A 45,237-nucleotide genomic window follows, 5' to 3' on the forward strand; every position below is an offset into this window, starting at 1 on the left:
GAAAGCTGAGGTAAATCAGCAAGCCACCTGTGGGCAGTAAGCTCAGAAGAACCAAAAATATCAAACCATACCGGAGCTGATTTGCAATAGAAAAGAAGCGTTGCCAGATATGTGAAGAGGAGCTTTTGGCAATCGGCAGAGCGCGATCGTTGCGTTGATTTTTCATCGGACTTAGGATCAATATTGGTAAATCAATTAATCGGCGCACTAAGGAGAAACATCAATTTGGCCAGTCGTCACAGCTTCTCGGATGGTCTTGAAAGTGTCCTCTTCCTGAGACGTGAGACTACCACGGAAAGGGGCAAAGTCGTAGATTTTTTCCTTGATCCCAAACTTGTAAAGTTTTCCTTCCCAGCGACCTTGCTGAGTTAACACTGCCACATTTAGCACCAGATTGGGAATGTCCTGCAGAACGCTAGTTAGGACTTTGCCGGGAGCCAGTTCGTACTGATCCTTGGCCCAACCAATCACAAGGACTCCTGGCTTTTGCGTAACGGCTTTTAGCGCGGCTAACCCTGCCTGATCCGCGTTGATTGCCAAAACATCTACTCCAGAGGCAACCATATCCGTTGCGACTTTGATGGCTTTGTCCGTATCAATCCAACTGTTGAGAAAAGCTGTCGAGGCTTGAACAGAGGGATTCGTTGCCTTCACTCCCCGCCTAAACAAGGCTTCTTCTTCTTTGTAAACCGGATAAGGTGCACCCACAATATAGCCAACTTTATTGCTTTTGGTCTTCATGGCAGCCAAAGCGCCTGTGAGGTACCCCACCTCACCCGATCGAAAGGCAACAGCCCCCAAATTTTGGTTATTCCCTGGATACGTTGTAACCATGGCAAATTTCGTTCGCGGAAATTCTTGAGCGACCTTTTCGGCAGCTTTGACATAGGCACCACTGCATGCAATTACTAGGTCATAGCCTGACTGGGAATATTTGCGAAGGGTAGCTTCACCCTCTTCATTGTCAAGGCCAGTAAAGTCTACCTGAGCATTAAATTTATCTTTGATTAGGTTTAACCCTTCAAAGCAGGCTTGAGCCCAACTGTTCTTGTCTTTGGAGCCTGTGACGACCAACGCCACTCTAAAGCTGCTAGAGGTACTTGCTTCAGGGGAAGAGTTTACGTTCGGAGTCGATCGACTGCAACTGATGGCAAAAAATAGAGCTAGAGCCACCAGAGTCATTTGTTTCAAGAAAGATTGAATTCGCATAATAGCTTTTCGCAGCAATATTACTTTTTCTACGCCGATAAATTTGTTGCACCGTATCTCAACAATCTTAACAACTCTTACTGTAGCTGGGATTTAATGAATCTGGCCGATTCAGCGTACCACTCATCTAACCTCAAAAACAAGTAAGGACACGGCACTGCCGTGTCCTTACAACTCTAACCTGCAATTAATCGAATTTGTTTGCTCTTACTTAACAAACAGCATTTCTTGATAAGTAGGCAGCGGCCACAAATCATCAGCCACTTCACCTTCCAGAGCATCCGCATACTTGCGAACCTCATCCATCAAAGGACGAATTGTTTGCGAAGCATATTGCATATGATCTTCTGTCGAAGCAAAATCGTGCTTGCTCAAAGCAGCACTCAATTTGCTGGCAGTATCCATCATTGACTTAACCAGCACCGCTACTTTTTCGGCACTTTCCTTTTCCAGTTCAATCCCAATCTCTTTCAATTTAGAAATCGTTCCAGAAACTTCAGCTAAATACCTCAAAGCTGCGGGGTAAATAATGGTTTTGGCCATGCTTATTACCAGCTTTGCTTCGACTTCAATTGCCAGCAAATACTGCTCAGCATAAACATCGTAACGGCTTTCCAATTCAACTGGAGTCAGAACACCTGTCTTTTCAAACAAGTCTTCAATGTATCCTTCCTTCAAGACGGGTAAAGCATCTGCCGTAGTCCGCAAGTTAGCTAAACCCCGTTCCTCAACGGCCATTTTGTGCCATTCTTCGGAATAGCCGTCGCCACCAAATACAACAGCACCGTGCTCGTCCATCACTTCTTTGAGAATGGTTTGGATGGCAGCATTCAGTTCAGTTCCGTTAGCCAAATCGCTTTCTAATTTGTTAGCAATCCAGTCCAAAGAATCTGCAAGAATTGTATTCATCGCCACCAGCGGCCCGGAAACAGACTGACCGGAACCTACTGCCCGGAATTCAAATCGGTTTCCAGTAAAGGCAAAGGGCGAAGTCCGGTTTCTGTCTCCAGCATCCTTCATGAAAGTAGGCAGTGTTTCTACACCTAAGTTCATAATTCCCCGACCTTTAGAGTCCTTAACTTCTCCTCGGCTAATTTGCCCGAAGATATCTTCTAATTGCGAACCCAAATAGACAGAGATAATTGCTGGTGGAGCCTCATTTGCACCCAATCGGTGGTCGTTGCTGGCAGTAGCAACTACCGCGCGCAATAGCGGCCCGTATTTGTGAACTCCGCGAATCACAGCGCCGCAGAAAACTAGAAATTGTATGTTCGAGTGCGGTGTATCGCCGGGGTCTAATAAGTTTCCTTGGGTGGCATTGCCGACCGACCAGTTGACGTGTTTGCCAGAACCGTTAATGCCGGCGAAAGGCTTCTCGTGCAGCAAACACATAAAACCGTGTTTCTTCGCAGTGTTGCGGAGAATTGTCATGGTTAATTGTTGGTGGTCGCTGGCGACGTTTGCAGCTTCAAAAACTGGTGCAATTTCAAACTGACCGGGAGCTACTTCGTTGTGGCGGGTTTTGGCAGGAATTCCCAGCCGGTACATTCTTTCTTCTACTTCCTGCATGAAGACTTGAACGCGCTCTGGAATCGCTCCAAAATAGTGGTCGTCAAATTGCTGACCTTTGGCAGGAGGTTTGCCAAACAGGGTGCGACCTGCTAGCAGTAAATCGGGGCGGTTGTTGGTGAAATTGGCATCTACCAGGAAGTATTCTTGTTCAGAACCGCAACTGGAATTTACCGGAGCAACTTCGGTATTGCCTAATAGCTTTAACACTCGATTTGCTGCTTTGTTCATGGCGGCAATCGAACGCAACAGCGGCGTTTTCTTGTCTAAGGCTTCACCTGTCCAGGAGATGAAAACAGTGGGAATGCACAATGTCATGCCGTTGTCTGTTTCCATGACATAAGCAGGGCTGGTGACATCCCAGGCTGTATATCCGCGAGCGGCGGCGGTGGAACGGATGCCGCCGTTGGGGAATGAGGAGCCATCGGGTTCGCCTTGTACGAGAACTTTGCCTGCAAATTCTGAGATGACGGAGCCGTCGCCTTGCACTGAGATGAAACCGTCGTGCTTTTCGGCGGTACCGTTTGTTAGCGGGTAGAATACGTGGGCGTAGTAGAGGGCTCCTTTGGAAATAGCCCAATCTTTCATTGCTACTGCAACTACATCAGCTACGGAAGCATCGAGTTTTTGGCCGGTTTGAACGGTGTTTTTTACTGATTTGAAAATGCTTTTGGGCAGACTTTCTTGCATCTTGCTCAGAGTAAAAACGTCTGTTGCCCACATATCTTCGAGCCGCTTTGGAGGCCGACTAGGCATCAGTTTGCGGTTGACGATTTGAGAAATTGCTTGAACGCGCGATTCGTTTCCACTCATGGTTATTTTTATTGGTATTGCGGGACGAGTAGTTGAAAAAAAATAGATGTTAGCAAAAGTCTAACGATTGACGAATATCCTGGATTTACCCAAGATTTTTTGTCAAAGCTAACTTTTGGGAGAATGCCCTTTTTGGCAGGCTCGAAAAGATTGGAGGAGCGAGGCGCCATGACTTCGCCGTCCATCGGGTGTGACAATCCAGTGTGAGATGCGGTTGGATTGCGGTTATTAACAAGAAGATAGATGGCAAGAGCCTGTACAAACTTGAGTCAACATTATAGATGTCTGCACTGCACAAATTTATTAACTAATCTTCACCCTGGTCAGCTCAAAAATTTTGTGCGAATCAATTCCGATGAATTCAGGTCAAAACTACTTATGGTTTTTAACGGTTCGACGATCGATAAATCGCAGTCCAGCAAACAACGCACTCGTTTAGGAGTTTTGGAGAATTATGGAGAGTACACAATCTACACTTGGAGAGTTTAAACAATCATTAACCAAATAAATGTATTGTAGGCTACAGAATTTTATGTTTTTTTCAGAAAGGTCGATCGCGCCGATCGCACACAACCGCAGGATTTCAGTTTAACAGGACGCGGGGCGCTGAAACTGAGGGCGATCGTACTAGCATAGGGCATAGGGCATAGGCCATGGGGCATACCTCACCACGCTTGAGAACCGCTACATAATAAAGTCTTGCAACTCTTTTAAAATTTGGTGCGAGAATTTGCCGTAGAAATCTTTACGAGATTTGGGAACTTATTAAACTGTTATAGCCGCAGTTTATTGAGCATAAAGGAGTAAGTTGATAATTTTTAGTTAACTCGTTGGTAATCGGAAGACTTCAGAGAATGAGCCAAAAATCGTTCTGTGTAGTACAAAGCTAATTGATTGCTCGGGCCATTAAAAACTGCATCAAAGGCGTGTTCAGCCCAAGGAATTTCGAGCAAAATAGCCCGTGAAGCGAAGCTATCCCGTAGGGAATCGCCCGTGGCTCGCAATCGTTGGTAGAGCGATCGACCAAACTTAACCTGAACGATATGGTCGCGACCTGGATAGACCAGTAGAGAAGGGGGAAGATTCGGTTTAATATAATTGATGGGAGAAGCCCGACGGTAAAGCTCGTTAAGTTCGTCTGGCGTTCCTCCCAGAAAGGCACGCAAGACGGCTCGAACATTTATGGCATCAGGAAAAGGTGGGTCATTGTATCCCCGAATCAGGTCATTTGGCCCGTAATAGTTGACCACTGCTCGAACTGGAAGCACACTAGAATCATAAGCAGTTAGCATTGCTAAATGGGCACCTGCAGACCTTCCCATCAAAGCAATTCGATCGAGATCGATTTCCCAATCATCAGCATGAGTTTTGATATAAGAAAGAGCGCCTTGTACGTCCTCAAGCTGAGCAGGAAATCGATATTTGGGAGCGTGGCGGTAATCAATTGCAACCACACAATAGCCTTGGGCGGCCATGTAGCGGCTGAATTCCTCATTGGAATCGGCATTGCCTCTCTGCCAAGCTCCGCCGTAGAGTGTGATAATCGCCGGATATTTGCCAATTTGCATCGGCCGATAAAGGTTTAGTTGCAGTGAAACTCCGTCAGGGTTGGCAAATCCAATAGCCCGATCGATCCTAACCTCTCTGAGGGGAATTCCTCGGAACGCATCTGCGAGGATAAACGGTTGAGGGCGTAGCTGCGCGCGATCGGCTTGAGGAACGGCTGCTAAATAGTTTTCCCCTAGAACAGCTTGCATTTGGGTAGCTATCGCTGCATTGGCTGCTGGGAACTGAATCAGGGGAAGCAGGCCCAGGATTAGGGCGAACAGGTTACAAATTGACAAAATAATGTAGACTTTGCCTTGATGCCGTCTGACCAGGTTCAGCAAAAGGGCGATCGTATTGATACCGACCAACCAAGGACTGATTTCTGGTGCTCCCACCGCCAAAGGGTACAGGAACATCGTGGGTGCTGGTATGATGACCCAGAGACTGAGAAATAGGGCGATCGCACTCAGGAACCAAGAAATAAATGGCGAGACTAAGAATGCTGCTAATAAAGGTAACTTTTTGCGGTTCTTCTTGTGGATCATCGGATTTTCGCAGCCTAATTTTTAATCAGTTTAAATTAATCTGGTGGTTTTTATTGGTGAGGCGATCGACTCTGGCTTTTTACCAAACCAGCAGCTTCATTGACTCCGACATCCTGCGTCGATCGAAAATGCTTTGTATCGTTGTATTTTCATCTTTGGGGTTGTTCGCTGTTTGTGGGAATCTTAAGCTGAGTTTGTCCCGCTAAACTAGCTGTATGGGCTGTTACTCATCAAAAGTTTGGCTATTATTCCGATTTTGGTAGTTAGAGAGAGACAGCACTTAGGCACGGGTGTGGAGAAACCGGGTTTTTTTACATATTTTTGAAATTTATGGAAACCTCAAATCGGAACGCAATTAAATTGTAGAGCAAGTGTATTTATCAGGTAAAATCGAGTCTAATCCTTTAACTGCTGAGGCATAGTCTCATGCCCATTCCCAAACTCACTGAAACAACGATCGAGCTTCACACCTCTGCCCAATCCCTCAAGCGGGGTGAAGCTTACTATTTAGCTGGCAATGTTACTAGGGCAGTCCGGCGTGGCAATATGGTGCAAGCAGTAGTGGAGGGTTCCGAAGTAGAACCCTACCGTGTTACCCTGCCCTTTGATGATGCCGGATTAGCCTCTACATTATTCTGCACTTGTCCTTACGATAACGGTGGGTGGTGTAAACACATTGTTGCGACGTTGTTATTGTGTCTGCGGCAACCAGAAATAATTGAGCAGGGCCCGACACTGGAACAATTGCTCGATCGCCTTAACGATGTACAAACCCAGCAATTAATACAGCATTTAGTAAAAAAAGAACCATCACTCATTGATGCGATCGAACAATACATTAACTTAAGTGCTATTCCTGCACCTTCAAACCAACCTACCAAAGCACCGCGCCACACCTCCATCGATCCTGCTCCTTTTCGATATCAAGTACGACGAATTTTGCGAGAGGCTGTGAGGTATTTGGAGGATGGATGGGAGGAAGACCCGATTACAGAAGAACTTTTAGATGTAATTCAGCGAGCCCAGGAATTCAGCGAACAGGGGGATGGCAACAACGCCTTAGTAATTTTAGAAGCCATCACCACAGCCTGCGTTGAAGATTGGAATGATGTAGAAGAGTTTGGCGCTGACAATTCTGAGATAACTAAGGCTTTGAATGAAGCTTGGACAGAAGCCATTTTGACGGCTCAACTAACTGCTGAAGAAGAGATCGATCTCCAGGTGATGTTAGAAGCTTGGCAAGATGAATGGGATTGTGATTTCAGTATGAGCTTGGAAGCTTTACGCCAAGGTTGGGACGATCCCCTACTCCAACAGGTACTTGAAGGAAACATTGCTGGGCAAGGAGTTTGGGCTGGTGACGCACCAAACTGTGCTCACGACTTAGCATTGATTCGCTTGCAAATCCTCGATCGCCAAGAACGCGATCGCGAATACTTATACTTAGCCCAAGCAGAAGGTTGTACTCAACAATACTTGACGATGTTAACTCGTTTGGGGAGAGTAGAAGAAGCAGTGGAAGCTGCTGCTACCCAGATGCAATCAGCGGAAGATGCTTTTGCTCTCGTTCAAACTTTAAAACAACAGGGAGCCTTAGAACAAGCTCTGAAAATTTGCCAAGCTGGGTTAAATTTGTCAGGTCGTTGCCATTACGAACTGGCAACATCGATGAGTGAGTTGGCTGTTGAGTTGGGCGAAGACGAACTTGCGTTAAATGCTAGAATCCAGATATTTAAAATCAAACCGTCTTTTAGGGATTATAGTTTAGTGAAGGAGTTAGCAAGAGATAGTTGGTCAACTTTGAAAGCAGATTTGTTAGCAACTCTGAAAAGTAAGGAAAGTTGGAATTTTACTGACGCGAAGGTTGATATTTTTCTGGATGAGGGAATGATTGAAGATGCGATCGCCCTTGCTGATGGCTTGGGTTATTACCACTCAGCACTGATTCACCGAGTAATGGGGGCTGCTATCAGCCACAGCCCCGATTGGGTAATCGCCAATGCTTGTCAGCGTGCTGCATCGATTATGGATCAAGGGAAATCAAGCGAGTACAATCTGGCGATTAAGTGGTTGGAAAAAGCCCGCGCTGCCTATTTACAAACTGGGCAAAATCTTCAGTGGTCTGCTTATCGTTCTCAACTGATGCAAGTACACAGCCGGAAGCGGAAGTTGATGGAAATGCTCAAAAGTCCCGATTTAGATTGAGCCTTAAGTTTACCATAAACCCAAGTGAAAGCGACCCAACCCAGGATCGAATAAACCTTACTTAATTTTTGCTTTTACGGCCCTAGATTCCACTGTGAATCCTGGAATATCTTGCAGTTCTGTTTCGCTCAAACTGTACTGTTCGCAAACCAAACTCAAACGAGTTCCGGTAGTTTTAACAGCGTTGACTGAGTGAGTCAAATCTCCTTGAAAATAGATCAGCGAGTTGGCTTGCGGCTTAATCTGCCCGACTTGCTGTTTGTTGCGCCGCAGTATCAACTCTCCCCCTTGCAAGTTCGGCGGCACTTGCACGTACAAAACGCTGACGGCTGCGGGAGGTTCAACTGTTTTGCAGTACGATCGCAAAGATCGATCGATATGCGGATCGACGCGGGAACCTTCACCCAGCAACAGGGGGTTGAGGTAAAAAGCATTGCATTCAGGCTGTAATGCTTGGTCTAGATAGGGTTTGAACAAGGGGAACCGCCGTTCTACTTCGGCGATTTCCGCACGTTGAAATACCACGGAAAACCCTTTTGTGCCAATGAAATCGCGGTTGAGGTTGTTGATTGCTAGATAAGGGGAGGCTAGAATTGCTCCTCGCAAGTCGTTGAGGTAGTCGATCGAGAAAGCGTTAGGATGTTGGCTATAGTATTTCAAGGCACTCAAAAATCATCAAAGTTTAAGGTAACAGCAGATAGAAATGCAGCAATCGCTCAGACTTGGGATTGGGATTGCTTCGTTCTGGGCAATGATCTAATAATGTTTAGAAGCTGTTTTAAACCTCCGGCGGCAAGTCCACGCTATAGAGAATTTTGCCTTCAAGATTGTGCAGCGCCACAGTCATCACCTGACTATCGCCATTAATTTTAACCGTACCAAAGAACTGAAAACCTTTTGTAGGAGGTAGATTTTCTACTTCTGGCGGCGACAAGCTTTGGAACTTAACAAGGGGACCAAAAGTATTGTCAAGCTTATTTGGTCCGTAAGTTCCAGCGTGAAGCGGCCCGGCAACAAACTCCCAAAACGGTTTAAAATCAGTGAATTGAGCTTGACCTGGGTCGTAGTAGTGCGCGGCAGCATAATGCACGTCAGCGGTTAGCCAAACGACATTTTGGATATTGTTTTGCTGGATAAAGCGCAACAATTGGGCAAGTTCGAGTTCGCGTCCTAATGCAGGACCATCTCCATTGGCGAGGTTCTCAAAGTTGCCGCTGTTTTTGCCATCTTCAATCACCAATCCGACTGGCATATCGCTAGCAATTACTTTCCACCTTGCCTTTGAATTCTGCAATTTGTTCTTTAACCAACTAACTTGGGCATTACCCAAAAACGCTGTTTCTTCACTTGCTGCTGTCTGACGGTTGGTAGTGTTTAGTCCTCGGTAGCTACGCATATCGAGCATAAAAATTTCCAGGGAAGAACCGTAATTGAACGAACGGTAAATCCGTTCTGGGTCGTTGGCATCGAAGCGCATCGGCGTATACTCCATAAATGCTTGCTTGCCTCGCGCTGCCAGTAAAGAACTGCTTTTGACTTTGTAGCGGTCATCACTCATTAGCATCTCGCCGGGATACCAGTTGTTTGTAGTTTCGTGGTCATCCCACTGAACTAGCTGAGGTACTTCGGCGTTGAAGCGCCGGATGTTATTGTCTAGCAGGTTGTAGATGTAATTTCCGCGAAACTCTGTTAAGGTTTCAGCTACTTTTGACTTTTCTTCTGTTGTGATGTTTTTCCAGATGCTACCGTCGTCAAGTTTTACCTCAGATTTAATCGGACTATCTGCATAGATGTAATCGCCAGAATGGATGAAGAAGTCTGGCTTAAGCTGTCTGATAGTTTCATAGATTTTCATGCCGCCCCATTCTGAATTGATACCCCAACCCTGTCCGGCGGTGTCTCCCGACCAGGCAAAAAAGATGTCGCGCTTGCTGTTTGGAGGTGTGCGGAAACTCCCCGTAACGGGGACGCTGTAGATGTTTGGATCGGCTAAATTCTGGAAGCTGACTCGGTAGAATATTTGCCGGTCGGCTGGTAGGTCAATCAGGTTAATACGCGCCGTGTAATCGCTAGTTTCCAACGCTGCAGGTCCGATGATGCGCTGCACGTTGCGGAACGAGTCGGCGGTGTCATATTCGACTATCATCCGGGAGGAGCGATCGCACCGACTCCAAATCACCGCACTGTTGCCGGTAATATCACCGCTAGCAACACCGTATGGAATGCTGGGGCGCATCCGATCCGAGGTGATAATTGCCGGTGCAGAAGATTGTGCTAACCCAGATTTCGAGCGCAGGTTTGCGGCAACAATACCGCTACCTGCAATTGCCGAACCGAGTAGAAAATGGCGGCGGCTGAGTTGGTCTTGTTTTTTACGTTTCATGGCTACCCTCATGTTTAAAAATACCGAGACTGTACTTGGGCTAATTTGTGATGTACGCAACAATCAGCCAATTCACCGCTGTTCCTGAGACGCCCCGAACTCTGAGGAGGAAAACAACTCCCACAGACAAAGGCAGGTTTTCTATCAAGTTTTAGTGTACCCCAAATAAAGGTAGTAGGCGATCGATGAAAAAGCAACCATCTCGACCACTAAAGCACAATATTAACCATGTGTATTCGCTTTTTCCTCTGCTAGTGCTTTCGCTAAGCCAGCAGCAGTGTCAAAAGAATCATATAAACCTTGACTAGCTACTTTGTTCTGAACATCCAATGGAATTAAACCTGATTCATTCAATAATTAGGCTACCACGAAATTTAGTAGAAACAGTCGATCGGAGTGAGATAACTTTTTGAGGAGGGGTAAAATTTCGGTAAGAGGCATAAGTTAAAGGTTTAATAAACTTAGGTAACATTTATTTTAGATTCTTTAGCTCTCACCTTTACAATACTCCCAGGCGATCGGGTTAATCATGCGGTGGAGCGGACGGAGCGCAGGTATTGGGGTTTTGCTGCATGAGATCGATCGTTGTAGTTCAGCCTTTTGCCAGATGACAACCCTTAACTCCTGAAAGCAAAATCGATAATATTTCGAGTCAGAGTGTATGCCGCAATATTTCGGAAAACTGCAAACTACTGAACAGCCTTGGTCAACAATCGGTTCGGTACAATCCATAAATAAAACCGATCGCACAATTCACTTTAATTGCGGCGAAACTTCCCTAAACATCAGCATCCTCGCACCGAATTTAATCCGAGTGCGAATGTCCCCGACAGGTGAATTTAACAGCCGATCACACTCAATAACCCTCGCTGACGAAGAGTGGGAAATAATACCATTTGAAGTGCGAGAAACCGACGAAAAAATAGAAATTGAAACCGCAGAAATATTAATTTCCGTAAAGCGAGATCGCCCTGCAATCGAATGCTTTGACAAATCGGGAAAACCCTTTGCTAGCGACTGCGATCGCAGTATGGGATGGCGCGCAGGTGCAACCGCGGGCTGGAAGCGCATCGAAGCAGACGAGCACTTCTACGGTTTCGGCGAACGCACCGGCTTTCTCGACAAACTCTCCGAAGTCAAGACAAACTGGACAACCGACTCCCTCGACTACAATTCCCTCAGCGATGAAATGTACCAGGCGATCCCCTTTTACATCGCCCTGAATCCCGATCGCGCTTACGGCATCTTTTTCAACACCACATTTTGGAGTCAATTCGACATCGGCGCCCAACAACCGGGAGTTTTGCGGATGGAAACCAGAGGTACGGAACTCGATTACTACATCATTTACGGCCCGGAACCCGCCCAAATTCTCGCTACCTACACGCAGTTAACCGGCCGGATGCCGCTTCCGCCAAAATGGGCGCTGGGATACCACCAATGCCGCTGGAGCTACGACTCGGAGGACGTTGTGCGGGAGTTGGCGAAGCAATTTCGCGATCGGGCGATTCCCTGCGATGTCATCCACCTCGACATCGACTATATGCGCGGCTACCGCGTTTTTACCTGGAGCCCGAAGCGTTTCCCCGATCCGGCGAAACTGATCGCAGACTTGAAAGCAGCCGGTTTTAAGGTTGTCACGATTGTCGATCCCGGTGTCAAGTACGAACCGGAAGGAGATTATGAAGTATTCGATCGGGGTGTGGAGAATGACTATTTCGTCCGCACCGCAGAGGGAAAGCTATTCCACGGTTACGTTTGGCCGGACAAAGCGGTGTTTCCCGACTTCCTGCGGCCGGAGGTGCGCCAGTGGTGGGGCGAATTGCACAAAACCCTGACAGATATTGGGATTGCGGGGATTTGGAACGACATGAACGAACCTGCGATCGCAGAACGGCCTTTTGGGGACGGCGGCGAACACATCAGCTTTCCCCTGGATGCACCGCAAGGCCCGGAATCCGATCGCGCTACCCACGCGGAAACCCACAATTTGTATGGGTTGATGATGGCGAAAGCTTGTGCTGAGGGGTTGCAAAAAGTGCGATCGGGCGATCGATCTTTTGTGCTGACGCGATCGGGTTTTGCGGGCGTTCAGCGTTACTCCTCGGTGTGGATGGGCGACAATCAATCGCAGTGGGAACACTTAGAAATGTCGCTACCAATGCTTTGCAATATGGGGCTTTCCGGCGTGGCGTTTGTCGGTTGCGACATCGGCGGCTTTGCGGGGAATGCAACCGCTGAACTGTTCGCGCGGTGGATGCAGGTGGGGATGCTGTATCCCTTGATGCGCGGTCATTCGGCGATGAGTACGGCGCAGCACGAACCCTGGGTTTTTGGCGATCGCACTGAGAAGATTTGCCGCGAATACATCAATTTGCGCTATCAGTTGTTGCCTTATATTTACACGTTGTTTTGGGAAGCTGCGACGGCGGGAACGCCGATTTTGCGACCGCTACTATATCACTTTCCGCGCGATCGGGCAACTTATCACCTTTACGATCAAGTATTACTCGGCCCGTCGCTGATGGCTGCACCTGTTTACCGCCCGGGGGTTGAACACCGCGCCGTGTATTTGCCGGAGGGGACTTGGTACGATTGGTGGACGGGTGAATGCTATCACGGCCCGACGCACATTTTGGCTTATGCACCTTTGGAGAGAATGCCGCTTTACGTGCGGGGCGGGGGCATAATTGCGATCGCACCTGTGAGGCAGTTTGTCAGCGAAGAACCGCTTGATTCATTGAAAATGCGAATTTGGCCCGGAACTGGTGAATGGACGTTTTATGAGGACGACGGACACAGTTTTGAACACCAAAAAGGTGTCTGGGCTACGACTAATTACAAGGTGTATTTGGAAGGGGAAAAAATCATCGTTGAAATTGCCGCGCGCGAGGGTCAATTTTTGATTTCTGAACGCGAAGTTATTGTGGAAGTTGTTGGCGTTGGCGAACAGCGATTTACAGATGATGGTACGGTGCGGCGTTTGACATTTGGATAGTTTTGGCATAAAGCGGTTTATGCTATGGTGGGATTGATTCAGGGCGATCGCTCGATCTGGCAGAGTTTGATATAGAGAGGGCGATCGTATCATGAAAAATAGGTTAGTCTGTGATTCCGGACGGCAAATTAATTATTTGTTTTGACGCTCTCCGTTATTGCCCGTGCCTAACCACTCCAGTTAGATAAGATTTTATGATCACCACATTTACGGGAGAACTCTATCACCTAGCTAATTTGTTGCTTGTGGCTGGCAAAAAATCCGAAAGTTAATGATTGGGAGAGAAATAGAATGTCTACAACAATTGAAGAAGTTAAGAAGCAGTTATCTAGTCAAAGTGAGCAAGAAAGACTTGCTGCTTTATCAGAGACTCTCAATTATGGTCAACAAGGTTTAGAACTATTGATTGAACAGTCTATCAAAGATCCATCAGATCGAGTTAAACAATTTGCCTACAGAGTTTTTCGTGGTGATAATTATTGGTTGATGGAAAATACACCAGAAAACTTAATTAATTGCCCAACAGATATTATTACTTGTCTAGCAATAAGTCCAGATAATACTATTTTAGTAGGAGGGAGTTGGAAAAAGATTTGGGTATGGAATTTGCAAACGGGGGAAATAATTCGTAGTATAGAATGTAGTATTGAAGGACATTCGCACTGGGTTTTGTCTGTGGCTATTAGTCCTAATGGAAATAAATTAGTTAGCGGAGGTGCAGATAAAAATATTAAGGTATGGAATTTAAAAAGTGGGAAGCTTATTCATACATTAATTGATCTAAGTTGGTATTCTAATTGGATTACTGCTGTTGCTATCACTCCTGATGGAAAAACCATTGTGAGCGGTAGCACCACCAAAACCATCAAAATATGGGGCTTAAATACGGGGATATTAAATAAAACTCTACAAGATACAAAGGAACTCTCTTCCGTTTTGAGCTTATGTATTAGCCATGATGGAAAAGTTATCGCTTGTGGAAGCACTAATGATAAAATCACCTTATGGAATTTAGAGAGCGGTGAACTCATACGCAGTATTGAAGGACATTCAGATTGGATTCAATCTTTAAGTATTACTTCAGACAACACAACCTTAATTAGTGGAAGTCGTGATGGTGTTGTCAAATTTTGGCAATCTAAAACTGAAGAAGTCTCTTCAAATCAATCAGGTTCAGTTTTGGGTAAAGGTTTAGTAGATGTAGCAGCTACTATAGCGGGATTTTCATTAGGAGGGCCTATAGCTGTAGGGGGTTGGCTTTTAGGTAGAATTATTGTAGCCGCAGCAGATAATAAAGATGTTCCTGTACTACCTCTTCAAACTCTTCAAAATTTAGAATGTACCAAGACTTACCCAAATAATCAATCAATTAATTCTCTAGCTTGTCATGTCAACCAAAATATACTTGTAGTAGGTTTTTCCACAAACATTAAAGTCTTTGACTTGAAAAATAATAGGATTATCTACACTGAACCAGAACAGCCGGGTTTTATTAGCTCGGTAGCAATTAATTATGACGGAAAAACTCTTGCTGTGGCAGGTAAAGATTGGGTAACATTGTTGGACACAAAAACAGGAAAACCACTCGATGCTATTAAGGGATGTTCTTATCCAAAACTAAGCAATATTGTTATTTCTGAAATTCCCCAAGCACTCTTTTGTGGTCAAACCCAGCATTTTACTGTTAAAGGTTTAGACCAGAATAATAGAGAGATGAGCCTTAACAATACAGATGTTAAATGGGAAACTACCGGAGGGAAAATCGAACAAGGTTTATTTACAGCAGGTCAACGGGAAGGAAGATTTGAAGTTAAAGCAAAGATAGGCATTTTTGAGGCTTCTGCCACAATTATTATTATTCAGCCTCCTAGACTCACAGAAATTTCTGTTACTCCCACTAGCATTACTTTAGAGTTTGGTAAAACGCAACAATTTACAGCACAAGTTTTAGATCAACGCATAAATCCCATGCAAGAAACTGTATTATGGGAAGTAAATGGAGGTGGAACGATTGACCCCAATGGCAATTTTATAGCTGGAGACAAGGAAGGAAATTTTGAAATCCGAGCTTCAGTTAGTTCACTTCATCAAGTTGTTCCCATTACTATTATTGAACCTCCGAAGCTAACAGAACTAATTATTATATCCTCAATATATCGATTAGAGTTTGGGCAGACTTTTCAGTTTCGAGTTAAAGGAGTAGATCAGTATGGTGACAACATACAAACTGGAGCAATTACTTGGTTAGTAAGTAGTGAATCTGGAACGATTGACCAAAATGGCAATTTTATAGCTGGAAGCAAGCAAGGAGATTTTGAAGTTAGAGCTTCCGTCAGTTCAATTCGTCGAGTTATCCCAATTACGATTATTGAACCTCCGAGACTAGCAGAACTAATTATTATATCTTCAATACCTCAATTAGAGTTTGGTCAGAGCTTTCAGTTTCGAGTTAAAGGAGTAGATCAGTATGGTAAAAATATACAAACTGGAGAAATTAGTTGGTCAGTAAGTAGTGAAGGTGGAAGAATTGACCAAAATGGAAATTTTATAGCTGGAAGCAAGCAAGGAGATTTTGAAGTTAGAGCTTCAGTCAATTCAATTCGTCGAGTTATCGCCCTTACGATTATTGAACCTCCGAAGCTAACAGAACTAATTATTACATCCTCAATATATCAATTAGAGTTTGGTCAGAGCTTTCAGTTTCAAGTTAAAGGCTTAGATCAGTATGGTAACAACATAAATATTGGAGAAGTAATCTGGAGTACAACGGGCGGGTCAATTCTGAATAATGGAATGTTCCGCGCTAGTTATCAAGAGGAGAAAATAACTGTTACTGCTACTGTGGAAGAAATAAGCGTTTCTGCTGAGGTCACGATAGTTGAACCACCAAAACTAACGACATTAGTAATTTCACCAAACCCAGTAGAAATAAAGCCTGGACAGCATCAACAATTCAAGCTTCATGGTTTAGATGAGTGGGAGCGTGAAATCGCAGTTGGGAGGATAGTTTGGAAAGCAACAGGCGGTACGATTGACCAAAATGGCAATTTTATAGCTGACATAAATGCTAAAGGTAAGTTTAGAGTAACTGCTACTGCAACTGAATACAATATTAGTACCTTTGCTGATATTACAGTAGTTTCTGTATTGATATACTTTTCTATTTTTCCCAAGGAAGTAGCACTTAAACCCGAAGAAAATATCACTTTTGATGTTATAGGATTTGATCAACAAGATGAACCAGTACAGGTTAATCAAGTATATTGGCAATGTACTAAAGGGGGAAGAATTAAGGGAAATGGAACTTTTATAGGAGGTTATGAAAAGCGTGAAGTTACTGTTAATGCTACAGTCGAAGGAATTACTCAATCAGTTACAGTTACGTTGCTCCCAGTTTTAAGACGATTAGAGATTTATCCTCAAAAAGTAGTAAAACTCAAGCCTGGTGAATGCCAAAAATTTACAGCAGTAGGCTTAGACCAATATGGCGATCGAATAGATACTGGAAAAATATCTTGGGAAACAACAGGTGGAAAAATTGACCAAGACGGTAATTTTACTGCCGATCATAATGCGAAAGGTACATTTAAGGTAAAAGCTACTGTTACTGAAATATCTGAATCTGGGGTAAGGGCTAAACTCTTAATCTTGGGAATATACATGAGGCTTTTATATCGTGTATTTTCATTGGTTAATTTTACCCAAAGTAATTTCATCCTCAAGTCGGCTGTCGAGCTTATAAAAAGTAATTTTACGACTGGTCAACAAACAGAACCAGCAGAAAATACAGAAACAGATTTTACAAATGAAGAAACCGAGATCCTTGGTTTTGATATAGAAGCATGGTTACAAAAAAACATCTTTAAGATTGTCGCTCGGATTCTAGACTTGGCTGGTCAACTATTTATTAATGCAGCTAAGATTAGTGCTTATGTTGAAGTTATTGTAGTTCCTGCAAATAAAGTTGATCGGGATGATGATTGTGATGACGCAGCTAAGATTAGTGCTTATAATGATTTTAAGAATGATCCCGATAACGTCAGAAGTAATTCTAAAGCTTTAGAGAAGCAGATTAATTACGATGTTTTTGAGTATAAAATTGATAATTGGTTTTACCGAAGCCAGCTTTTTTACGATGGTTATACTATTAATGATTTATGTGATTATAATTATACTGATTATTTAACCTATATGGACACTAGGAACTTTTTAGAGTATCTAATGGACGAATAAAATTTTAGTTGATGAATAAAATACCAGGATTAACAGAGTACACTAACTAAGGCATTTAATTTTAAATGCTTGGCAAACTGTTAATAAATACTGTTATAATATACCGTCCGGGGATGAGTAGACCCGACACCTACCCACAAACTATGCAACCCATCCAAATTACCACATTCCAAGCTTTGTGGCGCAGCTTGGGCCTGATAATCAAAGCCGCACCAATAGAACTCCGCAATTTAATATTACTCAACATCATCGGCGGTGCTGCCCCCTCTGCCGTGCTATTTTTAGATAAATTAATCATTGATGAAGTATCTCGGTTGCTGTCGCAAACCCAAACAGCACAGCCCTTTGCTTTGATGCTTTCCCGGCCAATATTGCTGTGGAGTATTGCCGGAGTCTTAAGTCTCAAGTTAGTCGGTGATGCCCTAGACACAATGAACTCTTTTGTCGCGACATCTTTGCGCGATCGCGTTCAAGGCTTTGTCGAAGGAAAAGTCCTCGAAAAAGTAGCCAATTTCGACGATATTGCTCTGTTTGAAAACCCCGAACTCTTAAATATAGTAGAACTCGCAAAAAGCGGAGTATCCAAAATACAGCAACTAGCCTTTACCATCAGCATGACCATCACGGGAATTTTTATATTTATTCCATCGATAGGCCTTGCTGCTGCGATAGCTTGGTGGGTGCCATTGCTGATGTTAATCTCCTCATCTCCCTCAATTTATACCCAAAGAAAATATAGCAGAATCATCTGGAGAGTTCAAAGAAAGCAAGCTAAAATCAGCCGCGAAATGAACTTATCCGCTAGAGTCTTGACGGACGAAGAATATGCTAAAGAATTGCGTTTGTTTGGCTTGCAAGAACTTTGGCTCAAACGCTGGCAGGGTCAGTTTTTGCAATTTTTTAGCGAGATGCAGCAAATCCGAAAAAAAGGAGCTTTTGTTGTACTTTTCTGGTCGATGTTTAGTAGAATTGGAGTGGCTTTGCCATTTATTTATGTAGTAATGGGAGCTTTGGGTGGTCGCTATACTTTGGGCGATTTAGCACTTTATTCTGGTTTGATTGTCCAAGTAAAGCAAAGTTTGCATATGCTGATTAGCACTTCTACTAATTTGTACGATATCTCTCTCAGCGTTAGTCCAATTTTTCAACTGTTGGAACTCAAACCAGAATTGCAGTCTCCGCTTGGAGATGTGGCATCTCGCCTGCCTAGTTTACCAGAAGACGGGCTAGATTGCCGCCCCACAAAAGATAAAATTGGCATCGAGATTAAGCATTTATCTTTCTGCTATCCCGGTAGCAATAAAAGCACGGTTGAAGATATCAACTTAACCATTAATCCGGGTGAAATGCTAGTGCTTGTTGGTGAAAATGGCGCGGGTAAAACCACCCTTGGCAAACTCCTCGGTCGCCTGTACGACCCGACAAGCGGTACGATCGACTGGAACGGCAAAGATTTGCGATCGTACTCTCTAGCATACGTGCGATCGCGCATCGCCGTCGTTATGCAAGATTACGCCCGTTTCCCCTCCACAGTCCGCGAAAACGTCGGTTTCGGCGACTTGCTTTCACTATCAGATGACACCGCAATTAATGAAGCTATTTCAGAAGCAGGAATAAGCGCCAAAGTCAATAGTCTTTCCGCAGGTTTAGAGACACCGTTGGGAAAACAATTAGAAGACGGCATAGACTTATCGGGGGGACAGTGGCAAAGAATTGCGATCGCCCGCGCCTTAATGCGGCTTTCTACAGCCGAAGTGCTCATTTTTGACGAGCCAACCGCCGCCCTCGACCCCAAGACAGAACACGAAATTTACAGCATTTTCCGCCAAATAGCCGCCGGGAAAACAACAATAGTCATCAGTCACAGATTAGGATTAGCAAAAATTGCCGATCGCATCGCCGTCATGGAAAACGGTAAAATAGCAGAAATAGGAACTCACGACGAATTGATAGCATCAAACGGAATTTACTGCTCAATGTTCACCCGTCAAGCTAGCAGCTATATTTAGAGTTAAACAAACAGTCCGCCAGGGTTTAAAACCCCGGTCTCATATCTCCCCAGTCGGTTTCAACCGACTGGGGAGATATTGCAATGCTTATTCAAAAATGTGTCTTTCAGTCCTCTTTGAGAGGACTTTTGCTATGAGACGGGGGTTTTCAACCCCCGGCGGACTTGTGGGTTAGCATGGGGAATTGGGCGCGGGTGATTGTGATCAATTATCGCGGATTTGCGATCTAATTTCTCTCGTTAGGTGGCGAGAAACCGAGTTTCTGCGACAATTTTCAACTGAGTACGAGAAATATCGAAAGAAACCCGGTTTCTGAGCGTGCGATCTTTTTGAGAAAAATTTCATAAAGTGCGAGCTATAATAAAACCAACCTAGTTGGCGATAATATCAACAATGGAAACTATAACTCTCAACCTACCTGCCGCCGTCGCTTTAACCGACGAACAATTTTATCAATTGTCCATCGCTAATGAAGAGTGGCGATTAGAACAAACCCCCGAAGGAGAACTAATTATTATGCCTCCAACAGGCGGCGAAAGCGGCATCAGAAATTCCGATTTGACTACAGACCTAAATTTGTGGAATCGTCAGACTCGATTGGGAAAAGTCTTTGACTCTTCCACTGTCTTTCAATTACCCAACGGTGCGAAGCGTTCCCCTGATGCTGCTTGGGTACTCCTAGAACGTTGGGAAGCATTATCCGCAGAAGATAAGCGCAAATTTCCTCCCCTGTGCCCAGACTTTGTAATAGAATTGCGTTCCCAAACTGATTCCCTAGAAACATTGCGGGCTAAAATGCGGTATTATCGAACTAACGGCTGTCGCTTAGGTTGGCTAATTGACCCCCAAACGCCTTTAGTAGAAATCTATCGCTTGTCTGAAGATATAGCAGAAGTAATCAATTTCTCTTTTGACCAACCGCCTACACTTTCGGGTGAAGATGTACTTCCCGGATTTCTTCTAGATCTTACACCTATTCTCAATCCTTGAATCTAGCTCCAGAACTGTCGGCCAAGTGGCGAGAAACCGGGTTTCTGCGACAATTTGGGTTGAGTACGAGAAATAAGGGAAGAAACCCGGTTTCTGAGATGAGCCTCCATCCACAAAAATGATGAGCAATTATCTCCCTGTCAAGGTATCCGCATAAGGATCAGGCAAAGCTTGCTGCACCTCCAAAAGCGGCAAAGGATCTCCAGTCAACGGTTGGCTAATCAAATTTTTTTTTACCCCATCCCCCTTGCGATCGCGCTCTTGCAAATGCGATAATTCCTCTTGATAAACCGCAACAATCCGCGCCAAACTCCCTGCCAAATCATCCCAATTCTCATCTCCTCCCAACTTCTCAGAAATTCCCTCAAATAACTCTCCCGCTTGCCTTTTTTGAACATAAGCTTTCAAAAGCTTTCCAGACTTTTGCAAAACGGCCTGATAAATATCCCCATCAGACCACCACAGCCCCTGTTGACTCAGCAGCCAAGTCAAAATATACTCGCGAGCGTGTTGCTCCTTCACCCAGGCCGCGAGATACTGCAAATCTTCCATAGTTACAACAGTCTCCTCAATTGTCCTTAAAATGTCCGCTTGTTTGTATCTACCGTTACTGCGATCGACATAATACCTGCCTTATCATCACCTGCCCGCGTCATTAATATCCCTTAAATCTTAAAAAAACCCTACTGATTTACCAAACAGCAATTCTGAGAATATAAAAATAAACCTAAACCTCCTAGGTCTATTGTCCAATACTTTTAGTCCACCGGAAAGCGGTACACCCCGCCTCGCTTTCCTCTCTCGCAAACCTATCATCAAGCGGGAACAACCAGCGGGTTATTAGCATGACAAAGCAAAATTTTGGTTTAATCGGTCTAGCAGTGATGGGCGAAAACCTAGCGCTGAACGTCGAAAGCAGAGGCTTCTCCGTGGCTGTGTACAACCGCACAGCAGCCAAAACCGACGACTTCATGGCCCAACGCGCCCCCGGCAAGAACATTGTAGCCGCCAAGACTCTGACAGAATTCGTCGATGCCCTAGAAACCCCACGCCGAATCTTAGTTATGGTGCAAGCTGGGAAACCCGTAGATGCGGTCATCGACCAGCTCAAACCCATGCTGTCACCGGGCGACATGATTATTGACGGTGGCAACTCGCTCTACGACGACACCGAACGCCGCACCAAAGATTTAGAATCGATGGGACTGGGATTTGTCGGCATGGGCATCAGCGGCGGCGAAGAAGGCGCGCTGAATGGTGCTAGCTTGATGCCCGGTGGCACCCGCACTGCTTACGGCCTACTAGAGCCAATTCTCACCAAAATTGCCGCTCAAGTAGATGACGGCCCCTGCGTCACATTCATCGGCCCTGGTGGCGCAGGCCACTACGTGAAGATGGTTCACAACGGCATTGAGTACGGTGATATGCAGCTCATTGCTGAAGCCTACGATTTGCTCAAAAACGTTGGTGGATTGAACGGCCAGCAGTTGCAGGAAGTTTTTGCCGAATGGAATACCACAGACGAGCTCAACTCGTTTTTGATAGAAATTACGGCTAATATTTTCAAGTACATTGATCCGGAAACTAAGCAACCCTTAGTTGAGGTAATTATGGACGCAGCCGGTCAAAAAGGTACCGGCCGCTGGACTGTTATGAGTGCTTTAGAATTGGGCGTGAGCATTCCCACAATTATCGCGGCTGTGAATGCGAGAATCATGTCTTCTTACAAAGACGAGCGCATCAAAGCTTCCCAAGAACTTACGGGGCCTAGCGGCAAGTACGAAGGCGATACTAAAGAGTTTGTGAACAAAGTTCGGGATGCGCTTTACTGCTCGAAGATTTGCTCCTACGCGCAAGGCATGGCACTTTTGAGCGCGGCCTCGAAGTCGTACAACTATGACTTGAGTTTGAGCGAAATTTCCCGAATTTGGAAGGGTGGCTGTATTATTCGGGCTGGATTTTTGGACAAGATTAAAACAGCTTTCAAGGACGACCCCACGTTGCCGAATTTACTGTTAGCGCCGGAGTTCAAACAGAGCATTCTCGATCGCCAGTCAGCTTGGCGGGACGTGTTAGCTACTGCTTGCCAACTGGGGATTGCAGTGCCAGCCTTTAGCGCCTCGCTCGACTATTTTGATAGCTACCGGCGCGAAAGATTGCCACAAAACCTCACGCAAGCTCAGCGGGATTACTTCGGGGCTCACACCTACGAACGCACCGACAAACCGCGCGGTGAATTCTTCCACTCAGAGTGGACGCAGACTGCTAAAGAGTCGCTGCAAACTGGTACTACCGATTAATTAGTTTTTGTAGGGTGCGTTTCGGCGCACCTTACTAATTATTCTGGTGTTGCTGTTTTGACGTTTGTTTTTGAGATAGTTTTAATATATTCGTCGTTAAAGAGCGATCGCGTCGTTTGTAGTAATCTATGTAATTTTATGAAACCTTTTATAGTAAAAGTCGCTGCCGTTTTCGGTGTGATTGCAACATCGGTATTGGATACATTGAAAGAAGAAGAGTCAAGAAAACGTTTATTAGACAGTGGTATTCTGGAAGTAGATGAAATGACGGGAAAAGAGTTTGAAAATTTTCTATATCTTTATTTTATAAACTTTGGTTATAGTGTTAAGTTAACTCAAGATAGTCAAGATTATGGGGCGGATTTAATTTTATATAAAGATGGCTCAAAAACTGTGGTTCAAGCGAAAAGAAGCAAAAATCCAGTTGGTATTAAAGCAGTTCAAGAAGTAGCAGGAGCCGTCAGACATTACAAAGGCAATAAAGGCATAGTAATCACCAACAACAGATTTACAGAAAATGCTTACAACCTTGCTGAATCTAACGACGTAGAGTTATGGGATAGAAAAAGACTCATCGAATTCATCCTGACAGCTAAGAATTGTAGTAAATAACTGATCTCCCAAATTAAGTTATATATAAAAGATGCACTGCTTTCCCAGTATCTTTAATCTCACTTATTCATCATGTTACAAATTTCTAATACTGTGTTCATCGCTGATGGCGAAATCGAGATTAGTGCGATTCGCTCTCAAGGCGCGGGGGGGCAAAATGTAAATAAGGTGGCGAGTGCGATTCACTTGCGCTTTGATATCCCAGCTTCCTCATTGCCCGATCGCTACAAGCAGCGTTTGTTGCAAATCAACGACCAGCGCATCACCTCCGAAGGTGTGATTGTCATCAAAGCCCAGGAACACCGCAGCCAGGAACAAAACCGGGAGGAGGCTTTGAGACGGCTGCAAGAACTGATTAAAAGTGCGATCGTCATACCGAAAAGGCGCAAACCCAGCAAAGCGACTCGTAGTTCCCAGCGCAAGCGTCTCGACAGCAAAACCAAGCGAGGGCAGATTAAAGCTCTGAGAGGGAAAATTACGGATTGAGCGATGAAAGGTCGATCGGGCTTCTTGAGTTTTTAGTTATAGCCTTAGTATTTTCCGGGCTTGGGTGGATGACTCAAGCGCCTTTCCCTAGACATTTCCGAACCCCTGCAGGTTAGTTGTCGTTCGGCGAGGGCTCACGACTTGGTAAGTCATCGGGAATTTTGGTTACGTCTAATCCTAAAACCTCAAACATAGTTTTTAGAGAAACCTGGTACAGGTTAGCCATAGCAAGTATGTTTTCAGCATTAGGTAGAGCCTTGCCTAATTCCCAGTCAGCTTGTCTTCGCTCGGAAATTCCGATTTTTTCTTTGACTTGAGGGCGTGTTAGTCCAGCTTGTTCTCTGAGTAGTCTCAATGGAGACTTCTCCTTTTCTTGTAAATCTTCTTCTATCATAGGACGAAATATTCATGATGTAAACGTCTTGACAAAGGTGTGAATAAGACGTAAACTTCATGTTGGTAGGCAAAACAAAGGCCGCTCAACGAGCCTCCAAGGTAAAAATGCAGGTTTGAAGAACCGCCTTATTTGTTGTGTCTATCAATTATGCCTGCATACCCAAGCGTATTTTTGGGGGTTGGGCGCATACCTTAAGCCCCTTCCCCTCAACCCCGAGAAGGAGGTGCTATGTAAAAGGTCGATCGACCTCACAGGACAACCCAACTCAAAATTGTATCAAAGATCCAGACCAAAACTTCAACTTTGCGATCGCACAACTTCCGTGCTATCGTGCCATTTCTCGAACCATTCCAGATCATGCCCCCATCAATTGACAACTTCTACCTAGGCGATGTCGCCTCCAACTTTCACTTTGCAGGCCCGCTGCTAGACTTTGAAGAAGAAATCCAGAATCAATCTCCCTTTCACGATTTAGACTACCTGACAGGCGAAATTAAAAGGGGATTCCTAGACTACGTGCGTCAAGGAATCATGCTGGACGCCATCCGAAAGCTGCGATTGTACAAAGACAAGTTCAAAACTTTTAAAAGTTACTGCGAACAAGCATTAGGCAGGCAGTATTTTTACTGCACACAAATTATCAAAGCTGCGAGTATTTGCCTGCGCTTAATTAAAGCAGGATTTGAGATTTTGCCTAGCTGCGTTGCTCAAGTTGTCCCTTTGTTCAAACACGCAATTACCGACCAATATGGCGACTGTCGTTTACAGGAAAAGTGGCAAGAAGTTGTCGATGTCATACCAAAAGAAAGAATTACCGCAGTAACTATTGCCGAAACCGTTGACAACAATCCCAACCTTCGGCTCAAACAAATTCGCATAAAAACCGACACCTACGCCCTTTTAACGAAAAAAGCAGCCGCAGCCGGACTGTCAATTTCGGAATTTTTGGCAAGGTTGGTTGGCGAATACAATCCCAGCAATTTAGAGCAGCCAGCGGAACATACTCCCGAACAAGAGGAGATTTTAGACCAATTAGACGCGGAGTTTAAGAAGCCAGCCACGGAACAGACTTCAACTTCTCCCCCAGGAAAAGTTAAGTCTAAAGGTTTTGGAGTCAAAGTTGAGCCTAAAGGTGGTAAAAGGGAAGTGAAGGCGAAAACTTCGGAAAGGGAAGTTAAGGCAAAAACTTCGGAAGGTGAAGTTAAGTTCAAAAATCGGCAAACTGAAATCCAAGCCGAGAAACAGTCGAATTCATTTAATGAGAAAAATCATGAAGTCATCTGCCCAAAATCCAATCATGCGTCAACTGAAATTAATGGAGGCTCAACTGAACGAAATTCAGTGCCACCTTATTAAAGCCAGTGTGTTGAATTGGTGGCAAATAGTTTTGCCTGACGGACAGAAAATTGCGATCGAGCACGCGGGCGGCGGACACTGGGTTTTTCGGGCGAACGGGCTTGAGAAATCTCATCCAGAAGTGCGGCTAGCGGTGTTGAAGGCGATCGCCGAAGGCTGTCGCCGATAAGTTACGGCTAAGGACACGGCGCCGTGCCGTGTCCTGAGATGGACTGGCGATCGGATTTGATATGATTTGGGGATGTAGGACTAGATAAACACAGATTAATGCAGATGAATTATATCAATCACTGATGGTGCAAGTGAAATTAATATTACTCGATTTGATGAAGCAATTTCTCAATTGTCTCCACTAACGTTTCAGGCTCAACAGGCTTGGGAAGATGCCTTTGAAATCCGGCTGCTAGTGCTTGCTGTTGATTTGCCTCACCTGCATACGCTGTGAGGGCGATCGCGGGAATCTCTCCTCCCTCCTGTGTGGATAGTTGCCTGACTTGACTAATCAACATATAGCCATCAATTTGTGGCATCCCAATATCAGCAATCAAAACATCTGGCTTCAATTCATTGAGCTTTTGTAGCGCATCTTTTGCTGAAGATACAGAGATTACTGTGGCTCCCGCTTGCTCCAAAATACATTGAACTAACTCTAAATTGTCTACTTCGTCATCGACGGCCAGGATACATAATCTAGCCAAGGGTGAAGTGTGAGCTTTGAGTGATAGATTATCGTTGCGATCGCTGTTTACGTCATTGCTTCTGGCTAATAAGGGAAGTGTGACAGTAAATGTTGCTCCCTGTCCTTCTCCACAACTTTCGGCTTTGACAATTCCACCATGTAGCTCAACGACGTGACGCACGATCGCTAATCCCAGCCCTAACCCACCAAAGGTTCTGGTAATACTGCTATCGGCTTGTCTAAATGTGTCAAATACATAGGGAATAAATTCAGGCTTAATCCCTTTCCCTGTATCCCTGACTTGAATTTGAGCATAGGAATCAATCGTTTTTAGCTCAACTTCAACTCTACCTCCAGTTGGGGTGAACTTAATGGCATTCGTGAGCAAATTCCAGACAACCTGTTGCAATCGGGTAGCATCTCCTAACACATCGCCCACATTTTGTTCTAGCTGAGTTTGAATTTGAATGTTCTTCGCTTCCGCGGCTAAACTAACTGTTTCGATCGCGGCTTTAAGAGTTGTTTTCAAATTAATAGGAGTAGAGTTCAAACTCAGCTTCCCTTGCAGAATCCGAGAAATATCCAGCAAATCCTCAATCAGTTGAACTTGCAACTGGGTATTGCGTTCAATCGTTTCGAGAGCTACCGCCGTCTTGCTAGAATCCAGGGTTCCCCTTCGCAGCAGCCGAGTCCAACCCAAAATTGGATTCAACGGAGTTCGCAATTCGTGCGACAAGACAGCTAAGAACTCATCTTTAATTCGGTTAGCTGCTTCTGCTTGTGTCCGTGCTTGCGATTCTGACTCGTAGAGCCGTGCCCGGTCGATCGACTGCGCCGACTGCTGTGCCAATGCCAAAACGAAAGCCCGATCGCTCTCGGAGAGCTGGGGAACGGTCGAAAAACCGAGCGAGAGCCCACCAACGGCTTGTCCTTCAATCAACAAGGGCACGGAAATCCAGGCTTCTGAACCAGCCTTGGCATATGCTTCAGCTAAATTAGGATAACGGGCAATTCGGTTTTCAATAGTTTCTACCCAAACAGGTTGCCCACTTCGCACAGCTTCTGCCAGAGGATAGGGTGCATGAATTGAAAAACTGCGCTGAAATTCTCCTATATGTTCATACCCGATCGCTTGAATAATCTCCAGTTCGCTCGCATCCTGGTTTAATACGGCAACCAAACCAGAACTTGCTCCGAGTGCGGACATTCCCTGTTCAATAATCACTTGAGCCACTTGAGCCGAGGTTAGCGATTCAGACAAAGCCGTCATCACCGCCAGCAGTCGAGCCGTCCGGTTAGCAGCGAGGTCGGCGGCTAATTTCGCTTGTTGTGTTTCATTATATAGACGAGCATTATCAATGGCGATCGCTGCTCGCTGAGCCAAATCTTCAGCCAGGGCAATGTCTTCTAGGCGATAGCGGCGATCGGATTCAGTAAACACAAAGGTAATGCTACCCAACACGCGCCCGCGTGCCTGTAGCGGTGCAATGATGCAGGACTTTAACCCAACTCCACGTAAGATTTCCAGGTATTCAGCATTCGGCACTGTGGCAACTAACTGTTCATCTGTAATCTCAATCCCAATTTCAATCTGTCCTGTTTGCATGACTTTAGCAATGCCATACGCATCATCGAGATGTCTGGGAAAGCGTTGAGCCAACTCCCAGCCAAACTTCACTTTTTCGGGATCTGAATGAGCAACTGCAACCCGACCAATTGTGCGATCGTCATTCAGCAGATCAACACTACACCAATCTGCAAAATAAGGAACTGCCAGCTTTGCAACGCTTTGGAGAGTTTGTTCATACTCTAGTGAAGAGGAAAGGACAGCACTCACTTGGGCTAAAAATGCTGATTGTTGTTGAGAATTCTCTGCTACAGCACGGGCTGCCTGTTCTTGAACAAGCTGTACTCGTTCGTCTTCGGTTTGCTTGCGTTCAGTAATGTCGCTGAAAGCAGCAATGATATTGATAATTTGCCCCTCTGCGTCAAACAAAGGGGAAGCATTGATCGAGAGAATCGTGCGAGTTCCATCAGCATGGCTAATAGCCTGTTCAATACCATAAACAGGCTCACCTGTCTGCATCACCCGCGCAAACGGCAGTTCATCTTCTGGGAAAGGATGACCCTCCACGGTTGTAATGAACCAGGATGGAGCGTTATACCCTCGCTCCACACAGTCCCTGCAAGTCAATCTTAAAATCCTTTCTGCAGCCCTATTGGCAGCTATAATCTCCCCGGTAGAATCTAGAATAGTGATACCATCAGGAATAGTTTGGAAGATGCTGGATAATTGCGCTTCACCCTCACGCAGAGCAGTTTCTGCCTGCTTGCGTTGTGTAATGTCGTGCATCACAACAACTGCACCCTGTTTTTCGCCGTTTGGAGCTATAATAGCCTGTCCAGTTACTAACAGCATTCGCGCCGTTCCCTGGTGCGGAACAATCATCATTTCCAGATCACGAACGTTCTGTCCTTGCAATGCCTGGAACAGGGGAATATCCTGTGTATTCATGGGTGTTTTGCCGTCGGGCAAATACAAGCTATAATACTCAGCCCATTGAGCCGATGGAACTGGCTGCTGAGGTAATCCATGAAAATCTTTAGCTGCTTGGTTAAATACCGTCAATATGCCATCGGCATCGCAAGCCACAATGCCAGCTTGAACGTTGTTGAGGATGGCCTTCAAAAACTCTTGTTCTTTCTGAAGGGTGGCTTCCACCTGCTGCGAATTGGCGATTTCGGCTTTTAATTGTCGATCGAGTTGAGATGTTTCAGTAGTGTCTTGGAAGTAAATAAGTAACCCATCTTCACTCTTGATGAGGCGAATTCTCAACCATTTGTTGAGTGAGGGGTAATGTTCTTCAAACTCGATCGCAGTTTGCGTTGCGATTGCTCGATGACAATACTTATATAGCTCAGAGGTAAGATCGACCGAAAATACAGTCCATATATTCTTGCCTATCAGGTGTTGTCGCTTCCTCTTTAAAAGCTCCTCTGCTTTATGGTTGACATAGGTGCAGTGCCACTCTGAATTAATAGAAATAAAAGCCTCAGCCATGTGCTCGACTATCACCGCAAATCGTCGTGCTTCCAGTGCTTGGCAGTCCGTACATAGCTCTTGAGGAAAATTTACAGTAAGCTCTTCTCGATCGTTCAAGGAGTGTGTACGTTCTACATTCATTGCGGTTAGTCCTGCCTATTTACCTATTATGCCAGCTATTGTTACGGACTCAAGATATAATACGCCCCAAACCTAAGTCATTCAGTATTTAAGCACAGGGGCGATCGCACCTCATGCCAGAGCACCGCTAAAAATTCGTCTTTAATCCGGTTAGTGGCTTCTGCTTGGGATCGTGCAAGGCGATCGCGTTCTCACAGTGGTTCTCTTTCTTGTTCTGCTTGCTTGCGCTTTGTTCACGAATGGGGATGGTGCCGACGAGAATCGGGCTAGCGTTTCTTTAACACCGAACTCCTGCAAACTACGCAACTACTCAGCAACAGCCTCGACGAAACGTGGCAACTATACTAAATCTCTAGCCTAGACATATTCTGTCATTCCTAATTGAGAATGCCAAATCTATCAGTTTGGTGATAGAAACAACAAAAACCGCTTTGTGGGCGGGTTTTAGGTATGGAAAGAAATGGACTCGCACCGCTGACCCCTCCTACAATGGCATTGTAGTGCTCTAACCAACTGAGCTATGCGATCGCCTCAGCACTTATCCACCGTTAAAAATTTGCTTAGCGGTCAAATTTAACTCTGGAAACACCGCTGATTCAATTCTTTCATCTCCCCGAAACAGCTTAATTTGATACTCACCATCTACTAACTGATAAACCGATAAAGTCTGCTGTTTGGGATAACCAATATAACGGCTACCCCCTAAGCCCAAATAATCTACAATCCAATATTCAGGAATGCTTAATGCTTCATGCTCAATCATTTTATGTGCATAATCATCACGCCAATCAGGGGGGTAGCAAAGAGGTTTACGAGATAGACTGTATAAGGGTTGTGGTCCGCATACCTTGTTGATAAAAGCTGCGTTTGTTGGGAGTCAACTTGCGTTTACTCTTCTACCTCGTCAGAATATTGTTCGAGATAATTGACCCACTTTTCTCTATCTAAACCAACACCAAATGTACTCCGTCTCCGATATCTTTTTTTAGGTTCTTGGCGACGAGCTACATATTTTTTTACCTGATGTTTTTCAGTTCAGTGCCTTGAAATATTGCTGAAGTGTACGCAAGTGTCATGAGCAAAATCATGTTAATAAGTCGGTCTCCTTTTAAGCTGGTTCCTTCAAGATCGTAGCCTCCTGTTTTACAGTCTCGGAACATTTCTTCAATACCCATCCGCTGCTTATAAGCATTGATAGCTGCCAGCAATGACCCTAAATCTGTGAGTATAAACCACGATTCTTCAACCTTCCATCCCCCGTAGTTCCTTTTCCACTTACAAGCAAGATAAAATCCGGTTAGATGCCCGTGTTTTCCTCACTCTTTTACCTTGAAAATATAAAGAGGTTCCTAGTACTATCCCTAATTCATCTAACCGTTGCCAAACTAAATGTTCCGTTTCGACACAATGATTCTTTTTCAATCTTAAACAAAAAGATACACCCTTTTCCCTCAGCCAGTTTCCCAAATCGACCGAACAAAATTCACGGTCTCCTAAAACGATGACTTTATATTCTGAAAATAATGGTAAAACTTGCTGTAAATTGGTTGTTTGTGACTCTCCGTTTTTGTTTCCCAATTTGGGCAACAGTGACCAGTATAATGGAATTGCTCTTCGCTCCCAGATCAGGCTAACCATAAAAAGATTAATGCGCCCCCATTGACTGCGGTCGATTGCAATTGATAAAGTTTGACCAGCACGGCAATAAGTAATCAACCAATAAGTAATTAATGGGAACCAAATTAGTGAGATAGTTAAGTGAGGCAAATCGAGAAACCTTTGTAGTTTTCTACGCCGACTTTCTGTTGTAATTGGATAGGGAAATACCCGCGAGAGCCGTTCTAATCTCACTTGTTTTTCTGATTGTATCAATGCTAGCAAGATTTCAATCAGTTTAAATTGAGCTTAACTTAGTTGTTTTTTTTAATGAATGAGGTAGAATGTTGGTATCATTATTTTTGAGATAGGCAAGCGTGTAACCATTATGCTGCCTATCTTTTTTGAGCAGCGGATTGGCTCAATCCTTACAAAGGTATGGATTTCAGGCTGGTTGTTACCCCCCCAGCCTTCGTGCAAATATCTGAGCAATATCAAATGCCAGCTTGTAAATTCATTTAGCCAATTTAGAAACATTCTATGAATATCTGCCTTCGATGTATTGAGCAGTGCCATATGTAAAACTGTGTTGCTCAGCGCTTCTAATTCTTGTTCTTGATGGTGGCGTATTGCGGTGCCAAGGGCAGGGGAAAATGCCACTCTCCGCATTCGTCAGCACAAAAAGCCAGGTTTTACTGTAACTATAATTAGGCTTCAACCCAGATTATTTGTAACGCCCCAGGTTTTACTGCTGTGCCTTATGCAGCAGCCCGTGTAGAAACTTCTTCAAGAATAGAAAATAATTCATCTACCTGAGTCGAGGTAAATAATCCGTCTGGCCCCTGTGGCGTAATGTCGGTAAACGGGGATTCATAGAGGATTGCTGCATCCATTGCGCCATGTTCGGTTAAATAATCCACAATCATACTCACAAATTCAATCTGATTGGAGTTAAGATTTTTACCAGCTATAAACTTCGCTAGTTCCTGCTTGGCTACCTCTCGATCGAGGCCGACTAAGGAACGGACGAATAAGCCTAACCCATGCGACTCTTCTTTTGCACGGTCTATATCCTCCTCTACGCCTAATTTGTTTTCTAGCAATATCTTCTCTAACTCAGATAGATCGGATGGAGTGAGCTGTTTGTTAGTTCGCAGCTTAAAGATGACCACATGATCTTGATGCGATCGCAAAAAAGCCCTTGTTTTAGCACGGAACTTCTCAAAGTTATCTAATGCTGTAAAACCAGGCAACTCTACTATTATCTCATCCCCCATTACATCCTCAAAATCGGTGTAAATAGGTTGGCGTTTTTGTTTCTCAATCAGCTTGATTAACCCCCGTAGACGTTTGCGTAACACCTCCAGCATTGGCAATGTCACATCTTGCCACCACTCATCGGTTTGTACCTCATGAATCAGCGATAACTGTTCTTGCACGAAGGGAATGGCAGATTTCTCCTCTAACAGTCCTGCAAGTGACTTCACCTGTTCTTGTAAACGCTTAAACGTAGAGTCAGAGCGCAGGATTGCTAATTGTAACTTCAGCATCAGAACATCAAATCTTTTTATTTCTTCGGTTTCTGTTTCCAATTGGGAAGGCAAGCCAGCTACTTCTTGACTAAGCTCAAGAAAATCATCGATCGATAGCGACGCCCATGCTGCGGAATTAGCATATTTCTCTACAAATCGTTGTTTAGGTCGCACTATGAAGTTTTCAGGATTCATAGCCGCCACTTCGGTATTGAGCAAATTGGCTAGTTCCTGGCGCAATTCTGCATCAGTCTTGGGTTCTTTAGAGGCAGCTTGATACTCTTGAAGCTTGCTCAGTTCTGCTTGATTAATTTGTTGATTTTCAGGTATTCTTTTATCTAGCTCTCCGATTAATTCTAATCGAGCGGTAAACAATTGCTGACCCAATGATTTAGTTATTGGTGCATTAACAGTCGCTGAGTTTTGTTGAAAAAACTCTAAATTTTGGCAATAATCAAACAGGTAAAAAAATTCTTTATCTTGCCCCAGTCCAAATAGGTCAGGACATAGCCTCGTACCTCGTCCTATCATCTGCCAGAACTTAGTTTTGGAGCGAACAATTTTGAACAGCACGAGATTAACTACCTCTGGCACGTCAATCCCTGTGTCGAGCATATCCACTGAGATTGCGATATGAGGTTCTTTATCTTTTTGGGAAAAGTTATCAATCAGACTTTGAGCATAGGAGGTTTTGAAGGTAATGACGCGGGCAAACTCACCTTTAAAGTGGGGGTAGTTGACGTTGAACCGCTCAGCAATAAATTCTGCATGATCTTGATTTTTAGCGAAAATAATGGTTTTGCCGAGACGATCGCCCCCAGCAACCTTTAACCCCCTAGTCATCAGATGCTCTAGCACCTTATCCACGGTATCTTTATTGAATAACCACTTGTTGACTGCTTCTGCTTCTACGCGCTCAGGGGCATTGCCTTCGTCATCCCATTCAAGCGCATCCCATTCTTCTCTTTCGGATTCAGAGAGTTCACCATAATTAATGCCTTGTCGCTGAAACTTAAGCGGCACTGATACTGCTTTAAGCGGGACTAGATAACCATCCTTTACGGCATCTTCAAGCGAGTAAGCATCGGTAGGTACGCCATTTTCTAAGTCAAAGAGCCCGTAAGTGTTGCGGTCAATTTCATCCTTTGGTGTAGCGGTTAGCCCTAGCAGGACAGAATCAAAGTAGTTGAAAATTGTGAGGTATTTCTGAAAAACCGATCGGTGAGCTTCATCAATAATAATTAGGTCAAAATGCCCGACGCCAAAACGACGCTGACCGTCACGGGTATCATTAATTAATCCCATCATGGTGGGATAGGTGCAAGCAAATACCCGTCCTTCAGTATCTTTTTCTGTGACTAAGTTTACTGGCGCGGCATCGGGGAGATGTTTCTTAAATACATTGATTGCCTGATTTACCAAAGCTACACGATCTGCTAGAAATAGAACCCGTTTAGCCCAGTTACAACGCATCAGCAGATCGACTAAGGCGATCGCGGTTCTGGTTTTCCCTGCACCTGTCGCCATAACTATCAGGGCTTTGCGGTCTTTATCAGTCTCTAAGGCTTCGGTAATGTGACGGATGGCACGAGTTTGATAATAGCGTTCGGCAATGGTGGGGTTAATTGTGCCTGCTGCTAAAGATTTACGGGTAGCTCGGCGCTGTATAAGTAATTGTAATTCAGTTTTTTTATAAAATCCTTGCACCTGTCGCGGTGGGTAATTAGTATCATCCCACAGCCAATGCTCGTAACCGTTAGAGTAGAGAATAACTGGACGCTGATTAAATTGGTTTTCTAGGCAATCGGCATATAGCTTAGCTTGTTGTTGCCCGATGCGGGGGTCGTTTCGGGTACGCTTAGCTTCTACGACTGCCAGAGGTTTACCATCATCGCCCCAGAGGACGTAATCAACAAAACCTTGACCTGATGAATTGGGCATCCCTGTAACAGGAAACTCCCGATCGCGTTGTTGATCTAAGTTCCACCCGGCTTCTTTTAACAAAAGGTCTATGAAGATGTCGCGGGTTTGTGCCTCAGAATAGTCGTGGGTATCGGGTTGGGTGACACTGGCTTTCTTGACTGCTGCCAATTCTTCCCGTAGTTGTTTCAGTTCTTCATCAAGTGCATTTTTGTCGGCTAGAACTGTTGAGAGCTTTTCATCGCGATCTCGTAGTTGAGTTTCTAGTTTCTGAAGTTGTTCAATGGTTTGCTTAGGAACTGGTGCAGTCTTGGGCAATGCGTCAGAGTTGAAGGTAAGCCCCGCATTTGGTTTGCTGCGTCCATAGGTGTGGGCTAACCAATATGTAACATGAAACAACTCCCGTACAGCATTTATAGCATCATTAACAGAGATAGGTCTGGGGCTGTGGACTGCCGGATTTCCTAGTTTGATAATGACTCTTGCTTTGTTAAATATTGCTTCACCTACTAAGTTTTTAAAAGTAGGTTCGTGAATCAAGGCGCTTAGATTATCTTGATAAGGCAGTTCTAGGGAATTATCGTATTTATATAACCAATTTACGGTTAATTCCAAAGTTCGACGGGCATAAAAACAGGCAGTACGAGGGTCGGGATGTACTGCATCGACTGCTTTCTTGGCGGATTCATAAATGGTAGGGAATTCAGCTTGGAGGAAAGCAAACTGGGTCATATATTTATGTAGGCATTTGGTGATAGTTCTCTAAATCCTTGTCTAGTGACCAGATAAAAACTTCACTCATTGAGAAGATATTACAGGACTTATGAAATTCCTGAATGATGCTGAGATCGCCGAAACTTGTTCCTTCTTGTTTATTAGGAGCTTTGTTTTTACCAGCTTCATCAGGAAACTGGTCAATCCACTCCAGTATCTCTGCTGTACTCGGGAATGGAGTAGGCCTCCAGGGAGCTATGCCTGCGAAGGCTGCTTTAACTTGTTCAACAAAACGTATGGCGGTTTTCCTTCGTAGTGTGCCGTCCCCGTTTTGGGCGATGTGGTTGCCTGTTTCGAGTATGGTTGCCATTGGCAACAGAAAAGTACAGCCAGCTAGAGAATAGGTTCTAAAATCTTCGAGAACTGATTCTCTATGCTGATTATAGTTGGGAACGTTGAGTATTTCGAGGAATATGCTGGTATCTATTAGGCAGATACTACTCATTGCCGTACTCCTGCAAACGAGACAGCCATGCCATAGCTTGCTGTTTTCTCTCTTCAGGGGTGTGCGGCGATTTGACGAATCGATCGACTACCCCAGCAGTTACCAGTTGACCGAGCGGCCCCTGAGATATCAGACTAGGAAAATCGTACATCTCCCCAAGCCGTATCAGGCGGCTATCTCCTTCCTCTGGATTGCGGTAACAAAACACTACATCACCCAGGGCAGCATCGGGTAAGGCATCCATTAACGCGGGATTGTGAGTAGAAAGCAGCACTCGTAGTTTACGTCGCTCGGCAATATCTCGGATGCTGGCGAGTAAATGCTTGGCGCGGTTGGGATGAACGCCATTGTCGATTTCCTCGATGACAACTAAACTGCCTTCGGTAGCCGATAGCATAGCAGCCGCGATCGCCAACACCCGTAAAGTGCCATCGGATAATAATGCAGCCTCACAATAACGGCGGGTATTGCCAAAGGTTTCTGCTAGTTGTACCATCACTTCATCCCGCGGACCGAAAAGGAAATCTAGCCCATCTATAGCTTGCTCTGGTAGACTCTGGATAAAGTTGAGAATTGCCTGTTGATTTCCGGCTTGGTTCTCCCACAGGCGATAGAGGACGCTGGAAAGATTAGTACCATCTTCTTGTAATCGCTTATCAGATTTGAAGCTGTACTCCCGCATTCTGGCGGGAACGGGATCTAGAAACAGGATATTCTTTAAAACTCGTTGATATTCGCGGACGGTTTCAGGAATTATCTTTTGGGATTTGGGATACTTTGCATCAAAATGGGCAGGGGTGTCTAATTGTACGAATATAGCCATCTGATCGCTGCACGTTACTCGTGGCTTGTTCTTCCCCCTTGTAAAGTTGTTATATGCCACACCAACATCAGTCCCTACTCCTTGAGAAGGCTGATCTAGGTCATATAGCGGGACTTGACTTGTCGAGCCAACGATTCGCTCACTACTGATGTGCAGTTCTCCGTCACGCACATTCAGGGTTATATCGAGTTGGTTCCAATCTGGATAGTCTAAACGGCAACCAATGGTAAAATTTGACTCTCCCCGATGGCACAAGTCATTTACTCGACCGCGTACAACGCGCTCTGCACTATTCACCGCATATTGAATGCTGGAGAGTTTTTGCCCTTGTGCTAGCCATGACAGAAAGCGCAAACCTTCAAGGGCGTTACTTTTGCCTGCGGCATTGGCTCCGATTAGTACGGTTAGCGATCCAAGGGGTAATCGGCTTGTACTGTAACTTTTGAAGTTGGCGAGGGTAAATTCGGTTAGCATGGCGTTCATGTCATAATTCTCCTCGGAATGCACGATGTTGGAGGGAGGCAAAGAGCGCATTGAGTTCGGATAGTGAGGCGCGGTGTGCTGCTTTGAGTTTTTCTACAGTTTCGGCGCGGCGGGCAAATTCTTGTTGCAGAGGAAGAGGGGGACAAATAATTTGAGCATTATTTAAGATGCCAACATTGAGATGTTTCTGAATCTGTCCCACTTGAGAGGATGAAACCAATTTCTTTCCCCACGCAGAATTGAAAAAAGAACATAGATATACAGAGTCAACAACATCCTTACAAGGTGTAGTAATCAAAAGATCAATTGCATTAACTCCATCAAGTTCTTCAGGAATGACGGCAGCAGTCCCAGGTTGTCCAGTTCTAACAAGCACTACATCTCCTGCTTTTACTCTTGTTTTAGCCAACTTAGTTTCATTATCAGTTTGAGAGAAAAAAACTAAATTATCTGTAGAGATTGAGTTTTCCTTGATGTTTTGAGATCGTAAAGCAGGAACCCCATATTCTTGATAATAAGATGCTGGCTGTACCACAATTCCCACTGTAATCCGGCTACAAATACTTTTGCATATTTTTATCTGCCAGCCTTTTGGATTCGTAACTGGATTGCCGAACATTTCTAGGAAGATGGCTTGGGTGAGGGTGTCGAGTTCTGCGATCGCCTCCCGACGTTTAGACCTGAGTTCTTCCGCGCGATCGAGTATTTCTGCAATCCGCTTCTGTTCTTCTAAGGGAGGTAGGAGGATTTTTGTTGCACGAATTATTTGTTGGCTAATGTTGGGTTGCGCTCCTCCAACACTTCTTGATATGAATTCAGGCAGCTTTTGTTGCAAGGCATGAAAAACATATCTCGAATCAGCTTTTTCTTTTTCTGGAATAAGATAGCAAACAGCCTGATTTGTTGTGGCATTAATACCTAGTATCCCAACTCGACCAACATTGGCTCCGTACATTGCTACAAGAACAGATCCCTTTGGTGCAATTTTCAATGATGTTTCTGCTAAGGCTTCTTCAGTTACCCTTTCCTCTGTTTCGGTAATAATTGATTCACGTAGCTCACCAGACTTTACCCAAGGAATACTGCCATTAAAATAGCGCTCATATTTATTTCGGGATGGAGTTGTCCCACTACCTGTTTTGCAGAATGCGCTTATTGGCAAACATAGTGTTTTCATCCCATCATCCCCTCCAAATCCTTCATCCCCTGCTGAATCTCAACCTCTAACTTTGCCAAATTAGCGAGGATGTCTTTGGGTGCGCGATATTCCACCTCTTCATGCACCACTTCCTTGTAACGATTCAGACTGAGGTCATAACCCTGAGTCGCAATATCAGCCTTTGGTACACAGAAACTCTGAGCCGTGCGCGGTCGCTCTCGTTCTGTAGTATTCCGCAGTTGCCAATGAGCCAACACATCCGGTAGATTATTTTTAGTATGTTCCTCTACTGTTAGTGGGGCAATCGGTACAGCACCTAATTTATCTTCAGAAAGCAAAGGCGTTCTTTTATCGTCCAAACTCAACCCGTCAGCATTCACATTGTAGAACCAAACAAAATCAGTTCCACCAGAGTTAGTTTTAGTAAATAGTAAAATCGCAGTAGAAACACCCGCATAAGGCTTAAATACACCACCAGGCAGAGATATCACAGCATCAAGCTTCTGTTCCTCTATCAACAAGCGTCGCAGTTCCTTATGAGCCTTAGAAGAACCAAAAAGCACCCCATCCGGCACAATTACTGCCGCCCTTCCCCCTGGTTTCAGCAATCTTAAAAACAGAGCCAAAAATAGTAATTCAGTCTTCTTAGTCTTGACGATCGCCTGCAAGTCCTTAGCCGTGTTCTCATAGTCCAACGAACCAGCAAAGGGTGGATTAGCCAGGACAAGGCTATAAGATTCTGCATCACTAGAATGTTCCTGTGCCAGCGAATCCTGATAGCGCACATCCGGGTTTTCTACACCATGCAAAAGCATATTCATACTGCCAATCCGCAGCATGGTATTATCAAAATCAAACCCGTGAAACATCTGATGGTGAAAGTGTTCCTTCATCTTGGTATCGCGCAGAATTTCCGGGTGATGCGATCGCAGATATTCATTAGCAGCCACCAGAAAACCGCAAGTCCCACTAGCTGGATCGCAAATTACATCGCCTGGGCTGGGTGCAGTCAGTTCCACCATCAACTGAATAACGTGGCGCGGTGTGCGAAACTGTCCGTTCTGTCCAGCGGAGGCAATCTTGCCCAACATATATTCATAAAGGTCGCCTTTAGTGTCCCTGTCTTCCATCGGTACACCATCCAGCAAATCCACCACTTTAGAAAGCAGCGCCGGTGTCGGAATTGTGAAGCGGGCATCCTTCATGTGGTGCGCGTAAGTCGAACCATCGCCTCCCAAAGTCCGCAGGAAAGGGAAAACATGATCGTTGACGACCTCAAACATCTCCTTCGGTGCAAAATTCTTGAACCTCGACCAACGCAAATCCTCATAGGACCGTTTTTTGATATCTTCCCCTTCTGGGAAAATCCGGCGTTCCATTGGGCGCTTGAGCCGATTAGCTTTGTTTTCTTCCAGAGTATGTAAATCGTCGAGACGACGCAGAAACAGCAGATAAGTAATCTGCTCGATGACTTCAAGGGGATTGGAGATACCACCGGACCAGAAGGCATCCCAGATTTTATCTATTTGACTTTTGATTTCCCCAGATATCATATTGCGCTTTCTTGTCCCATAGATAATTCTAAAAATTAGGGCGATTATCAGTTTAGCTTGGATATGGTTTTGCTGGAGATATGCAGCAAAATCTATCTGCTGCTTGTACTTCAATTAAAATCTTTGCGATCGAAGGCTTCTGAGTGTATGCAAATAATATTTGCGGGGGAAAGTTCAGACTAAAACTGACCGCCTTCGGAATTTACGATCGTTCACCAGCCAGCACTTGTCTCATCATCACTCAACCGCATTAGACAAACTCTCAAACCACCATACTAAGGTACGGACATGATCGAGCGCTGAAGCTAAGCGATCGCGATCGCCCATCCAATCGCCATACTCCCCATGCTCGCCCGCCCCCCACACTATGATGTACTCTAGCCCCCGATCGATCTGCACGCCAAATCCACCGCTAGAGAAGTTAAAGACTGCGTAGAGGTGGTCTGGCCAAACAGACCATCGCAAGAAAGCGACGCTTGCCGCCAATGCTGGGAATTCCTTGAACATTTCAGCGAAGAAGCGTTGACTGAATTCAGGAGTGTCGGCTAAAGCGATGTCTTGTGGCTGGCTATACCACTGGCCATCTGTCTCACGGCGACAGCGAGGATCGTGTTCTTGAAACTTGTCCATATCTCGTAACTGTAGGGGAAAAAGAAACCCGGCCTTGCTTAATCAGGGTATGAAAAAAATAAGTCGAAAATCCAGAAGCCTTGTAGGTACTGGTTTCTAGAATTTGCATATTTAGTCTTTCATACCATAAATCAGCAACGCCCGCCTTTATATTTATTGAATACTAAAAATTTCAGCGTTTTCTGGTTTTGGGCGTCAAACCATTATAATAGCGGGTCTATACTACACATCTACTATTTACCCTCCTCACTAGTTAGAAAAACCCATTGGATGGAAACCAGAGCGAGACGATGAATTCAGCCCCTTAAGAATTTCTCGAACTTTTACAAAATCATCTTTGTCCGAAATCTCTACATGAGCCTCAACTCTGAAAATATCATCAAGTCTTTCTTTGTCATTTTCTATAACTTTTAATATCTTCACAACCTTACTTCCAAATGAAAAGCATTCGTCACCGTAGTGAAGAATCAGCTCAATGTCATCCCCTACTTGTAAGCCCAAATTAAAATTATACTTAGCAACTTGCATCGACCAATTGGCTTGTTCTTTGTTTACGTCTTTTTCTACGTCTTTTTCTTCAAGAAGGGAAGGAATCATTACAAAATACTGAAACATACAGCTCGCTCCTAAATATATTAAAATAGTTTAGCTATGAATTTATTTACTTTCATAGTATTTAAGATTTATTTAATTATTTACGTCAGAAAAAATTATAGAAAATAAGAGTTTTATTTTTAATCAACTCTACGGGTAGCACTTCCAAGTCCTAGATAGGGAAATAAGCGTTTCCCCGCCTAGATTTTTAGTGGCACACCCGCCCTGTTACGGCGGAAGGTGTAAGTATTAGGTGCTGAGTGCTAACACGGGTTTTGACAATCTTAGGGGTTGGAGGCTTAACAAACCCTCAATCTGCTGAAAATTCTCACGGGTTGGGTCGAACGCAGCTCACGCCCCCATCGGGAAATTTCTGGTTCAAACTCTGAGCGAAATAATACTGACACCAAAATTCTGCTACCTCCAACAACCTGGGTACTGATTCAGCCACGATACCTGAACCAGATTGCAATCCATAGCCTTCTACATATTCTCTAGCTAGTTTATAAGTCCAATAGGGAAAATCTGTCTCTACGAAACACCGCAGTGCATACTCTAGCTTGAGTAAATCTCCGCTGCGGACAAAGCGCACCGTTGCCCACCTAAAATTACGGTAGTCATCCCCCTGCAAGCCATCAATGTCTCTCAATAAATTTCTGAGAGATTGCCTGCTTTCGTAACTAGGACTTTCTAAGTAACTGTCCATCAGTGAGATTGCTTCATCCACTAACTGTTGTTGCTGTTCCCATTCTTCAGCCGTGAAATGTTCGGGACAATTCGCCCGCTTCATCTGTTGCTGCACCAGTCGAGCAATGTAGATCCCAAACTTTTCAGCGGCGACCTCATCAACGCACAGACTTTTGATACTCGTCAGTCTGGTTATCGGTATGGCAAATCGAGTTTTTTCAACTTCTTGGGTGGTTTGAATCCATTTTTTGATTTTATTAGCAATAGCAAGCTGTTGTTTGTTTTGTTTCATGCTCAATTACCGACTCTTAATATCCTGATTGAAGCAACGCTCCAGAGAGTAAATCTGTTAGTTTGAGTGTAACAGCCCACTGGTTCAAGTAAGCGAGATCGAGTCGTTCCCCTTGCACCTTCAAAACTCCCAACACATCCCTCCACTGCTTTTGGGAACCGCCAGGAATTAGTTTGTACCAACTGAGTTTTTGCAGGACGATATCTTCAGGCGAGTAGATGTAGATTCCCTCCTCTGTTAAACCGCTAACAGGGTAAAGTTGGCGTCGCCTCATCACCGAAGCCGAAAAAGGGTCATCGCTGCCCATCACAAAAATGTCTGCTTTCTCCATAGAAGGCAAATATATAACATTGAACGATGATTCGCGGGGTGCTGCTTTTGACTTGGCAATTGCTTCAGTCACAGCCGACTCGCTGATGTAAAACTCGCCTGACATGGCATCAATTAACCTCTGTGCTGTTTGCGCTTCCAGGTCAATCACTAAGTCCAAATCTTGCGTAGATCTGTTTTCTCCCAACAGCGAACTTGCCACAGAACCTCCCACCACATAGGGAATATTCAGCGGTAGCAAGATGCTGGCTATTTTTTGCGCTAATTCGATCGGATCTGCAATCACGAGTTCACCCCAATCGTTACTGTCTGATAAAACTTCTATCCACTCAGCACCCAAGCACCTTTTAATAAATTCTTGCCGAACTTTTGCCTCAGTAGCATTGGGATACTGGTTCTTTATTCCAGATATTGCCAACCTTCGCACCGCTTGATTGAAAGCGCAAGTCCGTTGTACTTTTTGTTGGGGCATCAACTGTCGCAATAGCTGAAACATCAGCACATCCGCCTCAATGCTGGTATCGATAGATTGTGGCTTGTATCCTGACTTGACTGTGACTGTTGGCATTGGTGGCATGATGCAATCTTGCTCCCAGGCAGAGATGTCAAAATTATATTACAGAATCCAAGTTTTTCAGAACGCTTTATAAAAATGACATTTTTCCTTAATTATAATGATATTTTAACAATGAAAAGACTTGCTATAATGATGTCCAAAGCAAAGGCGATAGTTACCAGAGCTACTAACCAGATGGCAAGGTTTAGAGGTGGTGATGTTTAATTATTTAACTACAAATTCTGACTACTGTTCTTGAGAGAGATGAAGATATGGACTTAAATCAAAAGTCTGGGAATCACCGATGGCGAGGGCGACTAATAAAAGCTGGAGGGGGTATTCTACTAATCTTCGGCACAGGTTTAAGTGTTTTTACCTGGAAAGCCTTCTCGCCACCTTCTGTTAACCGACAACCACTTCCCAAAACTTTGGTTTCTTTAGAATCACCCGAAGGACAACAGCTATTGAACCAAAGCAAGAGCAAACAGGATTTTCAACCGCTTAGCACCCACATTGAAACTCAAAAGCGTCCCGCCTATTGTGGTGTGGCTAGCAGTGTGACGGTTCTGAATGCACTCGGCAGCAAAAGACAGGGATATCGCCCCCTAACCCAAGACACCTTTTTTGACGGTCAAACCCAGAATATCCGTTCTTCTTATGCCGTCACTTTTTCGGGGATGACTCTTGATGAATTAGCAGCTTTGCTCAGAAGTCACAACGTCAAAGTTGAGGTCTATTATGCGTCGGAGACAACACTTAATCAATTTCGTACCCAAGCTAAAGCTAACCTTGCCCGTTCTGGCGACTATATAATCGTGAACTACCAACGGTCTGTTTTGGGTCAGGGTAAAAGCGGGCATATTTCTCCCCTCGCTGCCTATCACGAGCCAAGCGATCGATTTCTGATTGAAGATGTAGCCAGTTATAAATATCCGCCTGTATGGGCTTCTACGGAGAATCTTTGGAAAGCAATGAATACTACTGATTCAACTTCCAAAAAGACACGGGGCTATCTAGGGCTTGCTGAATAAGCCTAAAACCCTTAACTCAAAAGACTTTGACTCGCGTTCGGCGTTAACAATGTGTAAGACTATGAGCTAAAATTAGTCAAAAGCCATGCACAGCAGCACTAATAAGTGAACCCAAAAATCAAGTAAAATTAATATTAGATGCAACCTGTACGCCAGCCGACCTTAAATATCCGACCGACTTAGGAATATTAAATCAAGCAAGAGAACATACTGAAAAAATCATAGATGCTCTGCACAATCAAATTAAGTCACCCGTAAAAAAAAACCGAGGACATATCGAAACCGAGCCAGGAAAGAATACCTAACCATAGCAAAACAGCGAAAGCCACGACGAAAAGAAAGAAGAAAATCAATTAAAAAACAACTGCAATACATCCAAAGAAATTTGGATAATATAGAGCGAATGGGCGCTCTACAGTTATTAACCAAATCTCATTATAGAATGCTGTTAGTAGTTGCAGAAGTCTACCGTCAACAGTGGTCAATGTATGAAAAGAAAGAACATAGTATTCCCGACAGAATAGTAAGTTTAAAGCAACCACATATCCGCCCTATAGTGAGAGGGAAAGCTGGGAAATTCGTTCAACTTGGGGCAAAACTGTCAGCCAGTTGTCGAAATGGGTACGTATTTTTAGACCGAATTAGTTGGGATAATTTCAACGAATCAGGAGACTTAAAAATACAAGTAGAAGCATTTAAACGATTCACCGGATTTTACCCTGAATCAATTCATGTCGTTCGGATATATCGAACACAAGAAAATAGAGCTTGGTGCAAAGAACTCGGCATAAGAATGAGTGGTGTCCGTCTAGGAATACCTCCCAAAAATCTGAGCGAAGCAATGAAAAAACAAGCTCAATCAGACGAGATAATTCGTAACTTAATTGAATGGAAATTTGGAGAATCTAAAAGAAGATTTAGCCTCGGTAGAGTGATGGCTAAACTTGATAATACTTCTGAAACAAGCATCGCAATAACTTTTCTGGTGATGAATCTTTCTGCCCTGCTACGGCAGGCTTTTTGGCTTTTTTTCGGTCTATTTCCTGGGGGGTGACAACCAGCCTGAAACCCAGAGGTGGTGAGGATTGAGCCAATGTGTGTTCAAAAAAGATAGGCAGCATAATTGTTACACGCTTGCCTATCCCAAAAATAATGATACCAACATTTTACCAGACTCATTTAAAAAAACAACTGACATCAGCTCAGTTTCTTCTAATGACCACTTTGCCCATTGTGATCCAATCAGAAAAACAAGTGAGATTAGAACGACTGGCACGGGTATTTCCTTACCCAATTACAACGGAAAGTCGGCGTAG

At 44.5% G+C, this 45,237-nt stretch carries 31 protein-coding genes, 1 tRNA gene and 2 pseudogenes (1 of these 34 running past the window's edge); 12 read left to right on the forward strand and 22 right to left on the reverse strand.

What is annotated here, in order from left to right:
• The 4 genes from QUA24_RS06430 to QUA24_RS06445 form a co-directional block, all read right to left on the reverse strand.
• Nucleotides 1-166 carry the start of a PAS domain S-box protein gene (locus QUA24_RS06430; protein WP_333228154.1) on the reverse strand. It extends 2,666 nt beyond the left edge of the window, so 166 of the gene's 2,832 nt are visible here — the first part of the coding sequence; its start codon is at nt 164-166; the stop codon falls past the left edge of the window.
• A 41-nt stretch (nt 167-207) separates the two neighbouring features.
• Nucleotides 208-1,209: a BMP family protein gene (locus QUA24_RS06435; protein ID WP_333228156.1), complete on the reverse strand. Its 1,002-nt coding sequence runs from the start codon at nt 1,207-1,209 to the stop codon at nt 208-210.
• 207 nt (nt 1,210-1,416) lie between these two features.
• On the reverse strand, nt 1,417-3,591 hold the full coding sequence (locus QUA24_RS06440) for a glutamine synthetase III (protein WP_333228158.1): 2,175 nt from the start codon (nt 3,589-3,591) through the stop codon (nt 1,417-1,419).
• An 818-nt stretch (nt 3,592-4,409) separates the two neighbouring features.
• Nucleotides 4,410-5,684: an alpha/beta hydrolase gene (locus QUA24_RS06445; RefSeq protein ID WP_333228160.1), complete on the reverse strand. Its 1,275-nt coding sequence runs from the start codon at nt 5,682-5,684 to the stop codon at nt 4,410-4,412.
• Between the two features lie 426 nt (nt 5,685-6,110).
• Between QUA24_RS06445 and QUA24_RS06450 the strand changes: the two genes are divergently transcribed.
• Entirely contained in the window at nt 6,111-7,889 is a 1,779-nt protein-coding gene (locus tag QUA24_RS06450) for an SWIM zinc finger family protein (RefSeq protein ID WP_333228162.1), read from the forward strand.
• Nucleotides 7,890-7,946: 57 nt separating this feature from the next.
• Here the strand turns inward: QUA24_RS06450 and QUA24_RS06455 are convergent, their stop codons facing one another.
• Both QUA24_RS06455 and QUA24_RS06460 read right to left on the reverse strand, forming a co-directional pair.
• The gene (locus tag QUA24_RS06455) at nt 7,947-8,549 is read right to left on the reverse strand and encodes a 2OG-Fe(II) oxygenase (RefSeq protein WP_333228164.1); all 603 of its coding nucleotides are present in this window, start codon (nt 8,547-8,549) and stop codon (nt 7,947-7,949) included.
• 118 nt (nt 8,550-8,667) lie between these two features.
• The gene (locus QUA24_RS06460; RefSeq protein WP_333228166.1) at nt 8,668-10,272 is read right to left on the reverse strand and encodes an alkaline phosphatase D family protein; all 1,605 of its coding nucleotides are present in this window, start codon (nt 10,270-10,272) and stop codon (nt 8,668-8,670) included.
• Between the two features lie 661 nt (nt 10,273-10,933).
• Between QUA24_RS06460 and QUA24_RS06465 the strand changes: the two genes are divergently transcribed.
• The 4 genes from QUA24_RS06465 (at nt 10,934) to QUA24_RS06480 (ending at nt 20,502) form a co-directional block, all read left to right on the forward strand.
• Nucleotides 10,934-13,270: a glycoside hydrolase family 31 protein gene (locus QUA24_RS06465; RefSeq protein ID WP_333228168.1), complete on the forward strand. Its 2,337-nt coding sequence runs from the start codon at nt 10,934-10,936 to the stop codon at nt 13,268-13,270.
• A gap of 291 nt (nt 13,271-13,561) precedes the next feature.
• On the forward strand, nt 13,562-17,503 hold the full coding sequence (locus QUA24_RS06470) for a WD40 domain-containing protein (RefSeq protein WP_333228170.1): 3,942 nt from the start codon (nt 13,562-13,564) through the stop codon (nt 17,501-17,503).
• A gap of 143 nt (nt 17,504-17,646) precedes the next feature.
• Nucleotides 17,647-19,512: an ABC transporter ATP-binding protein gene (locus QUA24_RS06475; RefSeq protein ID WP_333228172.1), complete on the forward strand. Its 1,866-nt coding sequence runs from the start codon at nt 17,647-17,649 to the stop codon at nt 19,510-19,512.
• Nucleotides 19,513-19,905: 393 nt separating this feature from the next.
• A complete protein-coding gene (locus QUA24_RS06480) occupies nt 19,906-20,502 on the forward strand; it encodes a Uma2 family endonuclease (protein ID WP_333228174.1) in 597 nt (198 codons plus the stop codon).
• Between the two features lie 129 nt (nt 20,503-20,631).
• Here the strand turns inward: QUA24_RS06480 and QUA24_RS06485 are convergent, their stop codons facing one another.
• Nucleotides 20,632-21,054, reverse strand: a complete 423-nt coding sequence (locus QUA24_RS06485) for a hypothetical protein (protein ID WP_333228176.1) — start codon at nt 21,052-21,054, stop codon at nt 20,632-20,634.
• A 293-nt stretch (nt 21,055-21,347) separates the two neighbouring features.
• Here QUA24_RS06485 and gnd point away from each other — a divergent pair, with 293 nt between their 5' ends.
• From gnd to arfB, 3 genes are all read left to right on the forward strand, one after another.
• Nucleotides 21,348-22,802, forward strand: a complete 1,455-nt coding sequence (gene gnd, locus QUA24_RS06490) for a decarboxylating NADP(+)-dependent phosphogluconate dehydrogenase (RefSeq protein ID WP_333212561.1) — start codon at nt 21,348-21,350, stop codon at nt 22,800-22,802.
• Between the two features lie 138 nt (nt 22,803-22,940).
• Nucleotides 22,941-23,414, forward strand: a complete 474-nt coding sequence (locus QUA24_RS06495) for a restriction endonuclease (RefSeq protein ID WP_333228178.1) — start codon at nt 22,941-22,943, stop codon at nt 23,412-23,414.
• Nucleotides 23,415-23,486: 72 nt separating this feature from the next.
• On the forward strand, nt 23,487-23,900 hold the full coding sequence (gene arfB, locus QUA24_RS06500; RefSeq protein WP_333228180.1) for an alternative ribosome rescue aminoacyl-tRNA hydrolase ArfB: 414 nt from the start codon (nt 23,487-23,489) through the stop codon (nt 23,898-23,900).
• 112 nt (nt 23,901-24,012) lie between these two features.
• Here the strand turns inward: arfB and QUA24_RS06505 are convergent, their stop codons facing one another.
• Nucleotides 24,013-24,294, reverse strand: coding sequence for a helix-turn-helix transcriptional regulator (locus QUA24_RS06505; RefSeq protein ID WP_333228182.1), 282 nt, complete (start codon nt 24,292-24,294; stop codon nt 24,013-24,015).
• 360 nt (nt 24,295-24,654) lie between these two features.
• On the opposite strand from QUA24_RS06505, the gene QUA24_RS06510 reads away from it, so the two are divergent.
• Nucleotides 24,655-25,653, forward strand: coding sequence for a hypothetical protein (locus QUA24_RS06510; protein WP_333228184.1), 999 nt, complete (start codon nt 24,655-24,657; stop codon nt 25,651-25,653).
• Nucleotides 25,654-25,660: 7 nt separating this feature from the next.
• On the forward strand, nt 25,661-25,822 hold the full coding sequence (locus QUA24_RS06515; protein ID WP_333228186.1) for a hypothetical protein: 162 nt from the start codon (nt 25,661-25,663) through the stop codon (nt 25,820-25,822).
• A 145-nt stretch (nt 25,823-25,967) separates the two neighbouring features.
• Here QUA24_RS06515 and QUA24_RS06520 read toward each other — a convergent pair whose 3' ends face one another.
• From QUA24_RS06520 to QUA24_RS06585, 14 genes and pseudogenes are all read right to left on the reverse strand, one after another.
• Nucleotides 25,968-29,516 (reverse strand): PAS domain S-box protein, encoded by a 3,549-nt coding sequence (locus QUA24_RS06520; RefSeq protein ID WP_333228188.1) that lies wholly within the window; start codon nt 29,514-29,516, stop codon nt 25,968-25,970.
• 451 nt (nt 29,517-29,967) lie between these two features.
• Nucleotides 29,968-30,038, reverse strand: a tRNA-Gly gene (locus QUA24_RS06525).
• 16 nt (nt 30,039-30,054) lie between these two features.
• A pseudogene (locus QUA24_RS06530) lies at nt 30,055-30,306 on the reverse strand (Uma2 family endonuclease); the annotation flags it as partial.
• A gap of 485 nt (nt 30,307-30,791) precedes the next feature.
• Nucleotides 30,792-31,367: a transposase gene (locus tag QUA24_RS06535; protein WP_333228190.1), complete on the reverse strand. Its 576-nt coding sequence runs from the start codon at nt 31,365-31,367 to the stop codon at nt 30,792-30,794.
• Nucleotides 31,368-31,439: 72 nt separating this feature from the next.
• Complete coding sequence (locus QUA24_RS06540) at nt 31,440-31,772, reverse strand: hypothetical protein (protein WP_333228192.1); 333 nt, start codon at nt 31,770-31,772, stop codon at nt 31,440-31,442.
• A gap of 98 nt (nt 31,773-31,870) precedes the next feature.
• Nucleotides 31,871-35,296 carry a DEAD/DEAH box helicase family protein gene (locus QUA24_RS06545; RefSeq protein WP_333228194.1) on the reverse strand — a complete coding sequence of 1,142 codons (3,426 nt, stop codon included), beginning with the start codon at nt 35,294-35,296 and terminating at the stop codon, nt 31,871-31,873.
• A gap of 4 nt (nt 35,297-35,300) precedes the next feature.
• Complete coding sequence (locus QUA24_RS06550; RefSeq protein WP_333228196.1) at nt 35,301-35,783, reverse strand: hypothetical protein; 483 nt, start codon at nt 35,781-35,783, stop codon at nt 35,301-35,303.
• The gene (locus QUA24_RS06555) at nt 35,776-37,089 is read right to left on the reverse strand and encodes an AAA family ATPase (protein WP_333228197.1); all 1,314 of its coding nucleotides are present in this window, start codon (nt 37,087-37,089) and stop codon (nt 35,776-35,778) included. The genes QUA24_RS06550 and QUA24_RS06555 overlap by 8 nt, the downstream gene beginning before the upstream one ends.
• 1 nt (nt 37,090) lies before the next feature.
• Nucleotides 37,091-38,266 carry a restriction endonuclease subunit S gene (locus QUA24_RS06560; RefSeq protein WP_333228199.1) on the reverse strand — a complete coding sequence of 392 codons (1,176 nt, stop codon included), beginning with the start codon at nt 38,264-38,266 and terminating at the stop codon, nt 37,091-37,093.
• Complete coding sequence (locus QUA24_RS06565; protein WP_333228201.1) at nt 38,263-39,801, reverse strand: class I SAM-dependent DNA methyltransferase; 1,539 nt, start codon at nt 39,799-39,801, stop codon at nt 38,263-38,265. Before QUA24_RS06565 ends, QUA24_RS06560 begins: the two co-directional genes overlap by 4 nt.
• A 237-nt stretch (nt 39,802-40,038) precedes the next feature.
• Nucleotides 40,039-40,431 (reverse strand): hypothetical protein, encoded by a 393-nt coding sequence (locus QUA24_RS06570; protein ID WP_333228203.1) that lies wholly within the window; start codon nt 40,429-40,431, stop codon nt 40,039-40,041.
• A 249-nt stretch (nt 40,432-40,680) separates the two neighbouring features.
• A complete protein-coding gene (locus QUA24_RS06575) occupies nt 40,681-41,046 on the reverse strand; it encodes a hypothetical protein (protein ID WP_333228204.1) in 366 nt (121 codons plus the stop codon).
• 307 nt (nt 41,047-41,353) lie between these two features.
• Nucleotides 41,354-42,004: a hypothetical protein gene (locus QUA24_RS06580; RefSeq protein ID WP_333228206.1), complete on the reverse strand. Its 651-nt coding sequence runs from the start codon at nt 42,002-42,004 to the stop codon at nt 41,354-41,356.
• Between the two features lie 16 nt (nt 42,005-42,020).
• Entirely contained in the window at nt 42,021-42,911 is an 891-nt protein-coding gene (locus QUA24_RS06585) for a hypothetical protein (protein ID WP_333228208.1), read from the reverse strand.
• A 251-nt stretch (nt 42,912-43,162) separates the two neighbouring features.
• Between QUA24_RS06585 and QUA24_RS06590 the strand changes: the two genes are divergently transcribed.
• Nucleotides 43,163-43,921 carry a phytochelatin synthase family protein gene (locus QUA24_RS06590; protein WP_333228210.1) on the forward strand — a complete coding sequence of 253 codons (759 nt, stop codon included), beginning with the start codon at nt 43,163-43,165 and terminating at the stop codon, nt 43,919-43,921.
• A 104-nt stretch (nt 43,922-44,025) separates the two neighbouring features.
• Nucleotides 44,026-44,975, forward strand: a pseudogene (locus QUA24_RS06595) (IS5 family transposase); the annotation flags it as partial.
• Nucleotides 44,976-45,237: the final 262 nt, after the last annotated feature.

It is taken from the genome of Microcoleus sp. Pol12B5 (assembly GCF_036701335.1).
Classification (GTDB): domain Bacteria; phylum Cyanobacteriota; class Cyanobacteriia; order Cyanobacteriales; family Microcoleaceae; genus Microcoleus.

Coding starts and splice junctions, on each gene's coding strand:
- QUA24_RS06435 (WP_333228156.1), bottom strand. CDS start 1,209: ATGCGAATTCAATCTTTCTTGAAACAAATGACTCTGGTGGCTCTAGCT.
- QUA24_RS06440 (WP_333228158.1), bottom strand. CDS start 3,591: ATGAGTGGAAACGAATCGCGCGTTCAAGCAATTTCTCAAATCGTCAAC.
- QUA24_RS06445 (WP_333228160.1), bottom strand. CDS start 5,684: ATGATCCACAAGAAGAACCGCAAAAAGTTACCTTTATTAGCAGCATTC.
- QUA24_RS06450 (WP_333228162.1), top strand. CDS start 6,111: ATGCCCATTCCCAAACTCACTGAAACAACGATCGAGCTTCACACCTCT.
- QUA24_RS06460 (WP_333228166.1), bottom strand. CDS start 10,272: ATGAAACGTAAAAAACAAGACCAACTCAGCCGCCGCCATTTTCTACTC.
- QUA24_RS06465 (WP_333228168.1), top strand. CDS start 10,934: ATGCCGCAATATTTCGGAAAACTGCAAACTACTGAACAGCCTTGGTCA.
- QUA24_RS06470 (WP_333228170.1), top strand. CDS start 13,562: ATGTCTACAACAATTGAAGAAGTTAAGAAGCAGTTATCTAGTCAAAGT.
- QUA24_RS06475 (WP_333228172.1), top strand. CDS start 17,647: ATGCAACCCATCCAAATTACCACATTCCAAGCTTTGTGGCGCAGCTTG.
- QUA24_RS06480 (WP_333228174.1), top strand. CDS start 19,906: ATGGAAACTATAACTCTCAACCTACCTGCCGCCGTCGCTTTAACCGAC.
- QUA24_RS06485 (WP_333228176.1), bottom strand. CDS start 21,054: ATGGAAGATTTGCAGTATCTCGCGGCCTGGGTGAAGGAGCAACACGCT.
- gnd (WP_333212561.1), top strand. CDS start 21,348: ATGACAAAGCAAAATTTTGGTTTAATCGGTCTAGCAGTGATGGGCGAA.
- QUA24_RS06495 (WP_333228178.1), top strand. CDS start 22,941: ATGAAACCTTTTATAGTAAAAGTCGCTGCCGTTTTCGGTGTGATTGCA.
- arfB (WP_333228180.1), top strand. CDS start 23,487: ATGTTACAAATTTCTAATACTGTGTTCATCGCTGATGGCGAAATCGAG.
- QUA24_RS06505 (WP_333228182.1), bottom strand. CDS start 24,294: ATGATAGAAGAAGATTTACAAGAAAAGGAGAAGTCTCCATTGAGACTA.
- QUA24_RS06510 (WP_333228184.1), top strand. CDS start 24,655: ATGCCCCCATCAATTGACAACTTCTACCTAGGCGATGTCGCCTCCAAC.
- QUA24_RS06520 (WP_333228188.1), bottom strand. CDS start 29,516: ATGAATGTAGAACGTACACACTCCTTGAACGATCGAGAAGAGCTTACT.
- QUA24_RS06545 (WP_333228194.1), bottom strand. CDS start 35,296: ATGACCCAGTTTGCTTTCCTCCAAGCTGAATTCCCTACCATTTATGAA.
- QUA24_RS06550 (WP_333228196.1), bottom strand. CDS start 35,783: ATGAGTAGTATCTGCCTAATAGATACCAGCATATTCCTCGAAATACTC.
- QUA24_RS06555 (WP_333228197.1), bottom strand. CDS start 37,089: ATGAACGCCATGCTAACCGAATTTACCCTCGCCAACTTCAAAAGTTAC.
- QUA24_RS06560 (WP_333228199.1), bottom strand. CDS start 38,266: ATGAAAACACTATGTTTGCCAATAAGCGCATTCTGCAAAACAGGTAGT.
- QUA24_RS06565 (WP_333228201.1), bottom strand. CDS start 39,801: ATGATATCTGGGGAAATCAAAAGTCAAATAGATAAAATCTGGGATGCC.
- QUA24_RS06570 (WP_333228203.1), bottom strand. CDS start 40,431: ATGGACAAGTTTCAAGAACACGATCCTCGCTGTCGCCGTGAGACAGAT.
- QUA24_RS06575 (WP_333228204.1), bottom strand. CDS start 41,046: ATGTTTCAGTATTTTGTAATGATTCCTTCCCTTCTTGAAGAAAAAGAC.
- QUA24_RS06580 (WP_333228206.1), bottom strand. CDS start 42,004: ATGAAACAAAACAAACAACAGCTTGCTATTGCTAATAAAATCAAAAAA.
- QUA24_RS06585 (WP_333228208.1), bottom strand. CDS start 42,911: ATGCCACCAATGCCAACAGTCACAGTCAAGTCAGGATACAAGCCACAA.
- QUA24_RS06590 (WP_333228210.1), top strand. CDS start 43,163: ATGGACTTAAATCAAAAGTCTGGGAATCACCGATGGCGAGGGCGACTA.